Source organism: Pseudomonas sp. PGPPP4 (assembly GCF_002256045.1).
Classification (GTDB): Bacteria; Pseudomonadota; Gammaproteobacteria; order Pseudomonadales; family Pseudomonadaceae; genus Chryseomonas; species Chryseomonas oryzihabitans.
In genome coordinates, this window is record NZ_NKID01000002.1 from 223,655 (window position 1) to 278,639 (window position 54,985).

Annotated in this window: 54 protein-coding genes and 1 pseudogene (2 of these 55 cut by a window edge); 16 read left to right on the top strand and 39 right to left on the bottom strand. The window is 65.5% G+C overall.

Translation table 11 applies throughout. From position 1 onward, the window contains the following. Positions 1 to 188, top strand: partial view of a DMT family transporter gene (locus tag CFE50_RS03865; protein WP_286731353.1) — the final stretch only. Its footprint begins 748 nt before the window's first position; only the last 188 of its 936 coding nucleotides appear in the window; its start codon lies beyond the left edge, outside the window; the stop codon is at positions 186 to 188. 25 nt (positions 189 to 213) lie between these two features. Here the strand turns inward: CFE50_RS03865 and CFE50_RS03870 are convergent, their stop codons facing one another. The 5 genes from CFE50_RS03870 to CFE50_RS03890 form a co-directional block, all read right to left on the bottom strand. Continuing rightward, positions 214 to 2,682: a PAS domain-containing protein gene (locus tag CFE50_RS03870; protein ID WP_286731356.1), complete on the bottom strand. Its 2,469-nt coding sequence runs from the start codon at positions 2,680 to 2,682 to the stop codon at positions 214 to 216. Positions 2,683 to 2,900: 218 nt separating this feature from the next. Then, positions 2,901 to 4,349: an amidase gene (locus CFE50_RS03875; RefSeq protein WP_027601962.1), complete on the bottom strand. Its 1,449-nt coding sequence runs from the start codon at positions 4,347 to 4,349 to the stop codon at positions 2,901 to 2,903. A 20-nt stretch (positions 4,350 to 4,369) separates the two neighbouring features. Further along, complete coding sequence (locus tag CFE50_RS03880; RefSeq protein ID WP_044342819.1) at positions 4,370 to 5,587, bottom strand: MFS transporter; 1,218 nt, start codon at positions 5,585 to 5,587, stop codon at positions 4,370 to 4,372. Between the two features lie 10 nt (positions 5,588 to 5,597). Then, positions 5,598 to 6,524 carry a SphA family protein gene (locus CFE50_RS03885; RefSeq protein WP_286731360.1) on the bottom strand — a complete coding sequence of 309 codons (927 nt, stop codon included), beginning with the start codon at positions 6,522 to 6,524 and terminating at the stop codon, positions 5,598 to 5,600. A 65-nt stretch (positions 6,525 to 6,589) separates the two neighbouring features. Continuing rightward, complete coding sequence (locus CFE50_RS03890; RefSeq protein ID WP_058790439.1) at positions 6,590 to 7,558, bottom strand: helix-turn-helix domain-containing protein; 969 nt, start codon at positions 7,556 to 7,558, stop codon at positions 6,590 to 6,592. 183 nt (positions 7,559 to 7,741) lie between these two features. Between CFE50_RS03890 and CFE50_RS03895 the strand changes: the two genes are divergently transcribed. Together CFE50_RS03895 and CFE50_RS03900 are read left to right on the top strand one after the other, a co-directional pair. Continuing rightward, positions 7,742 to 8,734: a dienelactone hydrolase family protein gene (locus tag CFE50_RS03895; RefSeq protein ID WP_286731363.1), complete on the top strand. Its 993-nt coding sequence runs from the start codon at positions 7,742 to 7,744 to the stop codon at positions 8,732 to 8,734. Positions 8,735 to 8,995: 261 nt separating this feature from the next. After that, positions 8,996 to 9,445, top strand: a complete 450-nt coding sequence (locus tag CFE50_RS03900) for a DMT family transporter (protein WP_027599759.1) — start codon at positions 8,996 to 8,998, stop codon at positions 9,443 to 9,445. 67 nt (positions 9,446 to 9,512) lie between these two features. On the opposite strand, the gene CFE50_RS03905 is transcribed toward CFE50_RS03900, so the two are convergent. The 6 genes from CFE50_RS03905 to CFE50_RS03930 form a co-directional block, all read right to left on the bottom strand. Continuing rightward, positions 9,513 to 10,415, bottom strand: a complete 903-nt coding sequence (locus CFE50_RS03905) for an allantoinase PuuE (protein WP_027599758.1) — start codon at positions 10,413 to 10,415, stop codon at positions 9,513 to 9,515. Between the two features lie 52 nt (positions 10,416 to 10,467). Next, entirely contained in the window at positions 10,468 to 11,337 is an 870-nt protein-coding gene (locus CFE50_RS03910; RefSeq protein ID WP_027599757.1) for a MurR/RpiR family transcriptional regulator, read from the bottom strand. A 36-nt stretch (positions 11,338 to 11,373) separates the two neighbouring features. Continuing rightward, positions 11,374 to 12,609 (bottom strand): cysteine desulfurase-like protein, encoded by a 1,236-nt coding sequence (locus CFE50_RS03915; RefSeq protein WP_027601968.1) that lies wholly within the window; start codon positions 12,607 to 12,609, stop codon positions 11,374 to 11,376. Between the two features lie 20 nt (positions 12,610 to 12,629). Then, entirely contained in the window at positions 12,630 to 13,364 is a 735-nt protein-coding gene (locus CFE50_RS03920; RefSeq protein ID WP_027599755.1) for an amino acid ABC transporter ATP-binding protein, read from the bottom strand. After that, on the bottom strand, positions 13,361 to 14,038 hold the full coding sequence (locus CFE50_RS03925; RefSeq protein WP_027599754.1) for an amino acid ABC transporter permease: 678 nt from the start codon (positions 14,036 to 14,038) through the stop codon (positions 13,361 to 13,363). The genes CFE50_RS03920 and CFE50_RS03925 overlap by 4 nt, the downstream gene beginning before the upstream one ends. Before the next feature lie 64 nt (positions 14,039 to 14,102). After that, the gene (locus CFE50_RS03930) at positions 14,103 to 14,879 is read right to left on the bottom strand and encodes a transporter substrate-binding domain-containing protein (RefSeq protein ID WP_027599753.1); all 777 of its coding nucleotides are present in this window, start codon (positions 14,877 to 14,879) and stop codon (positions 14,103 to 14,105) included. 522 nt (positions 14,880 to 15,401) lie between these two features. On the opposite strand from CFE50_RS03930, the gene CFE50_RS03935 reads away from it, so the two are divergent. Then, on the top strand, positions 15,402 to 16,634 hold the full coding sequence (locus CFE50_RS03935; protein ID WP_286731373.1) for a glutamate carboxypeptidase: 1,233 nt from the start codon (positions 15,402 to 15,404) through the stop codon (positions 16,632 to 16,634). A gap of 48 nt (positions 16,635 to 16,682) precedes the next feature. Here the strand turns inward: CFE50_RS03935 and CFE50_RS03940 are convergent, their stop codons facing one another. Continuing rightward, on the bottom strand, positions 16,683 to 17,645 hold the full coding sequence (locus CFE50_RS03940; protein WP_353743999.1) for an endonuclease: 963 nt from the start codon (positions 17,643 to 17,645) through the stop codon (positions 16,683 to 16,685). Positions 17,646 to 17,875: 230 nt separating this feature from the next. On the opposite strand from CFE50_RS03940, the gene CFE50_RS03945 reads away from it, so the two are divergent. Further along, positions 17,876 to 18,079: a hypothetical protein gene (locus tag CFE50_RS03945; protein WP_027601972.1), complete on the top strand. Its 204-nt coding sequence runs from the start codon at positions 17,876 to 17,878 to the stop codon at positions 18,077 to 18,079. A gap of 94 nt (positions 18,080 to 18,173) precedes the next feature. Here the strand turns inward: CFE50_RS03945 and CFE50_RS03950 are convergent, their stop codons facing one another. The 5 genes from CFE50_RS03950 to CFE50_RS03970 form a co-directional block, all read right to left on the bottom strand. Further along, on the bottom strand, positions 18,174 to 18,428 hold the full coding sequence (locus CFE50_RS03950; RefSeq protein WP_027599750.1) for a DUF2790 domain-containing protein: 255 nt from the start codon (positions 18,426 to 18,428) through the stop codon (positions 18,174 to 18,176). Positions 18,429 to 18,593: 165 nt separating this feature from the next. Further along, positions 18,594 to 19,766, bottom strand: coding sequence for an MFS transporter (locus CFE50_RS03955; protein WP_286731381.1), 1,173 nt, complete (start codon positions 19,764 to 19,766; stop codon positions 18,594 to 18,596). Positions 19,767 to 19,843: 77 nt separating this feature from the next. Next, a complete protein-coding gene (locus CFE50_RS03960) occupies positions 19,844 to 20,332 on the bottom strand; it encodes a DUF3237 domain-containing protein (protein WP_042133558.1) in 489 nt (162 codons plus the stop codon). A gap of 41 nt (positions 20,333 to 20,373) precedes the next feature. Further along, positions 20,374 to 21,708, bottom strand: a complete 1,335-nt coding sequence (locus CFE50_RS03965) for an alginate export family protein (protein ID WP_286731386.1) — start codon at positions 21,706 to 21,708, stop codon at positions 20,374 to 20,376. A 127-nt stretch (positions 21,709 to 21,835) separates the two neighbouring features. After that, complete coding sequence (locus CFE50_RS03970) at positions 21,836 to 23,098, bottom strand: serine hydrolase domain-containing protein (protein WP_502694674.1); 1,263 nt, start codon at positions 23,096 to 23,098, stop codon at positions 21,836 to 21,838. A gap of 142 nt (positions 23,099 to 23,240) precedes the next feature. On the opposite strand from CFE50_RS03970, the gene CFE50_RS03975 reads away from it, so the two are divergent. The 3 genes from CFE50_RS03975 to CFE50_RS03985 all read left to right on the top strand — a co-directional run bounded on the left by CFE50_RS03975 (position 23,241) and on the right by CFE50_RS03985 (position 25,241). Next, a complete protein-coding gene (locus CFE50_RS03975) occupies positions 23,241 to 23,861 on the top strand; it encodes a TetR/AcrR family transcriptional regulator (RefSeq protein WP_286731389.1) in 621 nt (206 codons plus the stop codon). Between the two features lie 404 nt (positions 23,862 to 24,265). Further along, positions 24,266 to 24,562 (top strand): CidA/LrgA family protein, encoded by a 297-nt coding sequence (locus CFE50_RS03980; protein ID WP_286731392.1) that lies wholly within the window; start codon positions 24,266 to 24,268, stop codon positions 24,560 to 24,562. Then, complete coding sequence (locus CFE50_RS03985) at positions 24,555 to 25,241, top strand: LrgB family protein (RefSeq protein WP_286731395.1); 687 nt, start codon at positions 24,555 to 24,557, stop codon at positions 25,239 to 25,241. The genes CFE50_RS03980 and CFE50_RS03985 overlap by 8 nt, the downstream gene beginning before the upstream one ends. A 50-nt stretch (positions 25,242 to 25,291) precedes the next feature. On the opposite strand, the gene CFE50_RS03990 is transcribed toward CFE50_RS03985, so the two are convergent. From CFE50_RS03990 to CFE50_RS04000, 3 genes are all read right to left on the bottom strand, one after another. Beyond that, positions 25,292 to 25,792 (bottom strand): DUF4126 domain-containing protein, encoded by a 501-nt coding sequence (locus tag CFE50_RS03990; protein WP_286731397.1) that lies wholly within the window; start codon positions 25,790 to 25,792, stop codon positions 25,292 to 25,294. Positions 25,793 to 25,968: 176 nt separating this feature from the next. After that, positions 25,969 to 26,526, bottom strand: coding sequence for a hypothetical protein (locus CFE50_RS03995; RefSeq protein ID WP_286731399.1), 558 nt, complete (start codon positions 26,524 to 26,526; stop codon positions 25,969 to 25,971). Positions 26,527 to 26,756: 230 nt separating this feature from the next. Further along, entirely contained in the window at positions 26,757 to 27,185 is a 429-nt protein-coding gene (locus CFE50_RS04000; RefSeq protein ID WP_286731400.1) for a nuclear transport factor 2 family protein, read from the bottom strand. 350 nt (positions 27,186 to 27,535) lie between these two features. Between CFE50_RS04000 and CFE50_RS04005 the strand changes: the two genes are divergently transcribed. Then, positions 27,536 to 27,757: a hypothetical protein gene (locus tag CFE50_RS04005; protein WP_241808888.1), complete on the top strand. Its 222-nt coding sequence runs from the start codon at positions 27,536 to 27,538 to the stop codon at positions 27,755 to 27,757. Between the two features lie 80 nt (positions 27,758 to 27,837). Here CFE50_RS04005 and CFE50_RS04010 read toward each other — a convergent pair whose 3' ends face one another. Then, complete coding sequence (locus CFE50_RS04010; RefSeq protein WP_286731403.1) at positions 27,838 to 28,083, bottom strand: hypothetical protein; 246 nt, start codon at positions 28,081 to 28,083, stop codon at positions 27,838 to 27,840. Positions 28,084 to 28,621: 538 nt separating this feature from the next. Further along, complete coding sequence (locus CFE50_RS04015; RefSeq protein WP_286731404.1) at positions 28,622 to 29,347, bottom strand: SDR family NAD(P)-dependent oxidoreductase; 726 nt, start codon at positions 29,345 to 29,347, stop codon at positions 28,622 to 28,624. A 103-nt stretch (positions 29,348 to 29,450) separates the two neighbouring features. On the opposite strand from CFE50_RS04015, the gene CFE50_RS04020 reads away from it, so the two are divergent. Next, positions 29,451 to 29,843, top strand: a complete 393-nt coding sequence (locus tag CFE50_RS04020) for a winged helix-turn-helix transcriptional regulator (RefSeq protein WP_286731405.1) — start codon at positions 29,451 to 29,453, stop codon at positions 29,841 to 29,843. 143 nt (positions 29,844 to 29,986) lie between these two features. Here CFE50_RS04020 and CFE50_RS04025 read toward each other — a convergent pair whose 3' ends face one another. Beyond that, positions 29,987 to 30,712: a TrmH family RNA methyltransferase gene (locus tag CFE50_RS04025; protein WP_286731408.1), complete on the bottom strand. Its 726-nt coding sequence runs from the start codon at positions 30,710 to 30,712 to the stop codon at positions 29,987 to 29,989. Continuing rightward, on the bottom strand, positions 30,712 to 32,361 hold the full coding sequence (locus tag CFE50_RS04030) for an NAD(P)/FAD-dependent oxidoreductase (RefSeq protein WP_286731411.1): 1,650 nt from the start codon (positions 32,359 to 32,361) through the stop codon (positions 30,712 to 30,714). Before CFE50_RS04030 ends, CFE50_RS04025 begins: the two co-directional genes overlap by 1 nt. Before the next feature lie 245 nt (positions 32,362 to 32,606). Here CFE50_RS04030 and rlmE point away from each other — a divergent pair, with 245 nt between their 5' ends. Both rlmE and CFE50_RS04040 read left to right on the top strand, forming a co-directional pair. Then, complete coding sequence (rlmE, locus tag CFE50_RS04035) at positions 32,607 to 33,227, top strand: 23S rRNA (uridine(2552)-2'-O)-methyltransferase RlmE (RefSeq protein ID WP_007158737.1); 621 nt, start codon at positions 32,607 to 32,609, stop codon at positions 33,225 to 33,227. 340 nt (positions 33,228 to 33,567) lie between these two features. Further along, positions 33,568 to 33,939, top strand: coding sequence for a hypothetical protein (locus CFE50_RS04040; protein WP_286731417.1), 372 nt, complete (start codon positions 33,568 to 33,570; stop codon positions 33,937 to 33,939). A gap of 121 nt (positions 33,940 to 34,060) precedes the next feature. Here the strand turns inward: CFE50_RS04040 and CFE50_RS04045 are convergent, their stop codons facing one another. From CFE50_RS04045 to CFE50_RS04095, 11 genes and pseudogenes are all read right to left on the bottom strand, one after another. Then, the gene (locus tag CFE50_RS04045) at positions 34,061 to 35,719 is read right to left on the bottom strand and encodes a methyl-accepting chemotaxis protein (RefSeq protein WP_286731418.1); all 1,659 of its coding nucleotides are present in this window, start codon (positions 35,717 to 35,719) and stop codon (positions 34,061 to 34,063) included. A 636-nt stretch (positions 35,720 to 36,355) separates the two neighbouring features. Continuing rightward, positions 36,356 to 36,916, bottom strand: a complete 561-nt coding sequence (locus CFE50_RS04050; protein WP_241808895.1) for a DUF1993 family protein — start codon at positions 36,914 to 36,916, stop codon at positions 36,356 to 36,358. Positions 36,917 to 36,957: 41 nt separating this feature from the next. Continuing rightward, positions 36,958 to 37,590: a pyridoxamine 5'-phosphate oxidase family protein gene (locus CFE50_RS04055; protein WP_286731421.1), complete on the bottom strand. Its 633-nt coding sequence runs from the start codon at positions 37,588 to 37,590 to the stop codon at positions 36,958 to 36,960. Between the two features lie 234 nt (positions 37,591 to 37,824). Continuing rightward, complete coding sequence (locus CFE50_RS04060; protein ID WP_286731424.1) at positions 37,825 to 38,679, bottom strand: amidohydrolase family protein; 855 nt, start codon at positions 38,677 to 38,679, stop codon at positions 37,825 to 37,827. Positions 38,680 to 38,710: 31 nt separating this feature from the next. Further along, entirely contained in the window at positions 38,711 to 40,009 is a 1,299-nt protein-coding gene (locus tag CFE50_RS04065; protein ID WP_081320907.1) for an MFS transporter, read from the bottom strand. Positions 40,010 to 40,041: 32 nt separating this feature from the next. Beyond that, positions 40,042 to 40,778, bottom strand: a pseudogene (locus tag CFE50_RS04070) (GntR family transcriptional regulator). Positions 40,779 to 40,948: 170 nt separating this feature from the next. After that, on the bottom strand, positions 40,949 to 41,419 hold the full coding sequence (locus tag CFE50_RS04075; RefSeq protein ID WP_133860947.1) for an Lrp/AsnC family transcriptional regulator: 471 nt from the start codon (positions 41,417 to 41,419) through the stop codon (positions 40,949 to 40,951). A 14-nt stretch (positions 41,420 to 41,433) separates the two neighbouring features. Then, positions 41,434 to 42,729, bottom strand: a complete 1,296-nt coding sequence (locus CFE50_RS04080) for an NAD(P)/FAD-dependent oxidoreductase (protein WP_286731431.1) — start codon at positions 42,727 to 42,729, stop codon at positions 41,434 to 41,436. A 75-nt stretch (positions 42,730 to 42,804) separates the two neighbouring features. Next, positions 42,805 to 43,644 carry a transporter substrate-binding domain-containing protein gene (locus CFE50_RS04085; protein WP_286731434.1) on the bottom strand — a complete coding sequence of 280 codons (840 nt, stop codon included), beginning with the start codon at positions 43,642 to 43,644 and terminating at the stop codon, positions 42,805 to 42,807. Between the two features lie 55 nt (positions 43,645 to 43,699). Beyond that, positions 43,700 to 44,464 (bottom strand): amino acid ABC transporter ATP-binding protein, encoded by a 765-nt coding sequence (locus tag CFE50_RS04090; protein ID WP_286731437.1) that lies wholly within the window; start codon positions 44,462 to 44,464, stop codon positions 43,700 to 43,702. A gap of 13 nt (positions 44,465 to 44,477) precedes the next feature. Next, positions 44,478 to 45,443, bottom strand: coding sequence for an amino acid ABC transporter permease (locus CFE50_RS04095; RefSeq protein WP_241810324.1), 966 nt, complete (start codon positions 45,441 to 45,443; stop codon positions 44,478 to 44,480). 475 nt (positions 45,444 to 45,918) lie between these two features. On the opposite strand from CFE50_RS04095, the gene CFE50_RS04100 reads away from it, so the two are divergent. Further along, the gene (locus CFE50_RS04100; protein ID WP_286731438.1) at positions 45,919 to 46,623 is read left to right on the top strand and encodes a glutathione S-transferase family protein; all 705 of its coding nucleotides are present in this window, start codon (positions 45,919 to 45,921) and stop codon (positions 46,621 to 46,623) included. 33 nt (positions 46,624 to 46,656) lie between these two features. Here CFE50_RS04100 and CFE50_RS04105 read toward each other — a convergent pair whose 3' ends face one another. After that, a complete protein-coding gene (locus CFE50_RS04105) occupies positions 46,657 to 48,672 on the bottom strand; it encodes a peptidase U32 family protein (protein ID WP_286731441.1) in 2,016 nt (671 codons plus the stop codon). A 206-nt stretch (positions 48,673 to 48,878) separates the two neighbouring features. Continuing rightward, a complete protein-coding gene (locus CFE50_RS04110; protein WP_286731444.1) occupies positions 48,879 to 49,769 on the bottom strand; it encodes a LysR family transcriptional regulator in 891 nt (296 codons plus the stop codon). A 103-nt stretch (positions 49,770 to 49,872) separates the two neighbouring features. Between CFE50_RS04110 and CFE50_RS04115 the strand changes: the two genes are divergently transcribed. Then, entirely contained in the window at positions 49,873 to 51,399 is a 1,527-nt protein-coding gene (locus tag CFE50_RS04115; protein ID WP_286731446.1) for an NADH-quinone oxidoreductase subunit L, read from the top strand. Continuing rightward, positions 51,396 to 53,843 carry a YbcC family protein gene (locus CFE50_RS04120; protein ID WP_286731447.1) on the top strand — a complete coding sequence of 816 codons (2,448 nt, stop codon included), beginning with the start codon at positions 51,396 to 51,398 and terminating at the stop codon, positions 53,841 to 53,843. Before CFE50_RS04115 ends, CFE50_RS04120 begins: the two co-directional genes overlap by 4 nt. A gap of 86 nt (positions 53,844 to 53,929) precedes the next feature. Here the strand turns inward: CFE50_RS04120 and CFE50_RS04125 are convergent, their stop codons facing one another. Next, positions 53,930 to 54,346 carry an NUDIX hydrolase gene (locus tag CFE50_RS04125; protein ID WP_286731449.1) on the bottom strand — a complete coding sequence of 139 codons (417 nt, stop codon included), beginning with the start codon at positions 54,344 to 54,346 and terminating at the stop codon, positions 53,930 to 53,932. A 132-nt stretch (positions 54,347 to 54,478) separates the two neighbouring features. Here CFE50_RS04125 and CFE50_RS04130 point away from each other — a divergent pair, with 132 nt between their 5' ends. Beyond that, a complete protein-coding gene (locus CFE50_RS04130) occupies positions 54,479 to 54,766 on the top strand; it encodes a hypothetical protein (protein WP_286731451.1) in 288 nt (95 codons plus the stop codon). 135 nt (positions 54,767 to 54,901) lie between these two features. Here the strand turns inward: CFE50_RS04130 and CFE50_RS04135 are convergent, their stop codons facing one another. Next, positions 54,902 to 54,985, bottom strand: the end of a protein-coding gene (locus tag CFE50_RS04135) for an epoxide hydrolase family protein (protein ID WP_286731453.1). Its footprint extends 1,071 nt past the window's final position; only the last 84 of its 1,155 coding nucleotides appear in the window; the start codon falls outside the window, past its right edge — the gene reads right to left on this strand; it ends in the stop codon at positions 54,902 to 54,904.

The window sequence follows — 54,985 nt, forward strand, 5'->3', positions numbered from 1 at the left end:
CGGAGTTCGGTCGGAGGATATCCACCTTCGCCATGTCGACCGTCACGCTCGGGGTGCCCCTGGTGGGAACCCTGGCGTCCTGCCTGGCGTTTGGCGCCACCGTGTCGAGCCTGTTCGTCGCCGGGCTCGGCCTGGTGGTGGCGGGGGTGCTCGTCTCGGCCCTGGCGGTGCGCCCCGGCCGTGCCTGAGCCTGACCGTCCGTACCGCGGCGCCCTAGGTGGTCAGGTGCGTCGTGGTTTCTTCGAGGATCTGCTGCAGCCGGCGTGACAGGGCCTCCGCCGAATAGGGCTTGTGGATCAGCTCGAAGCCCTGGGCGCCATTGGTCGCCAGGACGTGGCTGTAGCCGGAGGTCAGCAGGATCGGCAGGCAGCGATAGAGGCGTCTGATCTCGATGGCCAGCTCCAGCCCGCTCATGCCGGGCATGACGACGTCCGAGAAGACCACGTCGAATCGACCCGGCTGGTCGGCGAGCAGGGCGAGGGCGATCTCGGCATTGCCGGCCAGCACGGCCTGGTAGCCGAGGCCACTCAACAGCTCGACCGCGAAGGTACCCACCTCGAGGTTGTCCTCGACCACCAGGACGGTGATCCCGCTGCCATCGGCCGCCGCGACGAACTCCTCGAGGGCCGGTTGCGGCTCGGTTGCCGGCGCGAGCGGCAGATAGAGGTGGAAGGTCGTCCCGCGGCCGACCTCGCTGGTGACCCGCACCTCGCCACCGGACTGCTTGATGAAGCCGAACACCTGGCTCAGGCCGAGTCCGGTGCCCTGGCCGACTCTCTTGGTGGTGAAGAAGGGCTCGAAGATCTGCTCCAGGTGTTCCCGGGCGATGCCACTGCCGTTGTCCGCCAGGGTGATGGCCACGGCCGGGAGGTCCAGCGCTGGCTGAGCCCCGCCGGCCGGAATGCCGGCGACGGTCATTACGCCTATGGTCAGGCGTCCGGCACCGCTCATGGCGTCGCGGGCGTTCACCGCGATGTTCACCATCGCGGTATCGAACTGGCTGGGGTCGGCATAGACCAGGCACGGGTCATCGCCTACCTCGAGCTCGATGCCCACCTGCGAACCCAGCAGGGTTTCCAGCATGTCACCCATGGCCAGGACATTGTCCCGCGCGGAAAACACCTCGGGCGCCAGGGCCTGGCGCCGGGCGAAGGCCAGCAGTTGCCCGGTCAATCGCGCGGCGCGATCCACGGTGGTGGAGATCGCTTCCAGGTAGCGCTCGCGTCGCGCATCGCTGAGGTTGGGGCGCTTGAGCAGGTCGCAGGAGGTGCGGGCGACGGTGAGCAGGTTGTTGAAGTCGTGGGCCACGCCCCCGGTGAGCTGGCCGATGGCTTCCATCTTCTGCGCCTGGCGCAGGGCGTCTTCGGCGGCCGCGAGATCCAGCGTCTGCTGGCGTTGCTGGGTCACGTCGCGCACGGTGGCATAGATGAGTTCGCCGTTGCGCGTGGCATTCCAGGAAAACCAGCGGTAGGTGCCGTCGCGGTGGCGATAGCGGTTTTCGAAGCTGACCAGCGCCATGCCCTGCTTGACGTCGCGAAACGCCTGGCGCGTGGCGACGAGGTCGTCATCGTGGACGAAGGTCAGGAAGGGACGGGCCTTGAGCTCGTCGAGCGACCAGCCCAGGGTCGCCGTCCAGGCCGGATTGAGGTTGACGAAGAAGCCTTCGAGGTCGGCCACGCACAGCGGATCGGTAGAGCAGTTCCAGATCTGGTCGCGCTCGGCGGTGCGCTCCGAGATGCGTAGCTCCAGCTCGTCGTTGAGCGCGGCAATGGCTTCGGCACGGGCCTGCTGCGCCTGCTGGGCGAGGATGCGACTGCTGATGTCGCGCGAGATGCAGACGATCTTGACCTCGCCGGTGCCGGCCACCGCGAAGGGCGAACAGGACACCTCCCACCAGCGCGGCTCGCCCCGGGCCGTGGGGCAGAATCCCTCGACCCGGGTGCCCTGGCCTTCGACGGCGCGCCTGACGGCGTGGCGGATCTTCTCGACCTCCGCGTCAGGCCAGAGCGCGGCGTATTCGCAGCCCATCACCTGATCGACGGACTGCAACTGGTTGAGCTCCAGGCCCTGGGCGTTCATGAATTCGATATGGCCCCCGGCGGAGAGGACCTTGACGCAATCCAGGCTGGCCTGGAGCAGGCTGCGGGAAAAGCCTTCGCTGTGCAGCACGTTGCGGGCGGCCACGAAGCGGCGCTGGGCGCCGATCTCCAGCGCGATCATGCTGGCGAAGAGTTCGAAGGCGGGCAGGATCTCGGGGCTGCTGGGCTTGGCCGGCTGCGGATCGATGGCGCAGAGGGTGCCGAAGAAGCTGCCGTCGTCCAGCACGATGGGGACCGAGATATAGCTGCGCAGGCCGTACTGCCTGGGCGTGTGATGATGGCGATAGAGCTCGTCCAGCGCCACGTCGTCGATCACCACCGGCTGGCGATGGTCGCGGATCTCGTCGCAGATGGTCGATTTGACGTCCAGTTCGCCACCGGGCTCCAGGCCGAAGCCGATCAGGTCGAGGGTACTGCAGGCGATCCAGCGATCGTCGGTCACTCGGGCGACGGCGGCGAAGCCCATCCCTGTCATCCGGCAGACCACGTCCAGGATCCTGGGTACCGCGGCGATCTCGGCAATGAGATCGATGTCCTGGGACAGGAGGTACGAGGGGACTGGAGTCGAGGTGAGAGTGCTCATCGGGTCGCTCGTACGGTGCCCTGCCGGGGCAGCGGGGAAGATGGCGAGCGACAGGTTGAAGCCTCCAACACGGATGCTAGAGGTGTTCGTCACAGGCCGTGCGCGGCCAGTATAGCGAGCATCCAAGCGAAGCGGGTGACAGGATGCCCACCGGTTTGCGATGGGCGTCTCCGTCTGCCACCCGGGACCGCGGCCGCCGTTGCCCGGCGGCCAGGGCTTCAGCGGTTACCCAGCAACGGCGGCCGCCGTCCCGCCCAGGGTTGCGCGCGTTCCAGCTGGGCGGCCAGGGCCAGCAGGGTGCCTTCCGCGCCGAAGCGCGCGGCGAAGTGGCTGCCCAGGGGCAAGCCGCTGGGCGTCCACCACAGCGGCACCGACATGGCCGGCTGACCACTGGCGTTGAACAGGGCGGTGAAGGGCGAGTAGCTGTGGAAGGCCGCGATGGCCTCGGCCAGGGGGCGCTCCGCGTGCCCGCCGTCGAGTTCACCCAGGCGCGGCGGTTCACGGGTCAGGGTGGGGCTGAGGATGACGTCATGGTCGGTGAGAAAGCGCGCGAGGGTCCGGCCCAGGGCGTGCAGGCCTTCGACTGCGGCGGCGTAGCGGTGGGCGGGGATATCGCCCCGCTCGCGCAGGATCACCCGGGTGCGGGCGTCCAGTTCCTCTTCGCTGACCGGGGTACCGCGCATCGCGCCCAGCACCTGCAGGTAGTGGCGGGTGCTCGGGCCGATGATGTCGAAGACCTGGTCGAGAAAGCACGGCAGGTCCACCGGCAGGGTTGCCGGTTCGACGTGGTGGCCAAGGCTTTCGCACAGCCGCGCCGTGTGGCGCACCGCGGCCAGGGCGTCGGGCCCGCTGGGCCAGGGCGCCAGGTGCTCGACCAGGGCGATGCGCAGCGGGCGCGGATCGCGCTCCAGCAGGCTGGCGAAGGGCACCTCCTGGCTCGGTGCCGCGTAGGGCGCGCCCAGATCGGCGCCGGCGGTGGCGTCCAGCAGCAGGGCGTTGTCGCGCACCGACAGGCTCATGGCATGGGGCGTGCCCATTCCGGCCCAGCCTTCACCTACGATGGGGCCGGAGGGCATCCGGCCGCGACTGGGCTTGAGGCCGAAGATCCCGCAGCAGGAGGCCGGTACCCGCAGCGAACCACCGCCGTCGTTGCCGTGGGCGAAGGGCACCACCCGGGCGGCGACCAGAGCCGCAGCGCCGCCGCTCGAACCGCCGGCGCTGTGGGCCGGGTTCCAGGGATTGGCGGTGGCGCCGAAACGGCGCGATTCGGTGCTGTAGGAGGTGCCGAATTCCGGCGAGGTGGTAGTGCCGACGAACAGGCAGCCGGCCTGGCGCAGCCGGGTGACCAGTTCGCAGTCGAAATCCGGGCGCGCGTCGCCGAGGGCTAGGGAGCCATTGGTCATGCGGGCCCCGGCCAACGGGGTAAAGAGGTCCTTGACCAGGGTCGGGACCCCGGCGAAGGGCGCATTGACGTCGAGCGGCGCCCTGGCCGCGGCGCGGGCCTGGTCATAGAGTCGCTCGCTGACGGCATTGAGGCTGGGCTCCACGGTGTCCAGGCGCTCGATGACCGCTTCGAGCAGCTCGCCCGCCGTGATCTCGCGCTGCCGCAGCAGCATCGCCAGGCCGTGGCCGTCGTGGGTGTCCAGCAGGGATTGCAGGCTGTGCATGGAAGATCCTCGATCAGAATTCAGGAAGAGCGCGATGGGGTCGGCAGGGCGGTCTTGCGGCGCAGGAGGCCGATCGCGGCCCAGCCAAGGGCCGCGACCAGCGCGGCAAGGGCCAGGGCGCGGATGGCCAGGTGCAGATCGCCGGCGAAGGGCAGGAGCACCGCCACCACCAGGGGGCTGGCGAATTGGCCGAGATACAGGCAGCCGGTGTAGCCCCCCATGCCGCGACCCCGGGCCCGGGCGCTGAGGGCACCCATCACCGGCGCCATGGTGTTGGGCACCAGCATGCCGACGCCCAGGCCGTGGATGCTCACCGCCACCAGCACGGCCTCGTAGCTGCGGGCATGGACCAGCAGCCAGAGGCCGCTGCCCATGCAGGCCAGCAGCACGGCGTTGCAGCCGGCCAGGCCCCACCCGCGCCGCAACAGCGGCCATAGCAAGGGACCGCCCAGGGTCGCCAGCAGGCCAAGACCCGCCGAGGCGCCGATCAGGGTGCTGGACGTCACGCCCAGCTGCACCAGCAGCAGCGGACTCTGGATGGGCACCACCACGCTGAGCACCATGCCGGCGAAGACCAGCAGGTAGTTGACGAGCAGCGGTAGCGGCGCGCTGTGCTGCGGGCCTTCTTCGATGCCAGCTTGCACGGCGGAACGGACCGGTTCCCATAGCAGCCGCAGCATGAAGGGCACCAGCAGCAGGGGCAGCAGATAGAGATAGAAGGGCGTGCGCCAGGAATGCTCGCCCAGGGCGCCACCCACCACATAGAACAGCGAGCCCACCAGGCTGATGGCGACGACCTGGCCGTTGACATAGGCCAGGCGCCGGCTGCCCTGCCAGTAGTCGGCGATCAGCGTCACGCAACAGGTCATAACCGCCGCCTCGGCCAGCCCGAAGATCAGCCGGGTGAGGGTGATGGCCGGCAGCGACTGCAGCAGCGCCGGCAGCATGCCGAGCACGGCATAGCACAGCGTCGCCAGGATCAGCAGGCGCTTGCGCCCCAGGCGGTCGGCCAGCCAGCCGGCCAGGGGGGCGAAGAGGGCGATGGCTAGCGCCGGGCCGGTCATCGCCAGGGGGATGAGCAGATCGGCACGGGGTTCGACGGGACCGAATTCGGCGCCCAGCTTGGGAATGATCGGCGCGACCATCACCGAGCCCATGATGGTCAGGCTGCTACCGAGCAGGAGTACGGCGCCCTGCGGTCGACCTGGGGTTTGCCGGGAGGAGGCGTTGAGTGTCATGCGCAGATCCTCAGAAGCTGTGGGAGAGCCGCACGGCGAAGGCGTAGCCCTCGGCGCGGTTGCGGGCGTCGACTTCCTTGTAGAGGTGCACCCAGACCGGCGGCAGGCCGGGCTGGAAGAAGCTCAGCGCGGGTCCCAGCGCCAGCACCCGAGCACGATTGCCGCGCGTGAGGCCAGGGGCGTCGTCGTCGGTCAGCTGGCGGTAGTAGTAGCCGCCCAGGCCTAGGGTCCAGGGGCCGAGGTGCTGACCCACGGCGAATTCGTGACGGTACTCCGTGCCGCTGCGGTAGTCGGTGGCGTTGTTGCGGCTGTTGAAGTCGGCCTGGAAGCTGGACGAGACCTCGAAGCCCGAATCGGAGATGTAGCTCAGGTTGAGCATGGGCGAGACGGTCCAGTGATTGGTGCCCGGATTCACCAGCCGCCGCTTGTCGTAGTCCCCGGTAGGCGCCTGCACCTGGAACCAGAAGTTCACGCCCAGGTTGCGCGAGGGCTCCCATTGCAGGATCAGCGGAATGACCTGGATGTCGGCCTGGCGGAAGAGCTCGGCGCTGTCGGCAAACACCGGCACGCCGTTGGCCTTGACGGTAAGGTCCGCGTCCATCTTGAAGAAGGGCTGGACCCCGCCGAAGCCATAGCGGGCGCCGAGCACCCGGGTATCGGTCATCTTCAGATAGGCCAGGCCCAGGGAGAGGACGTCGATGGAAAAGTCGCTGCCGTTGTCGCGGCCGTGGCTGTCACGGACGGAGGTGGCGCGGTAGTAGTTGGCGCGCAAGCCCAGGGTGCCGTGCGGCGTGGGCGGTGGCGTGAAGCCGGCACCGAAGTCGTAGACCCCGAAGGCGGTGGTGGGCGAGCCGTTCTCGGTGGCGAGGCTGGCGGCGGTCATTCCCAGCGCGGTGAGGCCGACGGCAAGGGTGTGGAGCGGGCGGGTAACGTTCATGGAGTTCCCTCTTCTTATTGGCCATTCGAGCCTGAGGGAAAGCCGTTACCCGCCGTTAGCCAGATTCAGCACTTCTGCATGGCGGCTTTGAGGGTGGCGGAGGGCAGTTGCCCGAACAGCCGCTGATAGTCGCGGGCGAAGCGGCTGAGATGGCAGAAGCCCCACTGGGCGGCGACGTCCTGTACCGATTCGCCTGCGCCCCGGCGCAGGGCGCGGTGGGCCGCATTGAGGCGCAGGGTTCGCAGATAGGCCACCGGATTGATGCCCAGCGTCTCCTGGAAGCAGTACTGCAGCTTGCGCCGACTGGCGCCCACGCGACTGCACAGTTCGAGGATGCTGGGCGGCTGGTCCGGATGCGCCAGGGCGTATTCCCGCGCCCGGCGGATCACCCGCAGGCGCGCGCTCGGTGCCAGTTCCTGGGACTCCGAGGTATCGAGCAGATCGAGCAGGTACAGCAGCACAGTATCGCGCAGGGTCGCGCGGGTACGCGGATGGGCCAGCCAGGACTGGATTTCCGCCTCGGAGGCGAAGAGCTCATGGGCCAGGGCGGCCAGCTCCCCGTGGGGCCCCCCTGCAGGCAGGCGATAGCAGCCGGAAAGATCGCGCACGCTCAGGTCGCTGCGTTGACTGGCCAGCAGCCGCGCCATCTCGGCTTCCTGCAGGTTGATGCAGAGCAGTTCGAGATTGGCCGGGGTCCGCAGCTCCGGCAGGTTGTCGCCGCGCGCCACCAGCAACTGGGCTTCGTGCAGGGTATGGCCGGCGCAGTGCAGGGCGCCAGCGTCCCGCAGGGGCAGGCTGAAGGTCAGGGTGTCCCCCTGGGCCTCGCCACTCTTGAGCATCGCCTGGTTGGATCTGTCCCGCAGCAGGCTGACATCGTCCAACCAGAGGTCGCTGAGCTCGCCGTGGAAGCGCCCCGCCGACAACTGATCGTATTGCATGCGCCAGCCCTCGACGCAGAGCGCATGCTCGTCGATGTCACCGGTATACCGATGGCGGACGCGCGGCGGTAACGCGAGGGAGCCGTCTTGGTGCATTTAGGAAACCTTTTGGGTAGCACAGGGCCGGTAGTGCGAGAGCTACAAATTTCGTACCTCAAGGCAGGATCGCGCGGCAAGGGTGCCAATTCTGGCTAGTGCGGCGGGTTCTGCTCGCCGTCTTTCCAGCAGGGCACCGCCGATTGGCTACCCTGGGAAGACCTCACAAGAAGGATGCAACCGATGCGCTACCTGTCCGCTGGAACCCTGCGCCCCTTGCTCGCGGCCATTGCCGGTCTTGCCAGTGCCACGGCTTTCGCCGCCACCGCGCCCGCTACCGACATACCCGCTCGGCAAGAGGTGCTGACCTTCACCTCGCTGACCCTGAGCGATCAGCAATTCCTGACGGGGGACCAGGGCGGCACCGAGGTCCTGCTCGGTGGCGTACTATCGCTGCCGCCCGGCGAGGGCCGGGTGCCGGTGGTGCTTCTGCAGCATGGGTCGGGCGGGATGGGGGCCAACATCACCTATTGGCAGCGGCAGTTCAATCAGGCCGGCATCGCCACCTTTGCCGTGGATGGCTTCTCGGGGCGGGGCATCACCAGCACCGCCACCAATCAGGCTCAGCTGGGGCGGCTCAATTTCGTGCTGGATGACTATCGCGCCGGTGCCTTGCTCGCGCGGCATCCCCGCATCGATCCAGGCAAGATCATCCTGATGGGCTTTTCCCGTGGTGGGCAGGCCTCGCTCTATGCCGCCATGGAGCGCTTCGACAAGCGCTGGAAAAGTCAGGACTTCCAGTTCGCCGGCTATCTGTCGTTCTATCCCGACTGCTCGATCAGCTTTCGCGAGCAGGACCGGGTCGTCGCCAAGCCGCTGCGCGTCTACCACGGCCTGGCCGACAACTACGATCCCTATTCCCGCTGCGAGGGCTATCTCGCCACGCTCAAGCAGCAGGGCGCCGATCTCGGGGTGCACACCTATCCTCACGCCGAGCACGGCTTCGACAGCCCCTATGCCTGGAGTCCGGTGGTGGTCGCGAAGGGCAGCCAGACCGTGCGTGAGTGTCGGATTACCGAGAACGCCAAGGGCGAGTTGATCAACCAGCAGACCGGCAAGGTCTTTTCCTATCAGGATAGCTGCGTGGTGCTGGGGCCTAAGGTGGGGGCCGATGCGGAGGCGACCCGGCAGGCCACCCGGGATGTGCTGGCGGCGGTCAGGGCCATCGTGAAATAGGGCTGACGCTCGACATCGGCCCTGGCGGAGGAGGGCGCAGGACCGCATCGGGGTTCGAGCGGATCGCCTGGCGGGACCGGCACGCATCCAGGCGGCGAGTCAGGCCCGCTGGTCGAAAAAGCGGCCAATATCCCGGTGTAGAGCCTTCACGCGTGAGCGAGACGGCACTTTTACAAGATGTGTCCAGTCGTAATTCAGGCCTCGCCGGGTCGCTTGAGCGGCCCCGCGTCTCTCCCATGCTCCGCTCCGAGACGACTCCTGATGAATACTGCGAACTGGGCTTATATCCTTATCGTCGTTGCCGGATTCCTGCAGGCTGCCGGTGCGGCCATGAACGGCTCGCTGAACAAGGCGCTGGTCAATCCCTGGCTGGCGACCTCGGTGTCCTTCGTGATGGTCACCTTCGTCGCGATCGGGCTGTTCATCTGCATGCCCAGGCCGCTGCCTTCGGTGAGCCAGATCGGCGACATGCCCTGGTGGGCACCCCTGGGCGGCATCGCCGGTGCGGTGGCGGTCTTTGCCGGTCTGCTGTTCATCCAGCGCCTCGGCGCAGCGCCGGTGAACGGCGTCACCATCACCGCCAACCTCATCGCCAGCCTGGCCATCGATCACTTCGGCCTGTTTTCCATGGAACAGCATGCGGTCAACGGCTGGCGGCTGCTGGGCGCGATCCTGATGATCGCCGGGGTGGTGCTGATCGCCCGGTTTTGAAGCCACACCCCGGTAATCCCGGGACAGCGGAGGCCTTCGAAGCGCCTCCGGATGCACGGGAACCGGGCTAGCCGTCAGCCCTTTCCAGCCAGGCGCGGGCGATCTCCTCGCGGGTCGCGAACCAGACCCCTTCAAACTGCCTGGCGTATTCGATGAATCTCTTGATCGCCCGGACCCGACCCGGACGACCCACCATGCGTGGGTGCAGTCCGATCGACATCATGCGCGGTCCGGTCGCGGAATCCTCGTAGAGGACCTCGAAGCTTTCCTTCATGTATTCGAAGAAGTCCGAGGCCTGGGACAGGCCGGGCGAATTCCAGTAGCGGAAGTCGTTGACGTCGGCGGTATAGGGCACGACGAGATGGCGGCTGCCCTCGACCTCGACGAAGTAGGGGACGTCGTCGTTGTAGGCGTCGGAGTCGTAGAGAAAACCGCCTTCCTCGGCCACCAGCCGGCGGGTGTGGATGCTGGCGCCGTAGCGGCAGTACCAGCCGACCGGCCGCTTGCCACAGGTGCGCTCGAAGGATTCGACGGCGAGGCGGATATGCTCGCGCTCCTCTGCTTCGCTGAGGCGAAAGACTTCCTCCCAACGATAGCCATGGCTGCAGATCTCGTGGCCACCGGCGACGGCCGCCTGGGCGACGTCGGGATTCTGTTCGAAGGCCACCGCACAGGCGTGGAAGGTCGCGCGTACCGATTGTTCGTCGAGTATGTCGAGGATCCGCCAGATGCCGACCCGGGAGCCGTATTCGTACATGGATTCCATGGCCAGGTTGCGGGTGCCGGCGGGGATGGCGTAGCTGCCCCATTCGGTCATCGACTCCTGGTCCGGATCGCCCATGGCGAGCGAGCGCTCGGAGCCTTCCTCGTAGTTGATCACCAGGCTGATGGCCAGACGGGCGCCGTTGGGCCAGGTGCCTTGCGGACGTTGTCTTCCATAACCGACCAAATCGCGTGCAGGTGACAGCATCGGGATCTACTCCTGAAGTGATTGTTGTGAACTACCCGGTGAGCGCTTGGGCTCAGCAGTCGATGTCCTTCAGCCGTTCATGGTCGAAGGCGCCATCGGTATCGCCCTGGCTGAAGGCGAGTCCCATGGCCAGGGTCTGGGCGATACAGAAGGAGGCGGTGAGGGAGCGAAAGCCCAGCAGCTCGGCATCGTTGACCTCTATCACCGTCTCCGCCATCTTTCCGATCGGACTCAACACGGTGTCGGTGATGGCCACCAGCGTCACACCCGCCTCGCGCGCCTGCCGGCAGGCTTCGACGGTGTCCCTCGCGTAGGGTGGAAAACTCACCGCGATCAGCAGGTCGTCCTGGGCGATGGCGCTGACCTGTTCCGGCAGGGTGCCGCCGCCACCGCTGATCTGCACGGCGCGTCGGCCCACGCGGGCCAGGGCGTAGCTCAAATAGGCGGCCACCGGAAAGGCCCGCCGCAGACCGATGACGAAGGTTGTGCGCGCCAGCTGCAGATGGGCGATGGCGGCTTCGATATTGGCCTGCTGGTCGCCTTCCGCCAGGTGTTCCAGGGACACGATATTGGCCTGGCTGAATTCCCGCAGGATCGCCCCGACGTCGCTGGGGTCATCCAGCAGCTTTTCCCCACCGTAGTGCCGGATGCGCTCGCTGTGGGTGGCCGCGGCCTGTTGCAGCGGCGCGCGAAACAGCCGCTGCAGATCCTTGAAACCGGCGAAACCCAACGCCTGCGCCAGCCGGATATAAGCCGCCGGGGCGATGTTGGAGCGCTTGCCCAGTTCGGCGACCGTGCTGAGGGCGATCTCGTGGGGATTGTCGATGAGGAAGCGGGCCGCATCGCGCAGGCGCTCCGACAGGTGTTCGTGCTGGGCGGTTATGCAATCGCGCAGCTCCGCAAGGGTTTCCGGTAAGGCCATGAAAAACGCTCGGCAGGTGGAAAGGAGAGGCGCCGGTCAGCGCAATTCGGTGATTGCCTGATCGAGCGCGGCGATGAGACGGTCGATTTCTTCGAGCGTGTTGTAGTGCGCCAGCGACACCCGTACCACGCCGCCCTGGGGCGCCAGGCCCAGGGCTTCGATCAGGCGTCGGGCATAGAAGTCGCCGAAGCGGATGCCGATGCGCTGCTCGTCGACCTTGAGCACCACGGCTTCCGAGCGCACGCCTTCCACCACGAAGCTGATCGTGGGCACGCGCGCCTGGACGCTGGTCTTGCCGATGATGCGGACCCCGGGGCGCTGGCGCAGAAAGCCCAGCAGTCGTTCGGCGAGGGCATCTTCCTGGATCTCGAAGGCGTCGAATGCTGCCTGCATCCGCTCGCGCTCGCTACCCTGGATGCCCAACTGGTTGGCGATGTCGAGCAGGTAATCGGAGATGCCGATGCAGCCAAAGGACAGCTCGTAGTTGACGTTGCCGGGCTGCAGTTTGTAGGGCACCACCTCCTGGCCGATGAAGAAGTGGTTGAGGCTGGGAAAGTCCAGCAGCAGGTCACGACGGCCCCAGAGCACGGCGAAGTGCGGTCCGAAGGTCTTGTAGAAGCTGTAGACATAGAAGTCGGCGCCGCTGGCCTGTACATCGACCAGCCGGTGTGGCGCATAGGCCACCGCATCCACGCACAGCTGCGCCCCCACGGCATGCACGCGGCGGGCGATCTCGGCGACGGGATTGATCGAGCCGAGGATGTTGGAGGCGTGGGTCACGGCTACGTAGCGGGTCTTGTCGCCGAGCAGCGCCTGCAGGTCGTCCAGTTCCAGCTCGAGGCTGTCGGGATCGACCTCCCAAACACGCAGGGTGGCGCCGCGGTCTGCGCAGAGCCGGACCCAGGGGCCGATGTTGGCCTCGTGGTCGCAGTTGGTGACGATGATTTCATCACCGGGCGCGATCGAGGGGGCGATGGCGCGGCAGAGTATCTGCAGCAGGTGGGTGGTCGAGCCGCCCATGATGACTTCGTCGGGATGAGCCGCGTTGATCAGCTGCATGACCGAGCGGCGCGCCTGCATCACCCGTTCGCCGGCCGCGACCGAGGGCGCGTAGGAGGCGCCCAGCTGGACGCTGCTGTTGAGCAGGTAGTCGGCCACCCGGTCGGCGACCCCCTGCAACACCATGGAACCGCCGGCGTTGTCCATGAAGGCGTAGTCGCCGGCCAGACCGGGAAACTGCTTGCGAACGTATGCGATATCGAGGGGATTCACGCGACTCTCTCCAGCCAGGATCAGTGGTGCAGGATGGCCTGCAGGAAGGCCCGGGTGCGGGGTTCCTGAGGGGCGGTAAAGAAGGGTTCCGGGGTGTTCTGTTCGACGATGCGGCCGCTTTCCATGAAGATCACCCGGTCGGCGACGCGCCGGGCGAAGCCCATTTCATGAGTCACCACGACCATGGTGACGCCGGAGCGAGCCAGGTTCTGCATGACGTCGAGCACCTCGCCGACCATCTCCGGGTCCAGCGCCGAGGTGGGCTCGTCGAAGAGGATGGCACGCGGCTCCATGGCCATGGTGCGGGCGATGGCGACCCGCTGCTGCTGGCCGCCGGACAACTGGCTCGGGTACTTGTGGGCGTGATCGCCCATGCCGACCTTGACCAGCAGCTCCCGCGCGCGGGCGTGGACCTCGCGCCGGTTCAGGCCGCGCACCCGGATCGGCGCCAGCGAGACGTTGTCCAGGACGTTCAGGTGCGGATAGAGGTTGAAGCTCTGGAAGACCATGCCCACTTCGCTGCGAATACCGGCCAGGCGCGGTCCGTTCTCGACCCGTTCCCCGGCCACGCGGATATGGCCCTGCTGATAGTTTTCCAGCAGGTTGATGCAGCGGATCAGCGTCGACTTGCCGGAGCCGGACGGGCCGAGGATGACCACCACCTCGCCTTCCTCCACCTGCAGATTGATGTCGCTCAGCGCCTGGAAATTGCCGTAGTACTTGTCGAGGTGTTCGATGTCGATCAGGGTGCTCATGCGGTCTTGCCTCCCATGGCATTGCGTCTTTCGACCCAGCTGACCAGTTGCACCATGGGCAGGAGCAGCAGCAGATAGAGCAGGGCGGCGCCCACCAGCGGGGTAGGGTTGGCCGTCAGGGCCTGGGCCTGGGTGGCCTGCTTGAGCAGGTCCGGCATCGCCACCACCGAGGCGAGAGCGGTGTCCTTCATGACGTTGATGCAGTTGCTGGTCATGGGCGGCAGCACGATGCGGATCGCCTGGGGCAACACGACGTCGCGCATGGTGTTGAAGAAGCTCATGCCCTGGGCGGCCGACGCCTCGAACTGACCGCGGGGAATGGCTTCGATGCCCGAGCGAAAGATCTCGGCGCTGTAGGCGCAGGACACGAGGGACAGCGCGCTGGCCGCTGCCGCGAAGGAGGACAGGCGGATCCCGACGAAGGGCAGCGCGTAATAGATCAGGACCAGCAGGACCAGCAGCGGGATGGACCTCATGATGTCGATGTAGATGCGTGCCAGCAGCCGGACCGGGGCGTAGGAATACAGCCGCAGCAGCGCCAGCAACAGCCCGCCGACCAGCCCCAGGACGATACTCACGAGGCCCAGCAGCACGGTCACGCCCAGGCCCCGGATCATCAGGGGGAGCGATTCGACGAGCACGTTCCAGTTGAAGAAGGTTTGCAGAAGATCCATGGGATACCTCGGTCACGGCCCGGGGCGCGCGGACGGCGTCCCGGGCCTGCAGCAGCGGCAGGACTCACTTGGGCGCGGCGGAGACCTTCAGGGTGCTCGACTCCTTGTCGGCCTCGGTACCGAACCACTGTTTGTGGATGGCGCCCAGGGTGCCGTCTTCCTTCATCTTGCTGATGATGTCGTTGACCTGATCGCTCATGGCCCAGCCCTTGGCATGCATCAGCGAATAGCGTTCACCGGTGGGGATGCGGGCGACGACGGTGAATTGCGGCTTGTCCTTGATGTAGTAGAGGACGGCGGGGATATCGCTCAGGTAACCATCGATGCGCCCGGAGCCGAGGTCCAGCATGGCCGGTGACAGCCCTTCGTAGCGCGAAACGTCGGCGAACTTGTATTCGTTCCTGTGCTGGCCGATCCACATGTCGCCGGTGGAGCCGGTATCGACACCCACGACCTTGCCATTCATGTCCGCCAGGCTTTTCACCTTGGAGTTGGTCAGGGCGGTCAGCGACTGGTCGCTGTCGAAGTAGGGTTGAGCGAAGGCGACCGATTCCAGGCGTTTGGGCGTGATGGTGATGGACGAAATCGCGATGTCCACGCGTTTCGACTGCACCGCGCTGAACAGCCCGTTGAAGGGAATGTTGACGAAATCCACGGTCTTGCCGGCCCGTTTCGCCACTTCCTTCACCACATCGACTTCAAAGCCGACGAAGTCACCCTTGGCGTCCTGGAACTCCCAGGGCACGTTGCCGACGTTGGCACCCACCGTCCAGTCGGCTGACCAGGCGGGCAGGGCTACGGCGGCGGTCATGAGCAGACCCAACGCTATCTTCGCTTTCATCTTCACTCCCTATTTTTCGGTGCGGTCAGTGGCTTGTTCCTTACGACGTCGAGCCGAGAGTAAGGCGATGAAATTTTTTATTCAATAGGCTTTTTTGATGAATATTTTGCTCCAAAATTGTGCGACGTAGCTCGATGAATGCGCTGCTGTAGGGGCTTTGCGCGGGTTTTTCTGGCTGCATTTTCAGTCGATGGCCGGCGCTAGACACCTCCAGCGGCCGGTCGCACGCATGCCCGAAAATGAGTCACGCGACCTTTGGCTAGACGCTCGGCCCGGCAGCTCTCTTGCTGTCAGCGGACGAATGACAGCCTCCTCTGCAGCAGTGCGGCCGGATCGTGGGCGACTGGCCTTGGGCTATCTCCGGCTACGGGCGTGTCTGGTCCCTGGATACTTCCTCAGGACAAGCACCGCCGGCAGCCCGCTACGGGCTCAGGCCGGTTTGGAACGGCGCGAATTTCCCCTATGTCCTTGTTGCGACTACAGTTGTCTGACTAATCCAACAATGCCAACAAGGAAAGCCCGATGTCCGCTCCGTTCTTCCGCACCACCCTCGCTGCCGTTCTCGCCTGCTGTATCGCCGTGCCCGCCAGTGCCGCGCTCGATGCGCGCATCCAGACCGCTGCGGAGCAGGCCAAGGCGCCGACGCTCAAGCTGCTGGAGCAACTGGTCAACATCGACTCGGGTTCCGGCTACGAGCCCGGCCTGAGCGAGGTGGGCAAGCTGGTCAGCGCGGAATTGAAGACACTCGGCGCCACGCTGCAACAGGTGCCCAACACCGCGCCGGACAAGAGCCAGCACCTGGTGGCCACGCTCAAGGGCAGCGGCAAGGCGAAGATTCTCCTGCTGGCGCACATGGACACGGTGTTCAAGGAAGGCACCGCCAAGGCCCGGCCGTATCGCACCGATGAAAAACGCGCCTATGGTCCGGGCGTGTCCGACGACAAGGGCGGCATCGTGGTCGCCCTGGCGGCGCTGGAGATCCTCAAGCAGCTCGACTTCAAGGACTACGGGCAGATCACCCTGTTGCTGGACGCCAGCGAGGAAACCGGCTCCCAGGCCGCCACCGAGCTGATCGCCAGCACCGCCAAGCAGCACGACGTGACGCTGAATCTGGAGCCCGGTCGACCGGCCGATGGCCTGGTGGTGTGGCGCAAGGGCAGCGCCACCGCCGTGGTGGAGGTCAAGGGCAAGTCGTCCCACGCCGGCGTCTCGCCGGAGCTGGGGCGCAACGCCGCCACCGAGGTGGCGCATCAGGTGCTGCAACTGGGCAACCTGGGCGATGCGGAAAAGAAGACCTCGGTCAACTTCACCGTGATCGAGGCGGGCGAGCGCATCAACGTGATTCCCGATCACGCCGTGGCGAAGGCCGACGTCCGCGCCGCGCTGCCCGAAGAATTCGACCGGGTGGAAAAGGACCTGGTGCGGATCTCTGCCAACAAGCAGATCCCCGATACCGAGGTGACCACGCGGCTGGAGCGTGGCCTGCCGCCGATGCCGCAGACGGCGGCGAGCGATCGGCTGCTGGCCATGGCCCAGGGCATCTATGGCGAGCTGGGCCGCAAGCTGACCGTCGAAGGCAGCGGTGGCGCCGCGGATGCCAGCATCGCCGCCGGTGCCGGCGTGCCCACCCTGGACGGCTTCGGCATCGTCGGCGGCAAGCTGCATACCCCCGAGGAGTACGTCGAACTGGACAGCGTGGCGCCGCGTATCTATCTGCTCACGCGCATGCTGGTGGAGCTGTCCAAGGGGCAGTGACGGCCCAGGCCCCCTGATGCATGGGGGCCAGCGCCCAGCGGCCAGCGATCAGGGCGCGCAGTTGCCCGCCTTGGTGAAGCCTGCCGCCTTCGCCTCGGCTTCCGAGGCGAACGTGACCTGGTTCTTCGGCGACACCTGGGCGTAGCTCGGGCAGCCTTGCGGCAGGTGATAGACGTGGCTGTTGCGGTTGCCGATGATCGCGCCCTGGCTGGCAGCGGCAGGGCTATCGGTCCTGGCCGGTGCCTTCGGCGCCGATTTCGGTCCGGGCAGCGGGCTGACGATGCCGTCGCCGACCGGCTGGTAGCCCAGCGTCCAGTGCCGCTCGCCGGACACGAAGGGATTGCCGTAGCCCATCACCGCGGCGATGCGTCTGTCCCGTTCGCGCTCCCAGGCGGTGACCGGCTGCTGCTTGTCCCAGGCCATGAGCAGTTGCTGCTGCTGGCGCGACATGTTCAGGCCGTAGCGATCGAACATGTAGAAGGTGACCCGGGCGACCAGTCCCTTGACCTCGTCGCGCGGTTCGGCGGCGCGTTCCTGGAAGTCGATCCTGGTCGCGCAGCGGCCATATTGGGGCTGCACGCCCTGGGCCATGCCGTAGTTGAAATTGGCCCGGTCCCCATTCACCTCGCCCACGGCGGGGTAGAGGTTGAAGAGGTCGGCCTCCATCGCCCGGAACACCGGGTCATCCGCCACGCAGTGTTCGCGGCCGCCGTTCTGCCAGCACTGGCGCTGATGACCAAAGGTCCAGGCCGGCACGATGTGCTCCCATTCGGTGCGCTCCCCACGGGTTTCCTGCTTGCGTGCCTGGAAGCCGCAGGAGGCGGCATCGACGCGCCCCCCGGACTTGCCGACCCACTCCCATTGGCAGCCGCAATAGAGGTCGCCCTGGGCGCTGGTGTTCTGGTCGAAATAGACTTTTTGTTTGGCGATTACCTTGGCTTCGACAAAGGTATCGGGCGCAGCGGCGAACGCGGAGGAGGCCAGCAGCGTGGCCAGGAGAAGCGAGAGCAGAGGACGCATGTATCTTCACGGCTTATTTAGGGCGCCGAATTGTATAGCTTTTGCCGGGCTGATGGCGGGTGCAAAGGTTCGGGGGAGTCAAGGAAGCGCTCTAGCCCGAGGGGGCGGGAAACACCGCGGTGGAACGCATATTCAGCAACAATGAGATTCGCTACGATTTGTGAACCAAATCTCAAAAACTTGTCTGATGACGCAGTCTGCACATCTGTCCGGAGTTTTTTATGAATGGCCCCAACCCCTGCTGTGATCTGGGTATGAGCACCTCGTTGCTGGAGCAGGAGCTGGCCGAGCGCAAGACGCGTCTGGCCCATGCCCATGCCCATGCCCAGGCCGATGCCCAGCGCCAGTTCCTATCCTACGCGGACGAGCACGCCTGCATCGCCGTGCTGGAGCGGGCGCTGGCCAAGGCCTATCGGTTTTTCTAGTGTCTGGCTGCCGGCGCCTGGCGTGAGGCGCCCGGAGTCCGGCTAAGGGAGGCGCCTATTCAGGCGCTCCTTCGGCACTGAGTCGACTAGCGCCTCAATTCTGGTTGTAGCAGCCGTTGCCGAACACCTGGTAATCCAGCTCATGTTCCCGGCCAGCGTGATCCAGATAGTCGAGGCGGGCCGTGACGATCCCGCATTGGGCGCTCAGGTCGGTCTGGCTGACCACCCGGTCGACGTCGAGGGGGACGAAGAAGCCGGGCTGGTCGTGGATCAGGGCGGGATGGTCGGGAGCGGCCAGGGCGGAGCCGGTGGCGAGCAGACCGAAGAGACCGAGCAGCAGTGCTTTCATGATGAGTCCTCTTGAGTGGGGTAGCTATTCGCTGACCGGGCCACTCTAGGGGGACAGGAGGGACGTCAGCCTGACCGGCGCATGACAAATCGGTCATGGAGGTTTTCGTCTGGTCGCGCAGAAGGCCGAGAGATCCGCGCGGACCTCTTACCAGGCGCCCAACGCTCAGACCGAGCAGTCCAGCGTCTTGCCCGGCACCCGGCGCCGCCCGCAGGACAGCATGACGATCACCAGGACGCAGCCGATGAGGATGGCCCCTGAGGACAGCACGAAAAGGCTGCGCCGGTCGTTGCCTTCGATGATCAGGCCCAGCAGGGTCGGCGCCGCGGCGGCCGAGGCGACCTGCACCACGCCGACCAGCTTGGTCAGGCGACCGCTCGGATCGTGGGTTACGACCGACGACATGTAGTAGGACAGCGCCAGGTTCCAGCCGAAGTTCATCAGGAACACCGCGATCATCAGGTCCGAGGCCGTGTGGATGCGCGTGGCCAGCAGGTAGATGGCGCCGAGCACGGCCAGGGAGCCGGTGAGGATCATCGGCACCCGGCCGAGGTGCCGCCCGGCCAGGCTCGGCAGCGCCGCACCGGGCAGGCCGCCGAGCAGGCCAAGGCTGATCGCCCAGCCGATATCGACCGGTGCCACCCCGGCGTCGCTGGCGATGCCCTCGACGAAGCCCCACAGCGAATAGATCGACAGCTGCAGGAACAGCATGCCGAGCAGCGAGCAGACGCCGATCACCGTCAGGCCGGAGCGTAGCGACGCCTGGGAGACGGATCGTGTTTCCGGGCTGTGCCTGGCCGGCAGGCAGAGGCTCAGCAGGCAGACCAGGGCGAACCAGGCTGCCAGGTAGTAGATCGCCCCGGCGAAACCCTGCCACTGGGCGATCATCGGCATGATCACCGCGCTGCTGGCGAACAGGGCGGTCTGCACGAACAGCAGGATGCCGAAGGACCTGTCCTGGCCCGGCATGCTGCCCAGCCAGTAGATGGCGTAGGAGTAGAGCACACCCGAGCAGAGACCCGAGAGACCGCGCAAGGCCAGCAGCGGATCGAGCGCGGTGACGCTGGCGGTCGCGGTGTTGGCGAACAGCAGGAGCAGGGCGGTGCCCAGGGCCAGGGTGCGCGGACCGAGGAAGCGGATCATCGGCAGGTACAGCAGCGTCCCGACGATGGAGCCGCACATCTCCACGGACAGGGTCCAGCTCTGCTGCGCCAGGCTCAGGCCGAGGCGTTCGGTCAGCAGTCCGATAAAGATCGGCTGCACACCGATGACGAGGATCGAGGCGGCGGCGATGGCGATGCACGCGGCGCGTACCAGGGTTTGATGGGCGATGGTCATGGTCATTTACCTGCCGGCTCGGCCACGGCGGGGCCTGCCGCTTCAGTAGAAAGCCGTGCTGCGAGAAGGGTGGGCGGTCAGGTGAGGCGATAGCAATGGATGGCGACCCGGTCGGCGGCGGGATAGCCCACCTTGCCGATCATCACGCTACGGGTCAGCCAGTCGAGTCTGCCGCTGGCCACCTGGAAGCGCGGCGTGCAACTGCAGTGATAGTCCTCCTCGGCGATGGGCCAGAGGCCCTGGGCGACCTGCGCCCGGCCCCGGTCGCTGAGGGTGATCAGGCCGGTGTTGTGGATGTTGATCCACTCGCCCTGGTCGCTGCGCAGGCTGTAGCGAGCGTCCAGCTCGCCCACGCCATCGCTGCGCAGCAGATAGAAATCCGCGCCGCCGGCGATGACTTCGCCGCGCACGTTCAGGCCTTCGAACTGCCCGCCGGTGATGCGGTAGTTGCTGCGCTGGCCATCCGTGCAGGCGCCCAGGCCATCGGCCGGATCGATGATCACATGCAGGCTCAGCACCCATTCCAGCGTCGGCACGGCGATCCCGTTTTCTGTCTTGGTATTCATCACGCTCTCCTGTGCCCCTCGGGGGCAGTGGTGGCTGGTGGTCAGTAGCGATAGGTGAAGTACAGCTCGAGGGCGCTGAAGCGCTCGTTATCGCCGAACGCCTGGCGGGCGGCCGACCTGGCCTGCACCCAGTTGTACGAGAGCGAGCCGTAGAACTGCCGGTTGGGGGTCCAGTCGAGATACACCGCGGTCTCGTCGGCGAAACGCCGATCGCTGACCGCGGCGCCGCGGAAGTTGGCCTGGTCGAGCCAGAACTGGTAGTGGATGACGCCGAGGGTGAGGGTGTCGCCGAGGCGGTTCTTCAGCGAGAACTGCTGGACGCGCTCGTTGCTGTTGAACAGCAGGTAGTTGCCCACCACGTCGCCGATCAGCCAGGTGCTCCAGTCCGTGAACCCCTTGCTCAGCGGATCCCAGGCTTTCTGGCGATTGTCGGCAGGGTTGCTGTCACCGGAGAAGACGGCGTAGCGATAGCCGAGGGTGGGGCTGAAGGGCAGGTCCTGGAATTGATAGTCGGCCTGGGCGTACCAGGCCCTGGCGTCGTAACTGAGGGCGCCATTGCCGCCGCGCTGCACCGCGTATTCGCCACTGAGGGTGAGGTTGGGCAGGCCCGGCAGGTGACCGCGCAGGGCCCGCAGGTTGTACACCCGCATGCCGTCGCGGCGGACCGCGGTGCTGTCTCGGCTGGCCAGGGTATCGACGGTCATGGCCAGGGCGCCGAGGGTCACCTGGCCGTCGAGGTCGTAATCCAGGTTGGCGCCGCTCAGGCGGAAGTCGCCGTAGTGATCGTCGGTGCTCAGGGTAAAGGCCTGGGCCTGGGCCGGACCTTGCCCCCACGCCAGGATCGCCGAGTCGCGAAAGGCAGTGCGCGGACCGAGCCAGTAGGCGCCGTCGCCGAATAGATCGAGGTTGCCGTCCATGACGATGAAGCCGGTGCCGACCATGAAATTCTGGCGGCCGGCGGTGAATTTCCAGTCGCCCAGCTGCACCCCGGCATAGAGCTCTTCCGGGGCGAAACGGCCGTCCGAACTGCGGGTGAAGCCACCGGCATCGCCGTCGCCAAAGGTGGTGGCACCGACCACCGAGCCCCCGGCGAGCAGATGGAGCCTGTCGCCGAGCGAATAGTCGAGGGTGACGCCGGGTTTGACGTAGAACTCTTGCCAGGCGCTACGGCTGCCGTCGTTCTGGCCGCTGCGGGCATCCACGCGCCCGGCACCGAAGTTGACGCCCCGGGTGGTGATGGAACCGGCGCCCACCGTCAGGTTGAGGTCACCTTTGAGATTCTCGTAATCGAACGCATAGCCCGCCAGGGCCGGCTGGCTGGCCAGCGGCAGGCCGAGCGCCAGCAGCACGCCGGGAAGGCGCTTGGTTGTGCACATATAGAGCTCCTGACTATTTTTCTTGTATTACAGGGCAGTGAAGGGTGGCCAAGGCGACCACCGAATACCTGGCGCGGCAGGTGGGAGCGCTGGCGGGCCGGCGCTCGTCGATCTCGTTAGGGATGGATCAGCCGCGCAGTTGGGCGGCGATGGCGCGCAGCAGCCGTACGGTATCGATGTCCAGTTCGGTGACCGCTTCGGGTAGCGAGGATTGCTTGACGATCACCACCTCGGCGGCGCGGTCGACGAACAGGTACTGGCCATGGATACCGCTGGCCATGAGGGCCGGACTGTGGTCGTTGAAGACGTACCACTGGCTGCGATAGGAGGCGCCCGGGGTCCAGTCGGAGAAGTCCTGGTGCACGCCATAGACGGCCGGATCCCCGCCGGCCGCAATGGCCTCGATCACCGCCTGGTCGATGACCTGCTGGCCATCGACCCGCCCGCCGCTGGCCAGCATCAGGCCGAAGCGGCCCATGTCGCGCAAGGTGGCGTTGAAGCCGGCACCGGCGACGCTGCGACCCCAGGGGTCGGCCATGAAGTAGGCGTCGCGCTCGCAGCCGAGTTGCTGCCATACCCGCTGCAACTGCTCGGCGCAGCCCAGGCCGCTGGCGCGCTCCATCACCCAGGCCAGCACCTCGGTGGTGGCGGTCACGTAGTGGAAGAAACCGCCGTGCTCGCCTCTTTTGCGCAGCGATGGCAGGTACTGGTACAGCGACTCGTACTGGGCGTACGCGGGCAGGGCCGGCTTGAAGCCACAGGCGTAGCCGTACTGGGAGCTTTCCGAGGTGGGATCGTCATAGAGCTCGGTGTAGTGGACGCCCACGGCCATGTCGAGCAACTGGCGGACGCTGGCGTCGCCGAAGGCACTGCCGGCCAGTTCCGGCACATAGTGCTGGGTCAGCGCCTGGGCATCGAGCACGCCATCGTGGATGAGTTGCTCGCCGAGCAAACCGATCAGCGACTTGGTGACCGAGAACATGATGTGGCGGTCGGTAGCGACCTGACCGTTGAAGTAGCGCTCGTACACCACCCGGCCCTGGTGCAGCACCAGAAAGCCGTCGGTCTTGCTGGCCTGCAGATGGTCGAGGGCGCTGACGCTGCGGCCGCAGCTGCTTTCGAATCTCAGTGCTTCGAGGGCTTCGGGTGCATGGGCCAGCACCCTGTCCGGTCGCGGTCCGGCTGCCACCTCGATGGTAGGGCGCAGGCGCGCCAGATGGCGGAAGCCCCAGCGATTGAACGGCGGTGACATCCAGTTGGCCCAGGTCACGCGCCGGTCCGGCTCGGCCGGAAAACCCTGCATCAGTACGGGCTCTTGTTCTTGTCTGTCGTACATCTCGCTGACTTCCCGACTCCGGGAAACCAGGGAGCGATCGAGGCTCTGGTTCATCAGACTCATCCTGGCAGTGACCCTGCGTAGAGCAGGTACGAGAAAATAATTAACCCTGTTAATTTCTTTAGTCAATAAAATATTTTCTTTGCCGAAGCCTGGCCAGCTATTCTTTCGGGCACCCCAGGAATCAGGAGCGACGGTGAGCGGGCTACGCGAACGTCAGAAGGAATCACGCCGCACCGCCATCTCGGCCGCGGCGGTCATGCTGTTCCAGCGCCAGGGCTTTCGCGAGACCACCGTCGAGCAGATCGCCCGCGAGGCCGGCGTCTCGGCGCCCACGGTGTTCAAGTATTTCGGCAGCAAGCACGAGATCATCCTGGAGATGATCAAGGAGTCCGATCGCCGGGCCCTGGTCGACGTACGCCGGCACCTCCGCGACTTCGCGGATCCCGTCGATGCGCTCTGCCACCTGGAGCACCTGCTCGTCAGCTACGCGCTGGATGTCTTGCCCGCCGCCCTCTGGCGCGAACTGCTGCCGCTGGTGCTGGTGGGGGGCGACAGCGGTCTGCCCCTGGCCTACCGGCAGATGAACAGTGGCCTGCAGGACGAGATCGCCAAGGTGCTGCGCGAGTTGCAGGCCGCCGGCAAGTTGCGCGCCGACCTGGATGTGCAACTGGCCGCCTTTCTGCTCAACGACTACTCCCATCTGCAGTTGCTGCGCCTGACGGCCGGTGACCCGCTGGATCGCGAAGGCCACGCGGCCAACGTGCGCAACACCACGCGCCTGATCTTTGAGGGCATGCGCGCGCCGCCGGCGTGAGGCGCCAGCGGCGTCATCAGCCGTGGCGGTGTCTTTACGGATCGGCTGGCATCTCGACAGGTTTCGCTCAGGACGTGGGGGCACCACGGCGATACGATTGCGAGGGCAGGGGGCAGGGGGCAGGCGCAGCGGACAGCGGCGCCGACCCAACCGTGAGCCGACCAAGGCGAGCGCCTCTCACCTATCCCGGCAGGGAGGTGCCCAGCCCTTTTCAGATGCGCCTATAGTGAGTCCGCGCGTAGCAGGGGAACGTTGAAGCGCCTTATCGGCGGCGATCGCCACTCCTGCCGTAGCCAACGGGCCGATCCGGCGCGTGCGGCTGCTCAGAACAACAAGGTAATGGGGTGCTTATGCCTATAGCGGGCTTTTTGATGCTGGTGGGTTGCTATCTGGCGGGCGTCTATATGACGACTCATATAGGCGGCATTCCGGCCAGCGTCATAGGGATCATCGTCCTCTTCGCGCTGCTGATGCTCTTGCGTCAGGTGCCGGAAGGCGTGGAGACCATGGCCGGCAACCTGCTCAAGTACCTGCCGCTGATGCTCGTGGTGCCGGCGGTGGGCATCGTCGATTTCAGCGGCCTGGAGGCCTCGGTGTGGTTGCGCCTGGTACTGGTCATCGCCCTGTCTCTGCTGGTCACGGTGCCGCTGTGCGGCTGGTTGCTGCAGTACCTGATCGGACGGAGCAAAGACCATGGCTGATCAATCCCTCGCACCCCTGCTGGCCCTGTCCCTGACCCTCGCGGCCTATCAGCTGGCGCTCGTGCTGCAGCAGCGCCTGCGCCTGGTCATGCTGCAACCGGTGCTGGTCACCACGGCCATCGTCGCCACCGTGCTGTGGATTGGCGGCATTTCCTACGAGCAGTATCGCAGCGCCAGCGGGATGCTCTCGATGCTGCTCGGCCCCACCACCGTGGGCCTGGCCGTTCCGCTCTACAAGAACGCCCAGCGGGTGAAGGCGCTCTGCACGCCGCTGCTGATAACCCTCGTGGTCGGCGGCGTGGTGGGCGTCTCCCTGACCCTGGCCCTGGGCTGGCTGTTCGGCTTGTCCGAGACCCTGCTGATGAGTCTGGTGCCCAAGTCGGTCACCATGCCGATCGCCTTGCCGCTGGCGGATCATTTCGGTGGCATCGCGCCCCTGACCGCGGTGATCGTCATGCTGACCGGCGTGATCAGCACCACGCTGGCGCTGCCGCTGCTCAAGGTCTGCAAGGTGGAAGATCCGGCGGCGCGTGGTCTGACCCTGGGCATGAATGGCCATGCCATAGGCACCGCCCATGCGTTGCGCGAAAGTCAGGAGACGGCGGCCTTTTCGGCGCTCGGCATGATCCTGCTCGGCATCCTGACGGCGCTGGTGCTGCCCGGGGTGCTAGGCGCCTGAGCCGCCTTGCCCGAGCGGGCGGGAAGGGGCGTGGCAGGCCAGCCCGAGCGTCACGGCCTCGGCGGCTCCTGCAGGGCTCGCCGCAGACCGGCGTGGCCCAACGACCAGGCGATGCCGTCCTCGGCCAGGCCCAGACCCGCGTTGATCCAGGTGTCAGCGGCGTAGCGCTTGCGCAGTGCTATCGCGACCTGGGCGGCGACACAGGCCGCCGTCGCCCCGATCACGGCAGGCAACAGCCGCGGTTGCCGCCGCGCTCCGGCGAGCGCTGCCGCGCTGAGGCCACCGGACAGGGCACGGACCAGCATCGAAGGCGCTAGGGTGCGGTCCGGGGCGAAGGGCAATTTGTCGCCCAGCAGCTCGCCGGCCGCCAGGGGCAACAGGTACTGCCGTACGGGCTGCGACGCGAGCGTACGTGCGGGTTCGTAAGCTTCGTCGAGGTCCTCACGTTCCGCCAGTGCCCGGCTGACCAGGGTCGGCGCCAGCATGCTGCGCATGCCCGTCACCACGCCAATGGCCAAGGCGCCCCACAAGACATTGCTGGCTGTCGTCATCGTCGAGTCTCCCAAGGGTCGTTCCAATAGGGACCGGGTCCACGGGTGACTGTTCAGCTGGATGGCGCCACGGGTCGAACGCCTGCTCGTATCCGGGGGGTGCCCGTCTTCCGGGCTCGCGGCGCGGGCACTGTCGCTAATGAAATAGCAAAGCGCCTGCCGGATGGGGGGCGAGATCAGGCGCTCAACAGTGCCCGGACGTGTGGCCGCCAGGGTTTATGGACCAGCCGGCCCTTGAGCAGGTCGGCATCGGTATCCAGCAGCCGCGAAGTCCGGAAATGGTCCCAGTCGTGCTGGAAGGCCGAGCGCGAACGCAACAGCTGGAGCTGCGCCAGCACCACCCGTTCTTCCTCGGCCGAGTTGCAGGGGTCGATCCAGTCGATGCGACGGCGCTCGCGATCCACCTTGCCGGCCATGACCAGGTGGCCATGGCGATCGGAGACGGAGATCCGCTTGGGGTGAAAGTCGAGCGCCGCCACGGGGGTCGGATAACGATCCTGGCGGACCGCCGCCAGGGCGATCCGAAGCACGTCATCGAGCACGCCGCACTGGCCGAGCTGGACATGTCCAGCGACATGGAAGGTGCCACGCCCGGCGTCTTCGAAGCGCTCCAGCGTCCCATGCAGCAGGATGGTGAATTGCCGCTCGAACAGATCCTGGCGAAGCGAGGTGCCCGGTACATAGGGGTTGCTGACGAAGGGCTGGCCTTCGAAGTGTCGAATGATCAGGTCCATGATGCCTCCAGCGTCCTGGAACCCATCATGCCCCGGAAAGGATGATGGATTCCTTAAGGGTAGACGATGCAGGCGGGAAGCCAAGTCGGGCCGGTGATCCGCACTCCACCCGGCGGCGCGGAGCAGGGACCTTGCCGTCTGGTCATCGCCGCACCCTACGGCTTGGCTGGAACTAAGGCGTAGGGTACGCGCCCGAGGCCTGGGCGACGTTCAGTGACTGCCCGGGGCTATCAGAAGCGAAAGGCCTGGCGACCGATCAGCAGCCAGTGGCCGTTCTGCTTCTGCCAGATCTGGAAGTTCTCGATTTCGGTGGGCACGACCTTTCCGCTGTTCACGGCCTGGGCGGAAAAGTGGTTGCGCACCAGGGCGACGTCGCCGGACAGCGTGATCTTCTGGTTGAGCATCTTCAGCTCGTTGAAGGCGCTTTTGCCCGTCTCGATGTCGGCGATGAAGGCCTTCTTGTCCTGAATGTTGCCGCTCGAATGGCCATAGGTCAGGTTGTCCGCGGTCAGGGCATCGAGTTGCGCAATATCCTTGTGCCCCATGGCTTGGGTCAGCTTGTCGACCGCAGTGGCGACATCGCCTTCATCACCAGTGGCCGCGGCGACATAGCCGCTGAACAGACACAGGAAACCTACCGCCAATTTCAGCTTTTTCATGCGCGGATCCTTTTGTTGTAGTTGTCGGAAAGGGGGCGTAGCAGGCGTCACAAGACGGCCGGTCTTGTCGGTCATCGTATGACTATTGGATTGTGCCTGGCGGAAAGGGGTAAGGCCAGCCCTGGCCGCGCCTCTGGTCCAGCGGCGTCACCGCCGCGGCCGGACTGATGCGCGGGTCTTGGAGCGGGCGTGTTTGGCGAGCGGCCACCGGCGATTCCCCTGCCCAAGTGCCGCTCAGTCATCAATATGGACAGTTCATGCGATAACTGATGTATTCATCAGGCCGTCACGAAAGATGATGGCAATAAGCCAGTCGGCAATCGACAGCAGTGCTTTCAGGTAAGACCACCATGGGCATCGACGACACCGAATTTCCACCTCGCCTCACCCTGACCAGTCCGCTGGACCTGAACCGGGTCATGGACCAGGCCCGCCTCGATCAGGGCTTCATGCGCCGGGTCATCACGGTGCTGGAAGAGTGTGGGGTGGACGATCGTACCGACGATGAAAATGCCCTGCTCGAATGGGCACGCGCCTTCCAGCGGCGCCAGCCGGGTGAGGCTGAAGGGTAGCGGGCCATAGGTGCCCACGCCGGGCATTGGCCCGCTTTGGTGAGGCGGCCGCAATCAGTCGATCCGGCGTAGGCGTGGCGTCAGCCTTGATCCAAGCTTCCGGTAGGCGCCGTTTCTGCGGCCAACCCCAGTTGCAACGGCGCCAGCAATGCCGTCTCGGCCACCATATCGGCAACTCGCTCGTTGAGATCCTGCACGGCCTGGAGGACAGCCTGCACGTCCGGATCCTCGCAATCGACCTTGCCCAGCCGCCTGGCATTTTCCTGGAGCTGACGATGGAGGCCGAGCAGCGCCTCCCGGGCGTGGCTGTGGAGATCAGGATGCATGGCGGGTCTCAGGTTCTTGTCTGGGCGATAGCGCCTGGCCACTATGTCCACATTGTTTTGGTATCGCAATAAACATTAAGACGATTCCGCTACCTTTCGACGAGTGGCGGCAGGGGCGGGGGATTTCCACGTTGTGGCTGAATTTCTCTGCACAGATTTCCAGTCATACCGTGTCCCGCCTGAGCCTGGCGAATCTCGGGATGGCGCTAGTGGAAGGTCCAGGCGCCGATGCCTGGGCCAAGCAGGCAGCCATCGGGTCCACCCTGAGCAGATCGGAGGCACTCCCGTAGCCACCGGCGACGCACCGACGGCGAGTATCCAAAGATCGCCACCTTTTTCGGCCATTACCACCTGCCGGCCGGCGACCTGCAGCAGCTGATGCTGCAGGCGCGTGACAGCTGCTCCGACCAGGTGATGGCCGACTACTACGCGGCCCACAAGCAGATGTTCATCGACATCTTCGATGGCAAGACCTGACGTTCTCGAAAACTGACCATCCCGTGGAGCGCGTCCGGATCGTCCAGGCGCGAGACGCCGGTCAGACCTGCGCCATGCCACCGTCGACCGGCAACTCGGCGCCGGTGATGAAGCTGCTCTGGTCGCTGGCGAGAAAGAGCGCGGCTGAGGCCACTTCCTCGACGCGTGCCATCCGGCCGAGCGGGATCGGTCTGTTCAGCCGCTCTCTTACCTCCGCCGAGGTCGCCGCCATCATGGCGGTGTCCGTGGGGCCCGGTGCGACGACGTTGACGCGGATGTTGCGGGGCGCCAGTTCATTGGCCCAGGTCCGCGCGAAGGCGCGTACCGCCGCCTTGCTCGCCCCATAGACGCCATAGCCCGGGGTGCCGATCGCCGCGGCGATGGAGCCGATCAAGACGATGGCGCCGCCAGTGGGCATGATCGCCGTGGCCGCCTGGGTGGCGAAGAGCAGGGCGCGTACGTTGAGCGCGAAGGTCCGGTCGAAGTGCTCCTCGCTGATGGCCTCGAGCGGGGCGAACTCCGAGAGGCCGGCGTTCACCACCAGCACATCCACCCGCCCGGCTTCGCGCTGCACGCTGTCGAAGAAGGCGGCAAGGGCCGTCACATCGGACGCATCGAGGCTGCGCTCGAGCAACCTGCCCGCGCCGCGTTCGCCGTCGCGGGCCTGGGTGCGTCGACTGCTGGCGTAGACCGTGGCGCCCTCGGTCGCGAAGCGTTCCGCGATGGCCCCACCGATCCCGCCATGACCGCCGATCACGACGGCGACTTTTGCTGAAAGTGTGCTCATGGATCCTCACCCGATTGCTGTGGCTATCCAGGAGTACGGTATCATTCGTATATCTGATGGCAAGAACGCACCTGCGGGTGCCTAGATATCCAGGCGGATACCCATGTCCAGCAACGAGCTCGAACTCCCGCTCGACGTCAGCGCGACGCGTCCCATCCTCGAACACATCGGCAACAAGTGGGCCGTGCTGATCCTGAGCGTCCTGTGCACGCAGCCGGCGCGCTTCAACGACCTCAAACGCCGCCTCCATGGCATCACCCACAAATCCCTTTCCGAGGCCTTGAAGCGGCTCGAGCGCAACGGCCTGATCAGTCGCAAGGTCCTGCCGACGCAGCCGATCGGCGTCGAATACACCATCACCCCGCTTGGTAGCTCGCTGCGCGAACCCTTCGCCGCGCTCTATGGCTGGGCCCTGGCCCATGGCGCCGCCATGGAAGAGGCGCAACGGGTCTACGACGAGTCGCGAAAGGGGGAGGGGCAGGAGGAGGACCTCTAGTGCCCGTGATCTGGTCAGGGGATTGCCGGTGAGTCCCCGGCGAGAGGCTTACTGAGTCATGAGCGCGGGCGGGACGGCCTCTCCCTCGCCGGGGAGGCGCCACACCGCCCTCTGGAACGGCCACCACGCGGCGTGCGCCGGCGCTAGCGACTCAACTCATAGGCGCACATGTTCACCGTGGCCGCCAGATTCAGGGACTCGATGGCGCCCGAACCGCCGATGGTGAAGGGCTGGGCGTTCAGCGCCGCCAGTTGCTCGCGCGGAACGCCGCGGGCTTCGTTGCCGAACAGGTAGCAGTCGAAGGCTGCGAAGTCAGCGGACTGCACGGGCGTACCCTGCATGTCCAGGCAGGCGAGGCGGGGGAAGCGCTCCTGTAGCCCGTCGAGTTCGATGTCGAGCTCCAGCGGGGTGTGGAAGATGGCGCCCATGCTGGCGCGGACCACCTTGGGGTTGTAGGGGTCGACGCTGCCCGGGCTGAGCAGGCAGCGAAAGCGCCCGAACCAGGCCAGGGTGCGCAGGATGGTGCCCAGGTTGCCCGGATCCTGGATCTCGTGCAGGTAGACGGCGCGCTCGCCCTCGACCGCTGCTGCCACGGGCTCCCGGGGCATGGGCACCACCGCAAGGATGCCCTGCGGGGTCTTGGTGTCGGCGAGCTGCGCCATCTGGCGGTCGCTGATCAGGTGCGTGCGGAACGGACTCTGCCAGTGTTCGTAGGCGCCCGTCACATAGAGTTCGGCGCGCTGCAGCGGGGGATGCTGCAGCGCGGCCTTTTGCAGTTCCAGCGCCAGGTGCTCGCCCTCCACCAGGAAGTGGCCGAATTCGGCGCGGTACTTCTTCTGGTGGAGCTTCTTGATGTCGTCGAGCTTCATCAACCCGCGGCCCGAACCAGCGGCGCGTCCTGGGCGTCGCCTTCCGCGAGCATCGCCTTGGCCAGGGCCTCGGCGACCTTGATGCCGTCCACGCCGGCGGACAGGATGCCGCCGGCGTAGCCGGCGCCTTCCCCGGCTGGATACAGGCCGCGCAGATTCAAACTCTGCAGGCTGTCGTTGTCGCGGGTGATGCGCACTGGCGAAGAGGTGCGGGTCTCGATGCCGGTCAGGATGGCGTCATGGCGGTCGAAACCGCGGATCTGCTTGCCGAAGGCGGGCAGGGCTTCGCGGATGGCCTCGATGGCATAGGCGGGCAGCGACGGCGCCAGATCGCCCAGGCGCACGCCGGGCTTGTAGGAGGGCTCGACTTCACCGAATTCGGTGGAGGGCACGCCGCGAATGAAGTCGCCGACCAGTTGGCCGGGCGCGCAATAGTCGCTGCCGCCCAGTTCGTAGGCGCGCGATTCCAGGCGCTCCTGCAACTCGACGCCGGCCAGCGGATCGCCGGGGAAATCCTGCTCGGGATTGATGCCCACCACGATGCCGGAGTTGGCATTGCGCTCGTTGCGCGAGTACTGGCTCATGCCGTTGGTGACCACCCGGCCCGGCTCGGAGGTGGCGGCCACCACGGTGCCGCCCGGGCACATGCAGAAGCTGTAGACGGCGCGGCCGTTCCTGGCGTGATGGACCAGCTTGTAGTCGGCGGCGCCGAGTTCCGGGTGGCCGGCGTACTTGCCCAGGCGGGCCTGGTCGATCATGCCCTGGGGGTGTTCGATGCGGAAGCCGACGGCGAACGGCTTGGCTTCGATGTACACGCCCTGGCGGTGCAGCATGCGGAAGGTGTCGCGCGAGCTGTGGCCCAGGGCGAGCACCACATGGCGGCTGTGCAGGGTCTCGCCACTGGCGAGCACCACGCCTTCGAGCTGGCCGTCGTTGATCACCAGATCGGTGACCTTGCTCTCGAAGCGGACTTCGCCGCCGAGTGCGATGATCTCTTCGCGCATGGCGGCGACCACGCCGGTCAGGCGGAAGGTGCCGATGTGCGGCTTGCTGACGTAGAGGATCTCTTCCGGCGCGCCGGCGCGGACGAATTCGTGCATCACCTTGCGGGCGTAGAACTTCGGATCCTTGATCTGGCTGTAGAGCTTGCCGTCGGAAAACAGCCCCGCACCGCCTTCGCCGAATTGCACGTTGGATTCGGGGCTCAGCACCTTCTTGCGCCACAGCGCCCAGGTGTCCTTGGTGCGGCTGCGCACGTCCTTGCCGCGCTCCAGCACGATGGGCTTGAAGCCCATCTGGGCCAGCAGCAGGGCGGCGAACAGGCCGCAGGGACCGAACCCCACCACCAGCGGGCGCTCGGTCAGGTTGGCCGGCGCCTGGCCGACCGGGTAGTAGCCGGTGTCCGGCGCCGGACGCACGTGCAGGTCATTGGCGAAGCGCGCCAGCACCGCCGCCTCGTCGCGCACTTCCAGGTCGATGATGTAGATGAACAGGATGACGCTGTTCTTCTTGCGCGCATCGTAGCTGCGCTTGAACACGGTGAAATCGAGGAGGTCGGCGTCGCCCAGCTTCAGGCGTTCCAGGATGGCCTGGCGCAGCTCGGCGGGGGTGTGGTCAAGCGGCAGAGACAGTTCGTTGATGCGAATCATGACAATAATCCTGGCCGGTGACTCCGGCAAAGGAAGGGACGAGGAGGGGTAGGGCGGCGATTGTACCCGGCGGCTCCAGCGCTGTCAGGCCGGGACGATGGGCGCTCCACTGGGCGGCCTGGCGGTCGCTTGGGCGATCCCCGATTCGTCCCCGGGCGTTATCGGCTTATAATCGCCGCCACTTTGCGGCCGGCCAGACCTGGCGCGCGTCCGCTTCTCACCCGCTTTCCCGTGGTAGCTCCAACATGAAAAGATCCAAAAGCAGCCGTCGCTGGCTGGATGAACACGTCAACGATCCCTACGTCAAACGCGCTCAGAAAGACGGCCTGCGCTCGCGCTCCAGCTACAAGCTGATCGAGCTCAACGAGAAGGACAAGCTGATCCGTCCCGGCATGCTGGTCATGGACCTGGGCTCCGCGCCCGGCGGCTGGTCGCAGGTGGCCGGCGGCATCGTGGGCGACAAGGGCCGCGTGGTGGCCACCGACATCCTGCCGATGGGAGCCCTCGACAACGTCGACTTCGTCCAGGGCGACTTCACCGACGATGCCGTCTTCCAGAAGATCCTCGGCGTGCTCGATGGCCGCCAGCCCGACCTGATCGTCTCCGACATCGCGCCCAACATCAGCGGGGTCGCGGCCGCCGACCAGGCCGCCGCCATGTACCTGGTGGAACTGACCCTCGACATGGTGCGCCAGGTGCTCAAGCCCGGCGGCAACTACGTGGTCAAGGTCTTCCAGGGCGAAGGCTCCGATGTCTTCCTGAAAGACGTACGCACCTCCTTCGAGAAGGTGTCGATCCGCAAGCCCGAAGCCTCGCGTCCCCGCTCGCGCGAGGTCTATCTGGTGGGCAAGGGTTTCAAGGGCTAGCGTCAGCCCTTGCCGCCGGCGCGGGCCTGTTCGATGGCCCGCCGACACGTTGTTTCGTCATTAATACCTGCCGCTACCCGCCGAGTGACTGCACCGGGTCCTGGAGTTGCTGCAGCGCATTCCCGCGTCTTTCGAAGAATCGCTTCCTTCCCCCAGGAAACGCTGAGAATCCCGTGATCAGGGCCAGCACGAAGTGGCGTTCCCCTTCAACGCTATCCCGCAACTGTGAAGGGATGTTTCCGGAAGGAATTAATTCCTGGGCGGCTGCTAGGGTTTCCTATTCATCTGCGCTCAAGCAGTTGTTGCGGTGAGGGTGTGCCGAAGACTGGGAGCGGGAGAGATGGATACCTATGTGTTCGAGACGGCCAGAAGATTGCTAACGGACATCTATGGCGCCTTGTACGAGATGGAAAGCGGGCATGGTTTTAGATGTGTGAAGGCCGAGCGAGGTCAGATCTTCCTGTATCGGCCGGTCGCCGGATTGGCCGCCGGCAATCTGGGCGAGATCGCCTTCGAGATCGAATCCCATGCCAGGCGCGCAGGCCGGGGGATCGTCGAAACCCGACACTTCTTCAGGCAGCTGAAAGTCGACAGCGGCCACCCCACCGAACGTGACAGTCGCTATGACTGGCCGCGGATCGGCTTCACCGATAAGGAAGAGGTCACGGCTATCGTGCTCGAGCTCAAAGCCTTTCTCGGCGTAAGCCGCTGAGGCTTTCCAGCAGACAGCGCGGCCAGGGATCCTGGCGAGCCTCCATCCGCTGTCTTGCAGGCAGAGGTGCTCACCCTGGGGTGGCACCCCTGCCGAAGGGGACCGCATTGCCGGATCGGTCTCAGGCCGGCTCTTCGAAACGGGCATAGCCGACCGGGATGCCGCCTTGGCTGGCCTGCCGCGAGTTGTCGACGAGAGCGGCCGCCCGCTTGGCCAGTCCCGGCCCCGAGCGCTTGGTAGCGGGGCGCGGCAGGTCTTGGCCGGTCAAGGTGCTGTTCAGGGTGAAGAACTCCATCAGTTGCTGGAGCAATTCGGCCTGGCTGCTCATCTCTTCGGCGGTGGCGGCCAGTTCCTCGGAGGCCGAGGCGTTCTGCTGGGTGACCTGGCTGAGCTGCAGCATGGCGCTGTTGATCTGCTCGACGCCGGAGGTCTGTTCTTCCGAGGCGGCGGTGATCTCCTGCACCAGGTCGGAGGTCTTGCTGATGGAGGGCACCATCTCATCCAGCAGCGAGCCGGCGCGCTCGGCCAGGGCCACGCTGCCTTGGGCGACGTGGCTGATCTCCTGGGCGGCAACTTGGCTGCGCTCCGCCAGCTTGCGCACCTCGGACGCCACCACGGCGAAGCCCTTGCCATGCTCGCCGGCTCGCGCCGCCTCGATGGCGGCGTTGAGGGCCAGCAGGTTGGTCTGGTAGGCGATGTCGTCGATGATGCTGATCTTGGCCGCGATGGTCTTCATCGCCACCAGGGTGTCCCTGACGGCCTGGCCGCCTTCGTTGGCCTCGCGATTGGCCTTGCCGGCCATGCCGTCGGTGACCTTGGCGTTCTCGGTGTTCTGGGCGATGGAGGCCGACATCTGCTCGACGCTGGCGCTGGTCTCCTCGACGGAGGCGGCCTGCTCGGTGCTGGCCTGGCTGATGCTCTGGGCAGTGGCGGAGATCTCTTCCGAGGCGCTGGCCAGCCCATCGGAGGCGCTGCGGACATCGCTGATGATCTGTGACAGGCGCTGGTTCATGCCGTCCATGGCGCGCAGCAGGGCGGCGGTCTCGTCACGGCCCTCGGCGTCGATGGGCTGGGTGAGGTCGCCGGCGGCCAGGCGATCGGCGATCTCGACCGCGGCGCGCAGGGGCCGGGTGATGCTGCGACTCATGAGGAAGCCCAGCAGGATGCCAAAGGCCACACCCCCCGCGATGATGCCGATCAGCATGACCCGGCTGCGCGCATAGATCTGGTCGGTGAGGTCATTGGCGTCGCTGGCGTTCTGCTCCTTGCGCCTGGACAGTTCGGTCATCAACACGCCGACCTGATCGCCATAACGGCGGACGCTAGCCAGTTGGTTGTCCAGTTCCGGGTCGGCGTCACGTAGCGCCCTAGTGCCCGCGATCGTCATCGCCTGGTCCAACTGCGAGGCGTAGCTGCCGAGCAGTTCGTCGATCTGCCGGAAGTTGGTCGCCGAGGCCTCGCTACTGAACAGCGGTCGGGCCTTGGCGAGATTGTCTCTGACGTTGGCAAGGCCCAGCTTGACCTCCGCCTGGGCGCGATTGCGATCCTCTTCACTGATGGCCAATAGGTAGTTGCTGCGCGCGCGGCCGATAAAGACCAGATTCAGATTGGCCTCCTTGATGTAGGACAGCCCGAGCAACTCGTTCTGATAGAGCTGAGTCGCCAGATCGTTGATCTGACTGCTGTTGCTCAGGCCCGCCAACCCCACCAACAGGCTGATAGAGGCTACCGCGATAAAGGACGTGATAAGGCGGGTGCCAATCCGGAAATTCTTGTACATCTGAAAGCTCCTGCTTAGGAAGGCTAGTGTTCGCGACTAGCCAGGACTGACGACGGAATAGTGACGTCAATAGGCAGGCTTTCGGATCGGGCTTAAATAAATTTATAGTGGCCTAATGCCGCATCAATGAATTACTTTAACTTATCGAGATAATGCTGGTATATCCCGATAAAGATTTTCGCGATATCCATGCAACGTTTTAAGGCGGTCGAGAACAAACTGGCGCGTCCATGCCCGGAGAGCCTGAAAGCTTGTCAGGGCGCGGGGTCAGGGATGGGCGTACAGGCGTTTTCTTATCGAGATAGGCTTATCTAGCATCTGATCTTAAGAGTTGGGCGTGACAAGCGTGACGGTTGCAATACCGATCGATATAGGCGCTTTGTTTAGTCTGAGGGTAAGTAGCTGGAGCCAGTTAAAGCTCGACTAAGTCGCAAGAGTTGGCAGGTGCCTTAAGCGCTATTCGCGGAAACGTCTGCGGCAATTGGCAAGATTGAATCACCCACGCGCCGTTACCAGCGCTTTCAAATTGCACATCGTTAGTTGGTCGGCGTCATGCAAGACGTCCAGCAGACCACCAGGTATCAGCGTCCTTTCTCTGGCCTGTAGGACGCTGGTCGACATCTGGCCGCCTGGCAACTAGGACGACGCCCCGGGTCTCAGGAAGGGCAGTACATGGGCGACATAGTCGGCCTTGCCCAGCTCGACGCCCTGGGCGCGGAGGATGGCGTAGGCGGTCATCACGTGAAAGTAGAACTGCGGCAGCGCCCAGTCGCGGACGTACTGTTCGGCGGTGAAGTCGAAAACCAGGCCCTGGGGCAGTTCGTGAGCGACAGGCGCGCTCTCCTTGATGGGCGACCCTTCGCCTGCGATGGCCTGTACCCGGTCCAGGGTTTCGCGGATGCGGGCCTGCGCCTGGACGAGGGTGCCCGGTTGTTCGGCGGCGTTGCGGCCTTCGTTGAGCAGCGCTGTCAGTTCGGGCGGAAAGGCCTGGTCGTGCAGGCGCAACATGCCTTCCTGGGCCTGAACGCAGGCGAAGCGGATCTGGGTGGCGAGCGGGAACATGTCGGGCGCCAGGCGGGCGAGCAGCAGGGCCTCGGCGGCACCGTCCGGCCGTTGGGCCTCGGCCTTGCCTAGCCAGGCCGACAGGGCGCCGAGCAGATTGGTATAGGTGGGAACGAGGATATCCGTGAAGGTCATGGCGGGTCCTTGATGGGGGCTGGAGGCAGGGCCGGGCAGCCCTAGTAGAGCGTGCTGGCGATACGCTGCGGCAGGGCCTGGTCGTAGGCGTCGCCGTCCACCTGCGTCGGGCAGAGCTGCTTGAGGATGGTGCCGGGAGAAGGCAGCGCGCTGCGTGCCAGGTGCTTGGCGGGATCCCACAGGCCGGCCCGGATCACCGCGCGGCTGCACTGAAAGTAGACGTTGGTGACCGTGACTTCCAGTACGGTCCGTGGGCGCTGACCCTTGACCTCGAAGCGGGCCAGCAAGGCCGGATCGACCGCTATCCGGGCGGTGCCATTGATGCGCAGGGTTTCGCCGATGCCGGGGATCAGGAACAGCAGCGCCACCCGAGGATCCTGGAGGACATTGCGCAGCGTATCCAGGCGGTTGTTGCCCCGGCGGTCCGGCAGGTAAAGCGTCCTGGCATCCTGGACATGCACGAAGCCCGGCGCATCGCCGCGCGGCGAGGCATCCAGTCCCTGGGGCCCCGAGGAGGCCAGGACCACGAAGGACGCGGCTTCGATGAAGGGATGGTAGACGGGGTGGATGTGATCGGTTTCCTTGAGGATCGAGGGTGCCGCGACCTGGCCGTAGAGACTTTCCAGCGCTTCCAGCGAGCTGAGGTAGTCCTGCTGATCGTTGTCTTGCTGCATGCCCAGCTCCTGGCTTGATCTGAAAGTTGCGCGCCCGGCTAGGCGCGGCTAGCCCGGTGCCTTTTTTTTCGCGACGGCTGAACGGGACTCGCTGGACTGTAGCTGATTTGAGAGGTGGCAGTGACGTGTCGACATTTGCCAGCGCCCTCGTGGCTCGCGCAGAGGAGGCGAGGTTCAGGGGCGGCCAGGCGTGATGCCCCCGGAGCGGTACCCGCTTGCAGGCGCCGACTCCGACTACCGCCGCGGATCGCCGAGCCCAAACAGCCGGGCCGGATTGTTCACCAGAATCCGCTGACGATACCCCGCAGGCAGCCAGTGCGGCATCGCGTCGTATTCCTGCAGGAAGCTGGTCTGGCGCTCGTGCTGGGTATGCGGCCAGTCGCTGCCCCAGACGAAATGGTCCGGCCCGAAAGCGGCCAGCAGGCACTCGGCGGTGGCCTGCGCACGCTGCCTGATCAGCGCGCTTGGGCTGTCCTTGGGTGCGTTGCGATAGGGCGCCGACAGCTTGAACCACAGCGCGCCACCCCGGTCGGCCCAGCGGCAGAGTTCCATGATGGCGGGGTCGCGGTCACCCAGATCCGGATCGGGACGCCCAAAGTGATCGACCACTACGGTCACCCCAGCCTCCAGCGCCGGACCAAGCAGCGCCAGCAGATCGCCAGCATGTCGATGCAGCTCCAGATGCAGGCCGTGCTCTGCCAGCCGCTGCAGGAAGGGTCGCCAGGGAGGCGCTGCAAGATCGGGCAGCGGCTGCCCCATGAGGTTGAGTCGAACGCCGCAGATGCCCTGGCAGATCAAGGCTGCCAGGGCGTCTGTTGACACCTCGGGCTCGACCACCACCACGCCGCGCAAGCGCCTGGGTGCCTGGGCCAGGCAATCGAGCAGCAGGCTATTGTCGGTGCCGAGAAAGCTTGGTTGCACCAGGACGCCATGGGACAGCCCCACTTCATCCAGATGCGTCAGGTAGCGGCTGAGAGGCGCATCGTAGTCGGGGCTGTAGCGGCGTTCTGCCGCCAGCGTCTGGCCGCGATGGAACACATGGGCGTGGCTGTCGACGCCGGTGACGGGATCAATTTCCGAACGGATCATGGCAACTCTTGGCTGGGGATGGACCGGCTGCCTAGTGGCGAACCGGTGCAGAGGCATCCTGGTGAGAAGGTGTCGGCGTCTGATCGACATCCGAGAGACGCTGCAGATCTCGGCCGCGGGTTTCCGGCAGTGCCAGGACGGCGATCAAGGCGATGCCGTAGGCGATACCGGCATCGATGCCGATCGCCGATCCCAGCGACATGGACGCGCTCATATGGCCCACCAGAAAGGGGAAGACCGCGGAGAGTACCCGTCCGAAGTTGTAGCAGAAACCCACGCCGGCGCCACGGATCTCGCTGGGATAGAGTTCGTTGAACAAGGCACCCAGGCTGGCCGGAATACCGGCGGCAAAGAAGCCCAGCGGAAAGCCGAGGAACAGCATCTGCGTATTGGTCAGCGGCAGGCTCACATAGGCCTGCACCGTGAGCACGCAGCAGAAGGCGAAGAGGGCGACGTTGTAGCGGCGGCCGATGCGGTCGATCAGCACCGAGCTGGCGATGCAGCCGCACCAGAAGGCGAAGATGATGACCGCCAGGTAGCCACCCGAGCTCAGTACCGACAGCTGCCGTTCGGTCTTGAGAAAGGTCGGCAGCCAGGTCATCACCGCGTGGTAGCCGCCGTGGGCACCCAGGCCGAGCAGGCCGCCGAGCAGGGTCACGCGCAGGTATTGCGGCTTGAAGATGCCGAGCAGGGCACTCCAGAAACCGGCATCGGAACGGCTCTTGGCGGTGCGCTGGAAGGCTTCGGGCTCGGGGATGGAGCGGCGCACATAGAGGATCAGCAGGGCTGGCAGCAGGCCGAGGGCGAACATCACCCGCCAGGCATAGTCCTGCGGCAGGAAACTGTAGATCAGGGTGAACAGCAGCACCGCACCGGCCCAGCCCACGGCCCAGGCGCTCTGCACCGTCGCCATGACCTTGCCGCGGTGTTCGGCGCGAATGGTCTCGGCCATGAGTACGGCGCCAGCTGCCCATTCACCGCCGATGCCGAAGCCCTGCAGGGCCTTGACCACCAGCAGCGAGTAATAGCCATCGACGAAGGCCGACAGGGCGGTAAAGCCGGAGAACCAGAGGATGGTCCATTGCAGGACCCGCACCCGACCGAAGCGATCGGACAGGCTGCCGGCGAGCCAGCCACCCACGGCCGTGGTGACCAAGGTGATCCCGGAGATGAGGCCGGCATCGGCCTTGGTCATCGACAGGGCCACCAGCAATGCCGGAATGGCCAGGCCAAACATCTGGACCTCCAAGGCATCCACCGCCCAGCCGCCAAAGCAGGCCCAGAAAGTTTTGCGCTCACCGCGCGAGACGTCTTTGTACCAGTTGAACATGATGAGGGTGCCTCTTGTTTTTGGAGTGGCAGCTAGCGGATGTCGGTGCGGTAACGGAAGGTCAGGGCGTCGCCACGGGAGCGCCGCCATTCCAGCGGGCGGCCGTCGTAGCCCAGCGCGAGTCGCTCGATCTGCACCAGCGGTTGGCCCGCCGGGAGTTGCAGCAGACGCTCGCTGTCGGCCGCGCCCTGGGTGACGCTGAGCTGTTCCTCGGCGCGAGCCACGGCTTCGCCACAGTGCTGTTCATAGAGGGGGTAGAGCAGGGGGCCGAAGGCCTCCAGCGGGATGTCGAGCAGGGCGCCAAAACGAGTGGCATCCAGCCAGATATGTTCCTCGAGCACCGCGCGCCCGGCGATCAGGCGCAGGCGGTGCAGGTAGATGACCGCGCTGCCTCGGCCAGCTGGAGCGCCTTGGCCACGTCCGCCGGGGCCTGGCGCTGCTCTCTCAGCAGGATATGGCTGTCCGGTACCACGCGTTCGCCGTTGGCATCTTCGAAGCGGAAGAAGCGAAACAGCGAGTGATCGAATTGCGGCCGGCGAACGAAGGTGCCGCGGCCTTGGAAACGTTCCAGAACGCCTTCGTCTACCAGCAGATCCAGTGCCTTGCGCACCGTGCCGGGTGACACCGCATAGCGATCGCACAAGACGGCTTCGGTAGGAATGGCTTCACCCGGTCGCCACTGCTGCCGAGCGATGGCGGTGGCGAGGTCATCACGTAGCCGCTGGTACAGCGGCAGACGAGCGTCGACTGCAGTCATCTGGTCATCCATAGTTATAGTTATCTATATGAATTTGGATAGTGGCGAAGATGGTCGAGGGCGTCAAGGGGGCATGGGCAGGTATCAGGAGATCTGAAGAAAGGAGAGTCGCTACTTCTGCCTGGATGCAGTGGGGTCGCTCCGGTGTTCGACGTGGCCTGAGCGAGCGTGATAACGCCCGCTCAGATCGTCAGTTTCCGGCTGAACTTCGTTTCCATCACGATGTGCGAAGCCGTGTGGGCGACACCCTTGATCATGTTGATGCGGGTGAGCTCCGCATTCAGCTCGCCAAGCGTGTGGGTGGCGAGGTGGATAATGAAGTCCGATTCACCCGACACGGCATACACTGCCTGTACCGCTTCCATGTTGCGCAGGTGCGTCATGACATCGGTGTAGCTCTTGTTGGTACAGGAGGTCATGGTGAAGCAGTTGATCACCTGCTGCAGGCGATCCTGATCAATGCGAACGCTGTAGCCGGTGATCACGCCGGCCCGTTCCAGGCGGGTGATCCGCTCCTGTACGGCAGAGCGCGAGACGCCAAGCTTGCGCGCCAGGGCCGCGGTGGGCTCGCGGGCATTGGCCTGCAACAGAGCCAATAGCTGCCGATCCTTCTCCGTCAGTTGAAACAGCGCTCCGGTGTTGCGTGCATCCATGACTTTTCCTCGGCTCAGCGGTGTCCGTGCGCCCGGGCTTCCTGGAATTTATCCATCAGCTTGAGATAGGCATAGACGGTCTGCGCAGCCGCTGGCCCGACGGGACCGCCGTTCCATTCGAGGCCATAGGCGGAGAACAGCCGATAACGATCCGTCTCCCCACAGATGGCTTCCGCTATGACGCGGCCTCCGATCGGTGCGGTGTTCATACCATGGCCCCCAAATGAAGTACAGGTCCATACCCCTGGTGCCAGGCGACCGATGTGCGGCATCTTGTGGCGCGCATAACCCATCAGTCCGGACCAGGCCTTGGCAATTTTTAGGCCCTGCAGCTGGGGATAGACAGCGAGAATATCGCGGGTGAGTAACTGCCCCAGCCGCTGCTCGTCCTGCAGGTTGTGAGTGGTGATGTGACCGCCCCAAAGCAGACGATCGCCTTCGACGATGCGGTAGTAGTCCGAGGCGCGGCGATTGTCACCGACCGCATCCGTGGTGGTCACGGCGCTCCCGAGCCGCTCGCCCAGGGGCTCGGTCAGCACCACATAGGTGGCGATCGGCAGGAAGGCGCGGCGGAGTCGTCCGAACTCGGCGCCGCCGTAGCCTCCGCAGCAGTAGACCACGTCGTGACAGGTTACCGAACCCTGGTCGGTCATGACCCTGTGCCGATCCGCCTGGGTCACTACCTCGCGCATTGCTGTGCGCTCGTGGATCACGCCGCCGCCGGACTCGAATAACTCTGCCAGGCCCAGGCAGTAGTTCAAGGGGTGGAAGTGAAAGCCATGGGTGTCGCGCAGCGCCTGAAAATAACGATCCGTCTTCAGACGCTCACGGATCTGCTGAGTGTCCAGATACTCCAATTCGAAGTCGAAATCCTGCGCCATGCGATCGCGGATCCGTTGCAGATTGATGCCATCCTCGTAGCGCACCACGCTGAGCTTGCCGGGCGTGGGTGCACACCCGGGCAACTGGTGGCGGGCGATGGTGTCACGGACGATGTCGACACCTTCCAGCGACAGCCTGAACAAGGCAGCTGCTGTCTGACGACCGCAGCGCCGTTCGATTGCGGACAGGCCTTCCGACCAGCCCTGCAGCACGAATCCGCCATTGCGGCCGGAAGCTCCCCAAGCCACGCGATTCGCTTCCAGCAAGACCACCGAACGGCCACGTGCCGACAGCTCCTGGGCCGTACTCAAACCGGCCAGGCCGCCGCCAATGATGCAGACGTCCGCCACCACATTGCCTAGCAAAGGCGCGCGTTGCGTGGTCGCACGCATGGTTCCGGTGTAGTAGTTGTTGCTGTAGGCAGCCATCAGTGGATGTCCTTTTTCGGGCAGCAGTGGTCCTCGCACCCGCCGCTTGGCGGGTACGGGCGTCTGGAGCGGTGGTTACTGAATCAGAGTGAGATCAGTGCCATACCATTTTTGCGAGAGTTGCTTGAGCGTGCCGTCCGCTTTCATGTCGGTAACGGCCTTGGTCAGCTCGGCGTTGAAGGCTTCGTCGCCCTTGTCGACTGCAATGGCAAGGGGTTCGTAGTAGGCCGGTTTGCCCGACACGGCGGTGATGGGGTAACCCGCCTTGATAGCGCCCAGTACGGTCGGCAGCGCAGACAGGGTGGCGTCCAGTCGGGTGCCGTTGCCCATGCGCAGGTCGTCGAGCGGACCCATGCTGTCGCCATAGGTCAGGACTTCGCCAGGCTCCACCTCGTAGGTGAACGCGGGTACATCGGTGGCATCGATTTTCAGACGCCTGTTGATGTAGTCCTCTGAAGTGGTACCAGCCTCAACCCCGATCTTCTTGCCATTCAACTCGGAGAGCGTCGTCTTGGCTGCATCCTTGTGCACTGCGAACACATAGGGCGTGTAGTAGTAGACGGCGGGGAAATCGAGTACCCGCGCCCGGGCGGTTGTCGGCGTCATGGAGCCGACGGAGAGATCCCAACGATTGGCCCAGCGACCCGCGGTGATGATGCCGTACTCGGGGGTCACGAAGGCCACCTTGGTCCCGAGTCGTCGCCCGATCTCGGTCGCCACGTCGATGTCGAAGCCGCGCAACTGATTGTCTTCGCCGAGAAAGGACTGCGGCGGCCAGTTGGCTGCGGTAGCCACCTTCATGACCTTGGTCTGGTGAATGCGGTCCAGGGTCGCGCCGGCCCAGGCGGAGGGCAGGGCGGCACTCAGGGCGGCAGCGGTGGCGAGAGCGGTGAGAAGGCGAGCGGCTGGGGTCATGAGGATGTCTCCGAATACACGTTTGTTGTTGTCGTGAGGGGTGTAACGGCTGCGGTCAGTGACTGAGGATCTGCGAAAGAAATTCGCGTGCCCGTGGCTGACGTGGGTTATCGAAGAATTCGTCCGGACGGGCCTCTTCAATGATCTGGCCCTGATCCATGAAGATGATCCGGTCGGCCACCTTGCGCGCGAAACCCATCTCGTGGGTTACGCAGAGCATGGTGATGCCGTCCTGAGCCAGTTCGCCCATTACATCCAGAACCTCCTTGACCATCTCCGGGTCGAGCGCCGAGGTCGGTTCGTCGAAAAGCATGATGCGTGGCTTCATACATAGCGCCCGGGCGATGGCGACCCGCTGTTGCTGGCCACCGGAGAGCTGGCCGGGATACTTGTCAGCCTGGTTGGCGATCCGCACCCGCGCCAGATACTGCAGGGCAATCTTTCTTGCCTCAGCCTGGTCGAGCTTGCCGACCAGGCGGGGCCCCAACATCAGGTTCTCCAACACCGTCAGGTGCGGGAAGAGGTTGAACTGCTGGAACACCATGCCGACCTGTCGGCGGATACTGGCTACGCTGGCTGCTTCGCGGGTCAGCACCTGACCCGCGATCCGCACCTCGCCTCGCTGGAAGTCTTCCAGCAGGTTCAGGCAGCGGATCAGCGTCGACTTGCCTGAGCCGGAGGGGCCGCAAATCACGACGATCTCGCCGCTGGCGATGTGCAGGTCGATCCCCTTGAGGACCTGGAAGTCGCCGTACCACTTCTGCAGATCGCGCACCGAGACGGCCGTGTTGAGGTTGGAGGAAACAGAGGTCTGATGCATGGGATGCTCCAGGTTAGCGGTGGGCGCGGTCAAAGCGCTTTTCCAGACGGGCCTGCACGGTTTCGAGCAGGATCGACAGCACCCAATAGAGCACCGCGGCCGTGATCAGCATTTCCAGATGGCGGAATTCTGCACGCCCTTGGGTACGGGCCAGGAACATCAGCTCCCAGACCCCGATCACCGACACCAGAGAGCTGTCCTTGAGCATCGAGATGAACTGGTTGCCGGTCGGCGGAATGATGAGCCGCATCGATTGCGGCAGGATCACGCGCGTCATGGCCTGGAAGGGGGTAAGACCGATTGCCCGGCAGGCCTCCCATTGCCCGCGCGGGATGCTGCTGATTCCGGCGCGAAAGATCTCGGTCATGTAGGCGCCGTAGCACAGTGACAGCGCCAGCACGCCCGCCGGCACCGCGCCCACGACATAGCCCAGCTGGGGAATGCCCAGATAGATCAGGTAGATCTGGATCAGCAGGGGTACGCCGCGAAAGAACGAGGTGTAGAAGCTTGCGATGGCGACGGCAAAGCCATTGGCCGAAAGGCGCGCGGTGGCGCCGAGCAAGGCCAGTACGAAGGCGATGGCGATTGAAAGCGCAGAGACGTAGACGGTGGTGAACACCCCTTGGGTGATCATGAAGCCGACTTTGCTGAGGATGAAGCTGTAGGACAGATCGAAGGTATCGAAGAACAGCAGGAACAGCAGCAGCAACTCGCACCAGACGGTGACGACCTGAGCCTTCAGCGGAAATCGGCCGAGGATGAACAGGTTCAGCATCAGGGTAAGGGTAAGGGTGCCGGAGACCACGATATTGCGCAGCATGGGCGCTTCCAGGTCGAGCACGATCGGCCCCATGAGGCGGGCCAGACCGCCCTCTCCGACGCCATAGACGCAGGCCAGGAGAAAGACTGCGACGGCTACCATGGCCATAAAGGGAAGGCTGTCTGTCGCACGCGGTTTGACGATGTGGTCGCGATACATGGCTCGGTCCTCACGCGCTTGGCGCTTTTCTTGTTGTGAGGCCATTGTAGGGAGGCGTTGTGCAAGGCAGTACCCGGCGAAATAGGTCACTTTGCTGGTAAATAATTGAAAATAGCTGGGTATGATCTGTCGATTTGATAACTTGGGCTGGCGAATGGATAGAGCGGCGAACGTCACTGAACGATGCTATCCGGATACCCTGAAAGGTCAGGTCCGCTGCCTGAAGACCGTCTCGGAGCGGTCAGCGCTCAGGCCATGACATGACAGTTATCTCGAGGGTCCGATCTCCGCGGTGATGCATCTCCTGTAGACCTTTCGGAGAGCGGTTGGCCGTAGCGCGGCGATCCCATGCGACCTGGACACTTGCTGTTGAGGCGTGGTCTTAGGAAGGTGTGATGAGCTGCCGCGGTGGACCAACTTTCCTGCAGGCTGCCGTTCCTGGATGACCTGATGAACAACGACGAGGAACCTCCTGATGACCCTTCCGCTACGCCTGTACGAACTGACCGGTGCCGACGACAGCTGCCGCTTCAGCCCCTATTGCTGGCGCATACGGCTGGCGCTGGCGCACAAGGGGCTGCCGGTCGAGACCGTGGCCTGGCGCTTTCACGAGAAGGAGGCCATAGCCGCTTCCGGGCAGGGCAAGGTGCCGGTACTGGTGGATGGCGAGCAGTGGGTAAGCGACAGCTGGGCCATCGCCGAGTACCTGGATCGCCAATACCCCGAGCGGCCCTCGCTGCTGGGCGATGCTTCGCTCAAGGCTACGACGCGCTTCATCAACCAATGGGTCGCGGACAGTGTCCATCCCGCGCTGGCGCGGCTGATCCTGCCCGACGTCCATGCGGTGCTGGATGAAGCCGATAAGGACTATTTCAAGCGAACCCGCGAAGCGGCATTTGGCGTCTCGCTGGAGGCCCTGGCTGGGCAGCGCGAGACGTCGTTGCAGGCCTTCCGCGATGTCCTCAAGCCCCTGCGCAGCACCCTGGCCCTGCAGGACTACCTGGCGGGTGAAGCCCCGGCCTATGCCGATCACATCGTCTTCGGCGCCTTTCAGTGGGCGCGGATCGTCAGCACTCAACCTCTGCTAGCCCAGGACGACCCCATTACGGCCTGGTGCGAGCGGATGCTCGACGCCTACAACGGACTGGCGCGGCAGACGCCTGCGGCAACTGAGCGATAGCGACTCGAGCCGGCGGCGTCAGACAGTCGGGGATCAGTGACTGTACCCGGTCGGCTTGTTGCGGATGGTCTTGAGCAGGTCTTCCGGGCTGATGCTGGCGAGCGCCTTGGCCGCGGCCTGGCTGCCGGGCAGCGGCAGGTCGAGGATGTGGCCCTTCATCTTGCCCACCACATGCATCTCGCAGGGCTTGCAGTCGAACTTCAGGGTCAGCACCTCGTCGCCGTGGACCAGTTGCATCGGCGCAACCTTGGTGCGCACGCCGGTGACGCCCTTGGCCTGCTTGGGGCAGAGGTTGAAGGAGAAGCGCAGGCAGTGCTTGGTGATCATCACCGGCACCTCGCCAGGCTCTTCATGGGCCTCGTAGGCCGCGTCGATCAGTTGCACGCCATGGCGATGATAGAAGTCTCGCGCCTTTTGGTTGTAGACGTTGTAGAGAAAGGACAGGTGCGACTCGGGGTATACCGGCGGTGGATTGGTCTCGGCCTTGCGGCGGCCGCGCGGGTGGGCGGCGACGCGGGCGGCGGTCAGCTGCTCGATGGCCTCGCGGCGCAGCGCCTTGAGCTGCGAATTGGGCACGAAAAAGGCTTGGGGTGCATCCAGGCTCACGCTCAGGGCGTGGTATTCGGTGGTGCCCAGCTGGGTCAGTAGATCGCGCAGGCCCTCCAGCGCCTGCTCCGGCTTGTTGGCCACACCGAAGGGACCGTCCAGGGCAACGGAGACACTGACGCCTTCCTCGCTGGTGGCGGTCAGCTGTAGCCGCTGCTCGCGCAGCTCAACCTGCCAGCGCACGCCGATGCGACGCTCGGCGCTGGTCTTGAGCAGGGCCTGCTGCCAGTTGTGGTCCAGGTTGCGCGACAGCGGGTGATTGGGTCTCAGGCGGAACAGCCCCTCGGGCATCTCGTTGGGTTCGACGCGATAGCGATAGCGCTTCTGGCCGTCCTCCTCGAATTCGCCCTTGAGCTCGGCGACGTTGGCGCGAAAGCCCACCACCTCGCGCTTGACCAGCACGTTGAGGCCGTCGCCGTTGGACAGCGGCTCCTCGGTCACGGCGATGAAGTCGCGCTTGCCGACCTTTTCCACCTGGCCCACCGGCAGACCGGTAAAGGTCGGCGAGTCGAAGGCGCCGATGTCCACCTTGCGGTCGGTGACGAAATAGTCGGTGCTGCCGCGGTGGAAGGTCTTGTCCGGATCGGGCACGAAGAAGTGCGCCGTGCGACCGCTGGAAGCGCGCGCCAGGTCGGTGCGGTCTTCGAGGATCTCGTCGAGCAGCTGGCGGTAGTAGGCGGTGATGTTCTTCACGTAGCCCATGTCCTTGTAGCGCCCCTCGATCTTGAAGGAGCGCACGCCGGCCTCGACCAGGGCGCGCAGGTTGGCGCTCTGGTTGTTGTCCTTCATCGACAGCAGGTGCTTCTCGAAGGCCACCACCCGACCCTGGTCATCTTTCAGGGTGTAGGGCAGGCGGCAGGCCTGGGAGCAGTCGCCCCGGTTGGCGCTGCGGCCGGTCTGGGCATGAGAGATGTTGCACTGGCCGGAGAAGGCCACGCACAGGGCGCCATGGATGAAGAATTCGATGGCCGCCTCGGTCTCGGCGGCGATGGCCGAGATCTCCTGCAGATTCAGTTCGCGCGCCAGCACCAGCTGGGAGAAGCCGGCCTGGTCGAGAAACTTGGCCCGCGCCAGGGTGCGGATGTCGGTCTGGGTGCTGGCATGCAGCTCGATCGGCGGGATGTCCAGTTCCAGCACGCCCAGGTCCTGCACGATCAGCGCGTCCACGCCGGCGTCGTACAGCTGGTGGATCAGCGTGCGCGCCGGCTCCAGCTCGTCGTCATGCAGGATGGTGTTGATCGTGGTGAACACCCGTGCATGGTAGCGGCGGGCGAATTTCACCAGCTCGGCGATCTCGCTGACCTCGTTGCAGGCATTGTGCCGCGCACCAAAGCTCGGCCCGCCGATGTAGATGGCGTCGGCCCCATGCAGGATGGCCTCCCGGGCGATACCGACATCGCGGGCAGGGCTGAGCAATTCCAGATGGTGCTTGGGCAGGGACATGGCGGTTCTTCTCGATCAGGCGTGGCACGGCAAGGCGCGCATTGTAGCGGGCGAGGGGGAGGAGGGCACGCCTGGGGTGCTGGGTGGTTGGATGCGGTGGATAGCGCAGCGCAAGCACCTGGCTGGGGTTACAACTACGCGAAGCTCTGGACAGGACAGCTCCCGAGTAAGCTGAAATGCGGCCCGCGCCATACCGGCTCGAGGTCCTAGCTCACCTCCGGCACCGCTGGCTGCCCCAGCAACTCCTCCAGAATGCTCAGCCTGAACTGCCGCTGCAGGGTCACCGCATAGAAGCGCTCGGCGATTTCGGGCACCTCGGCATAGAGCTGCAGGGCGCCGCTGCGCAGTTCGTCCTGGACCACCACCGCGGGCAGCAGGGCCATGTCGCCGGAGTCGCGGGCGAGCAGGCGCAGCAGGGCCATGTCGTCGACCTCGGCGCAGATGCGGGGTGTCAGCCCCTGGCCGCTGCAATAGACGTCGAACTGGCTGCGCACGTCGCTGCTGCGACCGGGCACGATCAGGCGGGCCTGTTGCAGGTCGCGGTGGAGATCGAAGGGGCGACTGTCCTGGCGCGGCGGGCCGATCAGGCACACCGGCTGCCGGTGCAGCAGGCGGCATTGCCAGGTGCGCTGGCTGTCGGCGCTCACCGCCTGGTTGGTCAGCACCACGTCCAGCTTGTGCAGCGCCAGGCGCTCCAGCAGTTCGTCGACGCTGCCGGATTCGAGGGTCAGCACCAGGTCTTCACGACCGAGGAAGGGGCGCAGCAGGTTTTCCTGGAAGTTGCGCGAGAGGGTCGCCACGGAGCCGATGCGCAGCGTCTGGTTGGCTTCCCGGGTGTTCTGCAGGGTGTCCTGCAACTCGCTGCCCAGGGCGAAGATGGTCTCGGCATAGTCCAGCACCAGCTGCCCGGCTTCGGTCAGCCGCAGGCTGCGTCCGGAGCGGATGAACAGGGGATGGCCGAGCTGATCCTCCAGCACGCGGATCTGGGTGGAGAGGGCGGACTGGGAGACATGCAGCGCCTCGGCGGCGCGGGTGAGATTGCCTTCCTTGGCCACGGCCCAGAAGTAGTGCAGGTGATGAAAATTGAGTCGGCGCATGGTTCGTTCTTCAAAAGTGAACGTTAGGTTCTGATCAATCTATTTTAAATAATTCGTACACATCCGGACACTGGCGGCATCTGGTGTTCATGGAGTGTGCACGATGTCTAGTCTGCTGTTTTCCCTGGCTCCGCTGTTGCCTTGGGTCTATGCCCTGGCGCTATTGCCCGCAGCCTTCCTCGCTTCACCCAGCCGACTCTGGCTACCCGCACGGGTCGCGGGTTATCTGGGTATCTTCCTGGTGCTGGCGGCCTGGCTGCAGGCGCTCCACGCCACCCGGCACCCCGACCGCCTGGGCCTGGCGATGGCCGGGCTGATCAGCCTGCTGGCACTGGTGATCATCGAGTATTCCCGGCGCTATCTGGAGGGAGAGGCCGGGCAGCGGCGCTATGTGCTCGCGCTGCTCGGCACCCTGGCGGCGGTGGCCACGGTGGTCACCAGCGGCAACCTCGTGCTGGTGGCAGGCGCCTGGATCCTTTCCAGTCTGTGCCTGCATCTGTTGCTGACCTTCTACCGCGAACGCCCCCAGGCCGTGGTCGCAGCCCACAAGAAATTCCTCGCCAGCCGCCTGGCCGATGTCAGTCTGCTGCTGGCGACCCTGCTGCTGGTACAGGCCGGCGGGAGCAGCCAGATCTCGCTGATCCTCGCCGCCGTGACGGCACAGGTGCAGGTGGGTGGTCCGCTCGGCTGGGAATGGCAGGGCGCGGCGCTGCTGCTGGCGCTGACGGTGATCCTCAAATCGGCGCAGTTGCCGGTGCATGGCTGGCTGATCCAGGTGATGGAGGCGCCCACGCCGGTCTCGGCCCTGCTGCATGCTGGGGTGGTCAATCTGGGCGGCTTCGTGCTGCTGCGCTTCGCCCCACTATTTTCCGCCGCGGTGCCGGCGCAGAGCCTGCTGGTGCTGGTCGGCGGCCTGACCGCGGTCCTGGCCGCGCTGGTGATGATGACCCGGATCAGCATCAAGGTCCGCCTGGCTTGGTCGACCTGCGCGCAGATGGGCCTGATGCTGCTGGAATGCGGTCTGGGCCTGTACGAACTGGCGCTGGTGCACCTGCTGGCCCACTCGCTCTACAAGGCCCATGCCTTCCTGGCCGCCGGCGAGACGGTGGCCCACGCCCGCCAACAGGCCCTGCAGCCGCCGGCACCCGCGCTCGAGCTGGGCGGCCTGCTGCGGGCGCTACTGATGGCCGCGCTGGCGCTGCTCCTGTTGCAAGGCCTCTGGCGCTGGCTGCTGCCCAGCCATGAGCTGCCCCTGGTGGCCCTGACGCTACTGGCGATCGGCCTGGCGCCCTGGTGCCTGCGCCGCGACCAGGCCGCCCATGGCCTGCTCATGTTCGGCCTGCTGCTAGGCGCTTACCTGCTGTGGCATCAGGCGGCCGGCTGGCTGCTCGACCAGCACCTCGCCACGGCGCCACTGCCGCTGACCGTGGTGGCCATGGCCATGCTGATTGGTCTTTACCTGGTACAGGGCCTGCTGCTGGCGCGACCGCACGGCGCCTTGGTGCAACGGCTCTACCCCCTGGCTTTTGCCGGCTTCTACCTGGACGAGCACTTCACCCGCCTGACCTTCCGCCTGTGGCCGGCGCCTGCGCCCCAGCCGCTGAACGCAACCCTTGGAGACCGCGCATGACTGCCTTCGAACCCCTTCCCAGCTTCAAGCACCACGCCCTCCACGAGGCGGCGCGTCAGGCCTGTGCGCGCATCGCGCCGACCTGGCCGCTGGATCGCATGATCGCTGTGAACCCGCTGTGGGAGCGGCGCGATCAGGCCTGGCAGGCCGTGGCCGCGCAACTCTGGCAACGGGCCGGCAGCCGCCTGACCCTGGACGCGGTCGACTATCACCAGGCCTGGCAGGAGGGGCGCATCTCCGAGCGTCATCTGCAGCAGGCGCTGGCCGAGCAGGGGCTGTCCTGTAAGTCGGCACGACTGCTGGAGACGCTGAACGCCCCTGCCGAGGTCGGCCAGGGGTTGCCGCTGCTGGAAGACCTGGCTGAGCCAGGGATCCCGCTCCCGGGCTGGCCGACGCTGATCACCCACCAGATCGGCCAGAGTTGCGCGGCCTGGTTCGATCACGAACAGGCGGATTGGCGTCCGTCAGACGGTGGCGGGCTCTATCAGACCTGGCGCGCGAGCCTGCTGGCTGACCGGGGCTTGAGCGTACTCAGCGGTTGTCGCGAGCTGCACCGGCGGATCGCCGAATTGCCGGCACTACCCGAGACGGCCCTGGAGGCGGCGGTCGAACGCCTGGGGCTACCAGAGGCAGACTGGGCCGCATGGTTCGACTGCCTGCTGCTGCGCAACCTGGGCTGGGCCTCCTGGTGCGCCTATCGGCACTGGCAGGCCCGGCTGCAGGGCGAGGACGACCGCACGCTGCTGGAGTTGCTGGCCATTCGCGCGGCCTGGGAGTGGTTGGTGGATGATCGGCGCCGCGATGCCGACAGTCGTTGGCAGTGCTGGCGTGCGGCTTGGGAGGAGGGCTTGCAGCGAATGCCTTCGGCCAACTGGCAGGCCCTGCAGCTGTGGCAGCGCGCCGACGAGCTGGCCTGGCAGGAGCAACTGCAGCGGGCCCTGTGCCAGAGCATCCCCGCAGCCTCGCCCCCGGTGCCCCTGGCCAAGCTGTTCTTCTGCATCGACGTGCGCTCCGAGCCGCTACGGCGCGCCCTGGAGCAGACCTGCCCGGCCCTGGAAACCGGCGGTTTCGCCGGCTTCTTCGGGCTGCCCATCGCCTTTACCCCGCTGGGTACCGGTGCCACGCGCCCGCAATTGCCGGGTCTGCTCGCGCCGCAACTGCAGGTCAGCGAGGGCAGTGGCGATGCCATACGGGATCGGCAATTGGCACAGGTGCGTCAAGGTCGTCTGGCGCGGCTGGGTCGCTGGCGGCTGTTCGAGCGGCTGCCGGCCTCGACCTTCACCCTGGTGGAAAGCGTCGGGCTGGGCTATGCCGGGGCGCTGTTGGGACGGACCTACGGCCTGGCCGGTGGCGCGCCTTCGCCCGAATTCAGCGCCTGGCGCCGCCATGAGCGGCAACAGCTGCAACCACAGCTGCCGGAGATGTCACAGCTGCAGCGGGTCGACCTGGCCGAGCGGATCCTAAAGGCCATGGGCCTGAACGGACCGGTGCCGCCCCTGCTGGTGCTGCTCGGCCATGGCAGCCAGAGCGCCAACAACCCTCAGGCGGCGGGTCTGGATTGTGGCGCCTGCTGTGGTCAGAGCGGCGAGATCAATGCGCGGCTGCTGGCCGGCCTGCTCAACGATGCCCAGGTGCGCGATGGGCTGCGGGTGCGCGGCCTAGACCTGCCACCGCACTGCCAGGTACTGGCCGGGCTGCACAACACCACGACGGATGAGGTGCAGGTCTTCGGGTACGAGTCGCTTCCGGCAGAGCTCAAGCCCAGCTGGCAGCGCCTGCGGTTGGCGCTGGATAGCGCCAGCGCCGAAGTGCGACGGCAGCGGGCGGGCAAACTGGGCCTGGCACCGCTGCCGGCGCAGCCGGAAAGATTGCTCGGCCAGTTGCGCCGGCGGGCCCGTGACTGGGCGCAGACCCGGCCGGAATGGGGCCTCGCCGGCAATGCCGCCTTCATCGCCGCACCGCGGGCGCGCACCCGCGCGGTGGACCTGGAGGGCCGCGCCTTCCTGCACGACTACGACTGGCGGCAGGACCAGGAGGGCAAGGTGCTGGAGCTGATCATGACGGCGCCCATGGTGGTGGCGCACTGGATCAACTTGCAGTACTTCACCTCGACCACCGACAACCTGCGCTTCGGCAGCGGCAACAAGTTGCTGCACAACGTGGTGGGCGGCCATATCGGCGTGTTCGAAGGCAACGGCGGCGACCTGCGCATCGGTCTGGCGCGCCAGTCGCTGCACGACGGCCAGCAGTGGATGCATCGTCCGCTACGCCTGCACGTGGTGATCGAGGCGCCGCGCGCCATGATCGATCAGGTGATCGCCAACCACACCGTCGTACGCGATCTGGTGCGCAACGGCTGGCTGCACCTGCTGCGTCTGGATGGCCTGCCGGCTTGCCTCGAGGTGCGCACGGCCGGCGGGTGGCAGCCGTTGCCTAGGGTCTGACGCCTGCCGGCGCCCGGCCGCCTGCTGCTGCAGACGGCCTGGTATGGCAGGGCTGGCATCCCTGACCCAGAGATCGAGGCCGGGTGCTAAGAAGTCAGCAGTTGCCGCCTCAGCAGCGGAAGGATCATGTCGCGGGTCAGGGGCGCCAGCGGCAGATCACCGGGCTCGTCCACCGCGACCCACACCGCCTCTGCTATTTCGGCGGCAGGCACCGCCTGGTCCCCCGCGCGTAGAGTGACCTGATACAGCGCGCACTCGACCCTGAATCCGGGTTCGTTGGCCGCGGGCGCCTTATAGTTGCCGAGAAAGGTCGCGGCCTCTGCGGTGATAACCAGGCCAAGTTCTTCCTGCAATTCGCGGAGCAAGGCTTCCAAAGGCTGTTCACCCGGATCCACCTTGCCGCCCGGTTGCATGAAGGTGGTGGTACCGCCCTTGCGCACCAGCAGCAGCTGCCGGCGTTCGTTCAGGAGGATGGCGGCGGCGATGTGAAGGGTAGGGGTCAAGGCATACGTCCCGGTCAGCGTGGGCGGATCACCCTGCAGTGAAGCGAGCGAAAAGGCAACCGGCGGCGCTCCTGGCTACGCCTGGCCATGAGGGCGCGTGGCGGCCGTCGAAGATCTGTTTCAGCGATCGCTGTGCAGCGCATAGCCATTGAACTCGGCCGCGAACAGCAGGGCACCCCAGAGGAAGAGGTCCGTCTGCAGGAACTCGCGCTTTATCGAAGCGAACTAGATGCCGCGTTGCAGGGAAAGGGAGGGATCGATCAGCCACCCCAGAAGGACGGCTGCCAGGCCCAGTATCATGGCGATAGCGCCGATGCTCTTCAGGACGTGCCTCACCTCGGTAACCCTCTGCGCGAAAACGGCATTCAGCGAATGATCGCCGGGGGTCAAGGGTATCGATCGGTAAAAGGCCGCGTGTAAAACTTCCTGAACGCTTGTAAACAAGTGTTAAAGCGCGGCCCCGGGCAACGTGAGCCTACTATCAGCTAGGCGCTCACCAGGCGGCCCGGGGCCTTTGATCCAGGCGGCTACTGCTCTGCCTCGGGTAGGGCGCTCTCAACGCAACATCCGAAAGGTCTCCCGCAGATCCGCCACGAATTGCTGCGGATTCTCCATCGCTGCGAAGTGTCCGCCGTAATC

Bases quoted from the DNA above. Each gene is read 5' to 3' on its own strand.
- CFE50_RS03870 (WP_286731356.1), bottom strand. From the start codon at position 2,682: ATGAGCACTCTCACCTCGACTCCAGTCCCCTCGTACCTCCTGTCCCAG.
- CFE50_RS03875 (WP_027601962.1), bottom strand. From the start codon at position 4,349: ATGCACAGCCTGCAATCCCTGCTGGACACCCACGACGGCCACGGCCTG.
- CFE50_RS03880 (WP_044342819.1), bottom strand. From the start codon at position 5,587: ATGACACTCAACGCCTCCTCCCGGCAAACCCCAGGTCGACCGCAGGGC.
- CFE50_RS03885 (WP_286731360.1), bottom strand. From the start codon at position 6,524: ATGAACGTTACCCGCCCGCTCCACACCCTTGCCGTCGGCCTCACCGCG.
- CFE50_RS03890 (WP_058790439.1), bottom strand. From the start codon at position 7,558: ATGCACCAAGACGGCTCCCTCGCGTTACCGCCGCGCGTCCGCCATCGG.
- CFE50_RS03895 (WP_286731363.1), top strand. From the start codon at position 7,742: ATGCGCTACCTGTCCGCTGGAACCCTGCGCCCCTTGCTCGCGGCCATT.
- CFE50_RS03900 (WP_027599759.1), top strand. From the start codon at position 8,996: ATGAATACTGCGAACTGGGCTTATATCCTTATCGTCGTTGCCGGATTC.
- CFE50_RS03905 (WP_027599758.1), bottom strand. From the start codon at position 10,415: ATGCTGTCACCTGCACGCGATTTGGTCGGTTATGGAAGACAACGTCCG.
- CFE50_RS03910 (WP_027599757.1), bottom strand. From the start codon at position 11,337: ATGGCCTTACCGGAAACCCTTGCGGAGCTGCGCGATTGCATAACCGCC.
- CFE50_RS03920 (WP_027599755.1), bottom strand. From the start codon at position 13,364: ATGAGCACCCTGATCGACATCGAACACCTCGACAAGTACTACGGCAAT.
- CFE50_RS03925 (WP_027599754.1), bottom strand. From the start codon at position 14,038: ATGGATCTTCTGCAAACCTTCTTCAACTGGAACGTGCTCGTCGAATCG.
- CFE50_RS03930 (WP_027599753.1), bottom strand. From the start codon at position 14,879: ATGAAAGCGAAGATAGCGTTGGGTCTGCTCATGACCGCCGCCGTAGCC.
- CFE50_RS03935 (WP_286731373.1), top strand. From the start codon at position 15,402: ATGTCCGCTCCGTTCTTCCGCACCACCCTCGCTGCCGTTCTCGCCTGC.
- CFE50_RS03945 (WP_027601972.1), top strand. From the start codon at position 17,876: ATGAATGGCCCCAACCCCTGCTGTGATCTGGGTATGAGCACCTCGTTG.
- CFE50_RS03950 (WP_027599750.1), bottom strand. From the start codon at position 18,428: ATGAAAGCACTGCTGCTCGGTCTCTTCGGTCTGCTCGCCACCGGCTCC.
- CFE50_RS03955 (WP_286731381.1), bottom strand. From the start codon at position 19,766: ATGACCATCGCCCATCAAACCCTGGTACGCGCCGCGTGCATCGCCATC.
- CFE50_RS03960 (WP_042133558.1), bottom strand. From the start codon at position 20,332: ATGAATACCAAGACAGAAAACGGGATCGCCGTGCCGACGCTGGAATGG.
- CFE50_RS03965 (WP_286731386.1), bottom strand. From the start codon at position 21,708: ATGTGCACAACCAAGCGCCTTCCCGGCGTGCTGCTGGCGCTCGGCCTG.
- CFE50_RS03970 (WP_502694674.1), bottom strand. From the start codon at position 23,098: ATGAACCAGAGCCTCGATCGCTCCCTGGTTTCCCGGAGTCGGGAAGTC.
- CFE50_RS03980 (WP_286731392.1), top strand. From the start codon at position 24,266: ATGACGACTCATATAGGCGGCATTCCGGCCAGCGTCATAGGGATCATC.
- CFE50_RS03985 (WP_286731395.1), top strand. From the start codon at position 24,555: ATGGCTGATCAATCCCTCGCACCCCTGCTGGCCCTGTCCCTGACCCTC.
- CFE50_RS03990 (WP_286731397.1), bottom strand. From the start codon at position 25,792: ATGACGACAGCCAGCAATGTCTTGTGGGGCGCCTTGGCCATTGGCGTG.
- CFE50_RS03995 (WP_286731399.1), bottom strand. From the start codon at position 26,526: ATGGACCTGATCATTCGACACTTCGAAGGCCAGCCCTTCGTCAGCAAC.
- CFE50_RS04000 (WP_286731400.1), bottom strand. From the start codon at position 27,185: ATGAAAAAGCTGAAATTGGCGGTAGGTTTCCTGTGTCTGTTCAGCGGC.
- CFE50_RS04005 (WP_241808888.1), top strand. From the start codon at position 27,536: ATGGGCATCGACGACACCGAATTTCCACCTCGCCTCACCCTGACCAGT.
- CFE50_RS04010 (WP_286731403.1), bottom strand. From the start codon at position 28,083: ATGCATCCTGATCTCCACAGCCACGCCCGGGAGGCGCTGCTCGGCCTC.
- CFE50_RS04015 (WP_286731404.1), bottom strand. From the start codon at position 29,347: ATGAGCACACTTTCAGCAAAAGTCGCCGTCGTGATCGGCGGTCATGGC.
- CFE50_RS04020 (WP_286731405.1), top strand. From the start codon at position 29,451: ATGTCCAGCAACGAGCTCGAACTCCCGCTCGACGTCAGCGCGACGCGT.
- CFE50_RS04025 (WP_286731408.1), bottom strand. From the start codon at position 30,712: ATGAAGCTCGACGACATCAAGAAGCTCCACCAGAAGAAGTACCGCGCC.
- CFE50_RS04030 (WP_286731411.1), bottom strand. From the start codon at position 32,361: ATGATTCGCATCAACGAACTGTCTCTGCCGCTTGACCACACCCCCGCC.
- rlmE (WP_007158737.1), top strand. From the start codon at position 32,607: ATGAAAAGATCCAAAAGCAGCCGTCGCTGGCTGGATGAACACGTCAAC.
- CFE50_RS04040 (WP_286731417.1), top strand. From the start codon at position 33,568: ATGGATACCTATGTGTTCGAGACGGCCAGAAGATTGCTAACGGACATC.
- CFE50_RS04045 (WP_286731418.1), bottom strand. From the start codon at position 35,719: ATGTACAAGAATTTCCGGATTGGCACCCGCCTTATCACGTCCTTTATC.
- CFE50_RS04050 (WP_241808895.1), bottom strand. From the start codon at position 36,916: ATGACCTTCACGGATATCCTCGTTCCCACCTATACCAATCTGCTCGGC.
- CFE50_RS04055 (WP_286731421.1), bottom strand. From the start codon at position 37,590: ATGCAGCAAGACAACGATCAGCAGGACTACCTCAGCTCGCTGGAAGCG.
- CFE50_RS04060 (WP_286731424.1), bottom strand. From the start codon at position 38,679: ATGATCCGTTCGGAAATTGATCCCGTCACCGGCGTCGACAGCCACGCC.
- CFE50_RS04065 (WP_081320907.1), bottom strand. From the start codon at position 40,009: ATGTTCAACTGGTACAAAGACGTCTCGCGCGGTGAGCGCAAAACTTTC.
- CFE50_RS04075 (WP_133860947.1), bottom strand. From the start codon at position 41,419: ATGGATGCACGCAACACCGGAGCGCTGTTTCAACTGACGGAGAAGGAT.
- CFE50_RS04080 (WP_286731431.1), bottom strand. From the start codon at position 42,729: ATGGCTGCCTACAGCAACAACTACTACACCGGAACCATGCGTGCGACC.
- CFE50_RS04085 (WP_286731434.1), bottom strand. From the start codon at position 43,644: ATGACCCCAGCCGCTCGCCTTCTCACCGCTCTCGCCACCGCTGCCGCC.
- CFE50_RS04090 (WP_286731437.1), bottom strand. From the start codon at position 44,464: ATGCATCAGACCTCTGTTTCCTCCAACCTCAACACGGCCGTCTCGGTG.
- CFE50_RS04095 (WP_241810324.1), bottom strand. From the start codon at position 45,443: ATGTATCGCGACCACATCGTCAAACCGCGTGCGACAGACAGCCTTCCC.
- CFE50_RS04100 (WP_286731438.1), top strand. From the start codon at position 45,919: ATGACCCTTCCGCTACGCCTGTACGAACTGACCGGTGCCGACGACAGC.
- CFE50_RS04105 (WP_286731441.1), bottom strand. From the start codon at position 48,672: ATGTCCCTGCCCAAGCACCATCTGGAATTGCTCAGCCCTGCCCGCGAT.
- CFE50_RS04110 (WP_286731444.1), bottom strand. From the start codon at position 49,769: ATGCGCCGACTCAATTTTCATCACCTGCACTACTTCTGGGCCGTGGCC.
- CFE50_RS04115 (WP_286731446.1), top strand. From the start codon at position 49,873: ATGTCTAGTCTGCTGTTTTCCCTGGCTCCGCTGTTGCCTTGGGTCTAT.
- CFE50_RS04120 (WP_286731447.1), top strand. From the start codon at position 51,396: ATGACTGCCTTCGAACCCCTTCCCAGCTTCAAGCACCACGCCCTCCAC.